The 57,671-nt window shown below is 53.6% G+C and carries 48 protein-coding genes and 1 tRNA gene (2 of these 49 running past the window's edge); 23 read left to right on the top strand and 26 right to left on the bottom strand.

The window, feature by feature from the left end; all coding sequences use genetic code 11:
- Nucleotides 1-112, top strand: the final stretch of a protein-coding gene (fghA, locus tag GKC68_RS07830; RefSeq protein ID WP_058706215.1) for an S-formylglutathione hydrolase. Its footprint begins 734 nt before the window's first position; only the last 112 of its 846 coding nucleotides appear in the window; its start codon lies off the left edge, out of view; the stop codon is at nucleotides 110-112.
- A 36-nt stretch (nucleotides 113-148) separates the two neighbouring features.
- Here the strand turns inward: fghA and GKC68_RS07825 are convergent, their stop codons facing one another.
- From GKC68_RS07825 to GKC68_RS07805, 5 genes are all read right to left on the bottom strand, one after another.
- Nucleotides 149-940, bottom strand: coding sequence for an ABC transporter ATP-binding protein (locus GKC68_RS07825; RefSeq protein WP_058706214.1), 792 nt, complete (start codon nucleotides 938-940; stop codon nucleotides 149-151).
- Nucleotides 937-2,013, bottom strand: coding sequence for an iron ABC transporter permease (locus GKC68_RS07820; RefSeq protein ID WP_028724918.1), 1,077 nt, complete (start codon nucleotides 2,011-2,013; stop codon nucleotides 937-939). The genes GKC68_RS07825 and GKC68_RS07820 overlap by 4 nt, the downstream gene beginning before the upstream one ends.
- A gap of 142 nt (nucleotides 2,014-2,155) precedes the next feature.
- On the bottom strand, nucleotides 2,156-3,622 hold the full coding sequence (locus GKC68_RS07815) for an amino acid permease (protein ID WP_028724919.1): 1,467 nt from the start codon (nucleotides 3,620-3,622) through the stop codon (nucleotides 2,156-2,158).
- Nucleotides 3,623-3,805: 183 nt separating this feature from the next.
- Nucleotides 3,806-4,672 carry a DNA-binding transcriptional regulator YeiE gene (gene yieE, locus GKC68_RS07810; RefSeq protein WP_028724920.1) on the bottom strand — a complete coding sequence of 289 codons (867 nt, stop codon included), beginning with the start codon at nucleotides 4,670-4,672 and terminating at the stop codon, nucleotides 3,806-3,808.
- Between the two features lie 14 nt (nucleotides 4,673-4,686).
- Complete coding sequence (locus tag GKC68_RS07805; protein WP_028724921.1) at nucleotides 4,687-5,052, bottom strand: YkvA family protein; 366 nt, start codon at nucleotides 5,050-5,052, stop codon at nucleotides 4,687-4,689.
- Between the two features lie 102 nt (nucleotides 5,053-5,154).
- On the opposite strand from GKC68_RS07805, the gene GKC68_RS07800 reads away from it, so the two are divergent.
- From GKC68_RS07800 to nfo, 3 genes are all read left to right on the top strand, one after another.
- Entirely contained in the window at nucleotides 5,155-6,207 is a 1,053-nt protein-coding gene (locus GKC68_RS07800) for a YeiH family putative sulfate export transporter (protein ID WP_342656732.1), read from the top strand.
- A gap of 179 nt (nucleotides 6,208-6,386) precedes the next feature.
- Nucleotides 6,387-7,292, top strand: a complete 906-nt coding sequence (locus GKC68_RS07795) for an Rpn family recombination-promoting nuclease/putative transposase (RefSeq protein ID WP_110982822.1) — start codon at nucleotides 6,387-6,389, stop codon at nucleotides 7,290-7,292.
- A gap of 247 nt (nucleotides 7,293-7,539) precedes the next feature.
- Nucleotides 7,540-8,382, top strand: a complete 843-nt coding sequence (gene nfo / locus GKC68_RS07790; RefSeq protein ID WP_047714123.1) for a deoxyribonuclease IV — start codon at nucleotides 7,540-7,542, stop codon at nucleotides 8,380-8,382.
- Between the two features lie 45 nt (nucleotides 8,383-8,427).
- On the opposite strand, the gene fruA is transcribed toward nfo, so the two are convergent.
- The 6 genes from fruA to GKC68_RS07760 form a co-directional block, all read right to left on the bottom strand.
- The gene (gene fruA, locus GKC68_RS07785; RefSeq protein ID WP_342656731.1) at nucleotides 8,428-10,122 is read right to left on the bottom strand and encodes a PTS fructose transporter subunit IIBC; all 1,695 of its coding nucleotides are present in this window, start codon (nucleotides 10,120-10,122) and stop codon (nucleotides 8,428-8,430) included.
- A gap of 16 nt (nucleotides 10,123-10,138) precedes the next feature.
- Nucleotides 10,139-11,077, bottom strand: a complete 939-nt coding sequence (gene fruK, locus GKC68_RS07780) for a 1-phosphofructokinase (RefSeq protein WP_013026437.1) — start codon at nucleotides 11,075-11,077, stop codon at nucleotides 10,139-10,141.
- Nucleotides 11,074-12,204 carry a fused PTS fructose transporter subunit IIA/HPr protein gene (fruB, locus tag GKC68_RS07775; protein WP_110145382.1) on the bottom strand — a complete coding sequence of 377 codons (1,131 nt, stop codon included), beginning with the start codon at nucleotides 12,202-12,204 and terminating at the stop codon, nucleotides 11,074-11,076. The genes fruK and fruB overlap by 4 nt, the downstream gene beginning before the upstream one ends.
- A gap of 394 nt (nucleotides 12,205-12,598) precedes the next feature.
- Nucleotides 12,599-13,885: an anaerobic C4-dicarboxylate transporter family protein gene (locus GKC68_RS07770; protein WP_047714126.1), complete on the bottom strand. Its 1,287-nt coding sequence runs from the start codon at nucleotides 13,883-13,885 to the stop codon at nucleotides 12,599-12,601.
- A 315-nt stretch (nucleotides 13,886-14,200) separates the two neighbouring features.
- Complete coding sequence (locus GKC68_RS07765) at nucleotides 14,201-15,130, bottom strand: dihydrodipicolinate synthase family protein (RefSeq protein WP_199562908.1); 930 nt, start codon at nucleotides 15,128-15,130, stop codon at nucleotides 14,201-14,203.
- A gap of 246 nt (nucleotides 15,131-15,376) precedes the next feature.
- On the bottom strand, nucleotides 15,377-16,408 hold the full coding sequence (locus GKC68_RS07760) for a LacI family DNA-binding transcriptional regulator (protein ID WP_047714128.1): 1,032 nt from the start codon (nucleotides 16,406-16,408) through the stop codon (nucleotides 15,377-15,379).
- 475 nt (nucleotides 16,409-16,883) lie between these two features.
- On the opposite strand from GKC68_RS07760, the gene GKC68_RS07755 reads away from it, so the two are divergent.
- Nucleotides 16,884-18,266: an MFS transporter gene (locus GKC68_RS07755; RefSeq protein WP_252294564.1), complete on the top strand. Its 1,383-nt coding sequence runs from the start codon at nucleotides 16,884-16,886 to the stop codon at nucleotides 18,264-18,266.
- 166 nt (nucleotides 18,267-18,432) lie between these two features.
- On the opposite strand, the gene GKC68_RS07750 is transcribed toward GKC68_RS07755, so the two are convergent.
- Nucleotides 18,433-18,687: a YkgJ family cysteine cluster protein gene (locus tag GKC68_RS07750; protein ID WP_072015844.1), complete on the bottom strand. Its 255-nt coding sequence runs from the start codon at nucleotides 18,685-18,687 to the stop codon at nucleotides 18,433-18,435.
- 282 nt (nucleotides 18,688-18,969) lie between these two features.
- Here GKC68_RS07750 and yeiP point away from each other — a divergent pair, with 282 nt between their 5' ends.
- The 9 genes from yeiP to yejF all read left to right on the top strand — a co-directional run bounded on the left by yeiP (nucleotide 18,970) and on the right by yejF (nucleotide 29,796).
- On the top strand, nucleotides 18,970-19,542 hold the full coding sequence (gene yeiP, locus GKC68_RS07745) for an elongation factor P-like protein YeiP (RefSeq protein WP_206115148.1): 573 nt from the start codon (nucleotides 18,970-18,972) through the stop codon (nucleotides 19,540-19,542).
- A gap of 77 nt (nucleotides 19,543-19,619) precedes the next feature.
- Nucleotides 19,620-20,597, top strand: coding sequence for a GTP-binding protein (locus tag GKC68_RS07740; protein WP_028724932.1), 978 nt, complete (start codon nucleotides 19,620-19,622; stop codon nucleotides 20,595-20,597).
- Nucleotides 20,598-20,638: 41 nt separating this feature from the next.
- Nucleotides 20,639-21,340 (top strand): phosphatase PAP2 family protein, encoded by a 702-nt coding sequence (locus GKC68_RS07735; protein WP_047714130.1) that lies wholly within the window; start codon nucleotides 20,639-20,641, stop codon nucleotides 21,338-21,340.
- 516 nt (nucleotides 21,341-21,856) lie between these two features.
- A complete protein-coding gene (mepS, locus tag GKC68_RS07730) occupies nucleotides 21,857-22,426 on the top strand; it encodes a bifunctional murein DD-endopeptidase/murein LD-carboxypeptidase (RefSeq protein WP_028724934.1) in 570 nt (189 codons plus the stop codon).
- A 206-nt stretch (nucleotides 22,427-22,632) separates the two neighbouring features.
- Nucleotides 22,633-24,195, top strand: coding sequence for a cyclic di-GMP phosphodiesterase (locus GKC68_RS07725; protein WP_058706206.1), 1,563 nt, complete (start codon nucleotides 22,633-22,635; stop codon nucleotides 24,193-24,195).
- A gap of 65 nt (nucleotides 24,196-24,260) precedes the next feature.
- Nucleotides 24,261-26,069, top strand: coding sequence for an extracellular solute-binding protein (locus tag GKC68_RS07720; protein WP_342656730.1), 1,809 nt, complete (start codon nucleotides 24,261-24,263; stop codon nucleotides 26,067-26,069).
- A gap of 11 nt (nucleotides 26,070-26,080) precedes the next feature.
- Nucleotides 26,081-27,169 carry a microcin C ABC transporter permease YejB gene (locus GKC68_RS07715; protein WP_342656729.1) on the top strand — a complete coding sequence of 363 codons (1,089 nt, stop codon included), beginning with the start codon at nucleotides 26,081-26,083 and terminating at the stop codon, nucleotides 27,167-27,169.
- Nucleotides 27,169-28,191 carry a microcin C ABC transporter permease gene (locus tag GKC68_RS07710; protein ID WP_047714133.1) on the top strand — a complete coding sequence of 341 codons (1,023 nt, stop codon included), beginning with the start codon at nucleotides 27,169-27,171 and terminating at the stop codon, nucleotides 28,189-28,191. The genes GKC68_RS07715 and GKC68_RS07710 overlap by 1 nt, the downstream gene beginning before the upstream one ends.
- A complete protein-coding gene (gene yejF / locus GKC68_RS07705) occupies nucleotides 28,192-29,796 on the top strand; it encodes a microcin C ABC transporter ATP-binding protein YejF (RefSeq protein ID WP_272843018.1) in 1,605 nt (534 codons plus the stop codon).
- Here the strand turns inward: yejF and GKC68_RS07700 are convergent.
- From GKC68_RS07700 to rsuA, 3 genes are all read right to left on the bottom strand, one after another.
- Nucleotides 29,783-30,103 carry a YejG family protein gene (locus GKC68_RS07700; protein WP_028724940.1) on the bottom strand — a complete coding sequence of 107 codons (321 nt, stop codon included), beginning with the start codon at nucleotides 30,101-30,103 and terminating at the stop codon, nucleotides 29,783-29,785. The genes yejF and GKC68_RS07700 overlap by 14 nt on opposite strands.
- A gap of 266 nt (nucleotides 30,104-30,369) precedes the next feature.
- On the bottom strand, nucleotides 30,370-31,566 hold the full coding sequence (locus GKC68_RS07695) for a Bcr/CflA family multidrug efflux MFS transporter (protein WP_028724941.1): 1,197 nt from the start codon (nucleotides 31,564-31,566) through the stop codon (nucleotides 30,370-30,372).
- A gap of 11 nt (nucleotides 31,567-31,577) precedes the next feature.
- Nucleotides 31,578-32,297 carry a 16S rRNA pseudouridine(516) synthase RsuA gene (rsuA, locus tag GKC68_RS07690; RefSeq protein WP_013026455.1) on the bottom strand — a complete coding sequence of 240 codons (720 nt, stop codon included), beginning with the start codon at nucleotides 32,295-32,297 and terminating at the stop codon, nucleotides 31,578-31,580.
- Between the two features lie 155 nt (nucleotides 32,298-32,452).
- Between rsuA and GKC68_RS07685 the strand changes: the two genes are divergently transcribed.
- Nucleotides 32,453-34,207 carry a DEAD/DEAH box helicase family protein gene (locus GKC68_RS07685; protein WP_110956656.1) on the top strand — a complete coding sequence of 585 codons (1,755 nt, stop codon included), beginning with the start codon at nucleotides 32,453-32,455 and terminating at the stop codon, nucleotides 34,205-34,207.
- A 131-nt stretch (nucleotides 34,208-34,338) separates the two neighbouring features.
- Complete coding sequence (rplY, locus tag GKC68_RS07680; RefSeq protein WP_028724943.1) at nucleotides 34,339-34,623, top strand: 50S ribosomal protein L25; 285 nt, start codon at nucleotides 34,339-34,341, stop codon at nucleotides 34,621-34,623.
- 92 nt (nucleotides 34,624-34,715) lie between these two features.
- Here the strand turns inward: rplY and yejK are convergent, their stop codons facing one another.
- On the bottom strand, nucleotides 34,716-35,720 hold the full coding sequence (gene yejK / locus GKC68_RS07675) for a nucleoid-associated protein YejK (protein WP_014605406.1): 1,005 nt from the start codon (nucleotides 35,718-35,720) through the stop codon (nucleotides 34,716-34,718).
- Nucleotides 35,721-35,878: 158 nt separating this feature from the next.
- On the opposite strand from yejK, the gene GKC68_RS07670 reads away from it, so the two are divergent.
- The 3 genes from GKC68_RS07670 (at nucleotide 35,879) to GKC68_RS07660 (ending at nucleotide 38,030) form a co-directional block, all read left to right on the top strand.
- The gene (locus GKC68_RS07670; protein WP_013026459.1) at nucleotides 35,879-36,103 is read left to right on the top strand and encodes a YejL family protein; all 225 of its coding nucleotides are present in this window, start codon (nucleotides 35,879-35,881) and stop codon (nucleotides 36,101-36,103) included.
- Between the two features lie 22 nt (nucleotides 36,104-36,125).
- The gene (yejM, locus tag GKC68_RS07665; protein ID WP_064365944.1) at nucleotides 36,126-37,880 is read left to right on the top strand and encodes an LPS biosynthesis-modulating metalloenzyme YejM; all 1,755 of its coding nucleotides are present in this window, start codon (nucleotides 36,126-36,128) and stop codon (nucleotides 37,878-37,880) included.
- A gap of 73 nt (nucleotides 37,881-37,953) precedes the next feature.
- Nucleotides 37,954-38,030, top strand: a tRNA-Pro gene (locus GKC68_RS07660).
- A gap of 125 nt (nucleotides 38,031-38,155) precedes the next feature.
- On the opposite strand, the gene GKC68_RS07655 is transcribed toward GKC68_RS07660, so the two are convergent.
- The gene (locus tag GKC68_RS07655) at nucleotides 38,156-39,670 is read right to left on the bottom strand and encodes an alpha-N-arabinofuranosidase (protein ID WP_110145378.1); all 1,515 of its coding nucleotides are present in this window, start codon (nucleotides 39,668-39,670) and stop codon (nucleotides 38,156-38,158) included.
- Nucleotides 39,671-39,711: 41 nt separating this feature from the next.
- Complete coding sequence (locus tag GKC68_RS07650) at nucleotides 39,712-41,115, bottom strand: MFS transporter (protein WP_089528011.1); 1,404 nt, start codon at nucleotides 41,113-41,115, stop codon at nucleotides 39,712-39,714.
- Between the two features lie 712 nt (nucleotides 41,116-41,827).
- Here GKC68_RS07650 and GKC68_RS07645 point away from each other — a divergent pair.
- Both GKC68_RS07645 and GKC68_RS07640 read left to right on the top strand, forming a co-directional pair.
- Nucleotides 41,828-43,081, top strand: a complete 1,254-nt coding sequence (locus GKC68_RS07645) for a mechanosensitive ion channel domain-containing protein (protein WP_028724947.1) — start codon at nucleotides 41,828-41,830, stop codon at nucleotides 43,079-43,081.
- Nucleotides 43,082-43,363: 282 nt separating this feature from the next.
- Nucleotides 43,364-43,567 (top strand): hypothetical protein, encoded by a 204-nt coding sequence (locus tag GKC68_RS07640; RefSeq protein ID WP_013026476.1) that lies wholly within the window; start codon nucleotides 43,364-43,366, stop codon nucleotides 43,565-43,567.
- 185 nt (nucleotides 43,568-43,752) lie between these two features.
- Here the strand turns inward: GKC68_RS07640 and GKC68_RS07635 are convergent, their stop codons facing one another.
- From GKC68_RS07635 to apbE, 3 genes are all read right to left on the bottom strand, one after another.
- Complete coding sequence (locus tag GKC68_RS07635; protein WP_263793873.1) at nucleotides 43,753-45,405, bottom strand: multidrug ABC transporter permease/ATP-binding protein; 1,653 nt, start codon at nucleotides 45,403-45,405, stop codon at nucleotides 43,753-43,755.
- An 84-nt stretch (nucleotides 45,406-45,489) separates the two neighbouring features.
- Nucleotides 45,490-46,131: a DNA oxidative demethylase AlkB gene (alkB, locus tag GKC68_RS07630; RefSeq protein ID WP_013026478.1), complete on the bottom strand. Its 642-nt coding sequence runs from the start codon at nucleotides 46,129-46,131 to the stop codon at nucleotides 45,490-45,492.
- 10 nt (nucleotides 46,132-46,141) lie between these two features.
- A complete protein-coding gene (gene apbE / locus GKC68_RS07625) occupies nucleotides 46,142-47,182 on the bottom strand; it encodes an FAD:protein FMN transferase ApbE (protein WP_028724949.1) in 1,041 nt (346 codons plus the stop codon).
- Between the two features lie 145 nt (nucleotides 47,183-47,327).
- Here apbE and GKC68_RS07620 point away from each other — a divergent pair, with 145 nt between their 5' ends.
- Together GKC68_RS07620 and GKC68_RS07615 are read left to right on the top strand one after the other, a co-directional pair.
- On the top strand, nucleotides 47,328-47,441 hold the full coding sequence (locus tag GKC68_RS07620) for a hypothetical protein (RefSeq protein ID WP_028724950.1): 114 nt from the start codon (nucleotides 47,328-47,330) through the stop codon (nucleotides 47,439-47,441).
- A 145-nt stretch (nucleotides 47,442-47,586) separates the two neighbouring features.
- Nucleotides 47,587-47,736: a hypothetical protein gene (locus GKC68_RS07615; protein WP_173647285.1), complete on the top strand. Its 150-nt coding sequence runs from the start codon at nucleotides 47,587-47,589 to the stop codon at nucleotides 47,734-47,736.
- A gap of 35 nt (nucleotides 47,737-47,771) precedes the next feature.
- Here GKC68_RS07615 and ompC read toward each other — a convergent pair whose 3' ends face one another.
- The 5 genes from ompC to GKC68_RS07590 all read right to left on the bottom strand — a co-directional run.
- Entirely contained in the window at nucleotides 47,772-48,899 is a 1,128-nt protein-coding gene (gene ompC / locus GKC68_RS07610; RefSeq protein WP_028724951.1) for a porin OmpC, read from the bottom strand.
- A 585-nt stretch (nucleotides 48,900-49,484) separates the two neighbouring features.
- A complete protein-coding gene (locus tag GKC68_RS07605; protein WP_342656728.1) occupies nucleotides 49,485-50,651 on the bottom strand; it encodes an HlyD family efflux transporter periplasmic adaptor subunit in 1,167 nt (388 codons plus the stop codon).
- Entirely contained in the window at nucleotides 50,648-52,795 is a 2,148-nt protein-coding gene (locus tag GKC68_RS07600; RefSeq protein WP_047715427.1) for a type I secretion system permease/ATPase, read from the bottom strand. Before GKC68_RS07600 ends, GKC68_RS07605 begins: the two co-directional genes overlap by 4 nt.
- A gap of 26 nt (nucleotides 52,796-52,821) precedes the next feature.
- A complete protein-coding gene (locus GKC68_RS07595; RefSeq protein ID WP_028724954.1) occupies nucleotides 52,822-54,177 on the bottom strand; it encodes a TolC family outer membrane protein in 1,356 nt (451 codons plus the stop codon).
- A gap of 659 nt (nucleotides 54,178-54,836) precedes the next feature.
- Nucleotides 54,837-57,671, bottom strand: partial view of an Ig-like domain-containing protein gene (locus GKC68_RS07590; RefSeq protein ID WP_342656727.1) — the final stretch only. 10,323 nt of this gene lie beyond the right edge of the window; 2,835 of the gene's 13,158 nt are visible here — the last part of the coding sequence; the start codon falls outside the window, past its right edge; the stop codon is at nucleotides 54,837-54,839.

The raw sequence follows: 57,671 nt of genomic DNA, 5'->3' as shown, positions 1-57,671 counted from the left end.
CTTCCCGCTGACCCTGCGCATCCAGCCTGGCTACGATCACAGCTACTTCTTTATTGCCAGCTTTGTCGAAGAGCATCTGCGCTTCCATGCGCAGCACCTGCTGGTAGGGTGATTTAACACAGGGGATTGCCAGTGCAATCCCCTGATTTCAAGACAGTCCTTCCTGTACCAGCCCGTCAATCATGACCTGCGGTGTGCCGCGTGAACAGTGCTCAATACGGCCCTGTACGCCGTATACCTGCGCCAGGGTTGCTGGGGTGATGACGCTATCCGGCGCGCCCTCGGCAATTAACCTGCCTGCCTTAAGCATCACGGCATGCTGAGCGTGGCGTAAGGCAATATTGATATCGTGCACCACCACCACCGTGACCATATTACGCAGCGCGGTTTCACGCCGTACCAAATCCATCACGTGGAACTGGTAGTTTAAATCCAGCGCGCTGAGCGGTTCGTCCAGCAGCAGCAGCGCAGGCCGACGAATCAGCGACTGCGCCAGACCCACTAACTGTTTCTGTCCACCGGAGAGCTGGTCGAGGTAACGCATGGCCAGATGTGCAATGCCCAGTTGCTCCAGCAGCGCCATCACGTCCGCCTCGCTGGCGGCACGTTGTAAACCACTGGAGGCGCGCTGTGCCACGATAATCGACTCCAGAACGTGCAGATGAACGCCAGCCGGCAGCGACTGGGGCAGATAGACGACCTGTCTGGCACGCTGCGCGAAAGGCTGAGTCATCAGGTCTTCCCCGTTGAGCCACAGCTCGCCCTGCCCTTTATTCAGTCCGGCCAGCGCACGCAGCAGCGTAGATTTGCCACAGCCGTTCGGTCCTAGCAGAACCGTAATCTCCCCACGCGGCAGGCGCGCCACATTCAGGTTTTCAATGACCTGGCGTTTGGGATAACCGGTCGTGAAGCCGCGCAGGCTTAATCCTTGCTCCCTCATACTGTCCCCCGGTGACGCAGAATAATACTCAGGAAGAACGGTACGCCAATCAGCGAAGTCACAATGCCCACCGGCACGATGGCGCCGGGAATAAGGTTTTTCGATGCCACAGAAGCCAGCGACAACACCAGGGCACCGGTCAGCGCGCTGGCCGGCAAATAGAAGCGATGATCTTCCCCAAACATCATGCGGGCAATATGCGGCGCCACCAGCCCAATAAAGCCAATCGGCCCGACGAAGGCGACGGCCAGCGCGGACAGTACGCTGATACGGAGCAGCGTGGCCAGGCGTAAACGACGAACATCAATACCAAAACTGATCGCCCTGTCTTCACCCAGGCGCAACGCGGTAAGTTTCCAGCTGCTGAGCATAGAGAAGGGAACCAGCAGCGCAAAGGCCGCACTCAGTACGCCCAGCTTTTCCCAGGAGGCGCGCGCCAGGCTGCCCATGGTCCAAAACACCAGCCCCTGTAACGTATCTTCGCTGGCGATAAACTGCATCATTGAAACCAGGGCGTTAAAAGTAAACACCAGGGCGATACCAAACAGCACCACACCGGACGATGACACCTGAGTCCATCGCGTAATGCCATCCAGCATCAACGCGGCAAACAGGGCAAACAGAAAGGCGTTGGCCGAGATAAACCACTGCCCGGAGATGCCCGGAATCCCCACGCCCAGAATAATCGCCAGTGCTGCACCGAACGCCGCCGCAGAAGACACGCCCAGCGTGAACGGGCTGGCGAGCGGATTATTCAGGATCGTTTGCATTTCGGCGCCGGCAAGGCCCAGCGCCAGGCCAACAACAATCGCCATCAAGGCATAAGGCAGGCGAATATCCCAGACGATTACGCGGGTACCTGCATCGACGCTCTCAGGAGAGAGCAGCGTGTGCCACAACACGGACAAAGAGAGCCCGGCCGGACCGAGCGTAAAATCAAGAACGAGTGAGGCGAGTATCGCTATCAGCAGCGCACCCAGCCAGAAGATTCGGCGGCGCACAACCTGATGATAGTTTTTTAATGTGTGCTGATGATCTGCTTCAGCACCGATCAACGAGGATTCCGTTGTCATGATTCAACCCAGTAATGGCTCCAGAATTAAAAACGCAGCCACAATAGTGCAGGTGATAATAATTATCAATTCATGGAATGTTAACAGTGATGACGTAAGCTTAAAAAAAAGCCCGGCGTTCACCGGGCGCGTTCAGGCATTGCTAGTCTTTATAGACGGGAAATTCCATCTCAGTATATTTGACGATCCGGCCGCCCCGAACCAGCCTGTAACCCAGCCAGATCAGCAGGAACAGCGGCAGGCCGATATAGGTAGCCGCCACGCCGTACCAGTCGATTTTATCCTGCAGGAACGCCTGATAATTCTGGCCCAGAGTGATAATCAGACAAAGGACAAAAGCGAAAATCGGTCCAACGGGAAAAAAGCCGGAACGATATGGCAGCGCAGTAAGATCGTGGCCCTGCGCAACGTAACCCCGACGGAAACGGTAGTGGCTGATTGCAATACCGAGCCAGGCGATAAAGCCGGTCATGCCTGAAGTATTCAACAGCCAGAGATAGACTTCCTGATTGCCAAATTTTGAGGTTAAAAAGCACAGACCTGCCACCAGGGTTGTTGCCCACAGGGCATTACGGGGCACGCCACCTTTTGACAGGCGGGCAAAGATACGCGGAGCTTTGCCTTCGCGGGCAAGGTTATAAAGCATGCGCGTTGAGGCGTACATGCCGGAGTTACCCGCGGACAATACCGCCGTTAAAATGACCGCGTTCATCACCGCCGCCGCTGACAACAGACCGGCATTTTTGAACACCAGCGTAAACGGACTGACGCTGATATCTTTAATATCGTTGTGTAACAGCTGCGGATCGGTATAAGGCAAAATCAGGCTGATGATCAGGATAGCCAGCACATAGAAGAGCAGGATACGCCAGAACACCTGACGTACCGCGCGAGGAATATTTTTCGCCGGATCTTCTGATTCGCCCGCCGCTATACCGATGAGTTCAGTGCCCTGGAAGGAGAAGCCGACAATCATCGCCACGCCGATCATCGCGGCGAAGCCGCCCGCAAATGGCGCGTCACCGACCTGCCAGTTATGCCAGCCCGCATTTTCAGCGCCGCGCATAATCCCGACAATCATCAGTACGCCAACCACGATAAAGACCACCACGGTGACAACCTTGATCAGCGAAAACCAGTACTCCGTTTCGCCGAAGCCTTTCACCGAGATGTAGTTGATCAGGAACATCAGGCTCAGGAACAGAGCGCTCCAGATCCATCCTGGCGTGTCCGGGAACCAGTAATTCATCACCAGTTGGGAAGCCACCAGGTCAACGGCTATCGTCACCGCCCAGTTGTACCAGTAGTTCCAGCCAAGGGCAAAACCAAAGCCTTCTTCGACGTATTTCGCACCGTAGGTAGCAAAAGAACCGGATACCGGCATAAATGCCGCCAGTTCACCCAGGCTGGTCATGAGGAAATAAACCATCAAACCAATCAGGGCATAGGAGAGTAACGCGCCGCCCGGACCGGCCTGAGAGATGGTGGCACCTGATGCCACAAAGAGGCCTGTACCGATGGAACCGCCTATGGCGATCATGGTGAGGTGACGCGCTTTTAGATCGCGTCGTAACGCAGGTTGTTGTGTTGTTTTTGTGTCATTATGCATGTGTAAACATTACGCTGGGTAAAAATAAGGCGCGATTGTAGCAGCAAAGGCCGCACTGTATAGCGAATGCTGCGTTGATATAAGTTACCTTCATGATAGGCGGCAGATTATTAGCGGCAGCGGCTGTTTCCCTGAATTTCAAGGGGTTGAACCGCTTATTTCCTCATCAGCCTCCCCCTGCGGTTATTCCCGGCAGTAGGACAAAAACCGTGACAGCGCCTTTGAGATATGTTTTTGCCGGTGATGAATACGGTAAAGCGTCCGCGTCAAATTGGGCAAAGGTGTATTCAGCTCAATGAGCGTTCCGGCACTGAGCTGGTCGGCAATAACCCGGCGGGATAAGCAGCTAATGCCCATGCCGTGACGTACGGCATGTTTGATCGCTTCGGAGTTGCCCAGTTCCATGCCCAGCTGGAAGGTTGGCAGATGAGACAGCAGCAGGTAATCAACGATTTCGCGCGTCCCTGAACCCCGTTCGCGAAGAATCCAGGTGGCGTCCGCCAGCGATGCCAGCGTCACCGGCTGCTGTAAAATGGCAGCATCCGGCGCGGCAAACACCACCAGCTCATCGTCAAGCCAGGGCTCGCTTACCAGTTCCGTCATATGACAGGGACCTTCGATTAACCCGACATCAACCCTGAATTCTGACACGGCCATGATCACGTCCTGGCTGTTTCCCACGCTCAGCTCTAAAGGTAAGGTCGGGAAATCACGGCGGTAGCCGGCAATCATCCCCGGCAACAGGTAATTCCCGATTGTGCTACTGGCATAAATTCGGATAGCCCCGTTATCTTCTTTAAACAGCTGTTCGATTTCCGTCGCCTGCTCAAGCAGGCCCACGGCCCGGGGGTAAAGTAACCGGCCGTGTTCATTCACTACCAGTCGCTTACCTACACGGTCGAAAAGCTGAACGCCAAGCTGGTTTTCCAGATCGGCGAGTGCCGCACTGACGGCTGACTGGGACAAGGCCAGCACCTGAGAAGCCTGCGTGGTGGAGCCGCTTTTCAGCACTTCGGTAAAAACGTCGATTTGTCGCAGTGTAATGTGCATGGAGACTCCAGAATCTAACGCTGTAAGAGGTAAACCATCAGGGCTATCCACAGCAGAAAAACCACACCCAGCACACCGAACAGGGTTTTACCGCGTGCACGCTGCTGCCGGGCACGCTCTGCGCTGCTGGCGCGCACTTCCGTGGGTAACATTTTCAGCAGCAACATGACGCCGGTGGGAATGATCACGGCATCATCGAGTAGCCCGACGACCGGGATGACATCAGGAATCACATCAATGGGGCTGATGCCGTACGCTATGAGTCCCAGGGCCGCGCCTTTACACCATAGCGGCGTTCGGGGATCGCGGCAGGCACAGGCGAGCGTTAAAACATCTCTTTTAATGAGCGTAATGAAGCGCCCCAGTCGTGCGAACAGCATATATCCTGCCTTATCACTTATAGCGGTAGATTATAAATATATAATCAATTTCACTTTTAACAAACCTGGCGCGATGATGTGTGCTCAACCAGGAGCGTAATCATGGCCGACATCAGCATTTCAAAATCTCACACTGTGCAGCAATGGCTGCCAGGCCTGTTGCTATGCGGTACCATCGCCAGCGGCACGGCGCTGCTGGCGCAGGTACCTGCCGTCTCGCATCTGGGGCTGGGTTCGTTAACTCTGGCCATTATGCTGGGCATCATTATCGGGAATAGTGTCTATTCACCCATGGCCGGTCAGTGCGACGCTGGCGTACTGCTGGCCAAACAAAAGCTGCTCCGGCTGGGCGTGATACTGTTCGGATTTCGCATCACCTTACAACAAATCACGGATGTCGGCCTGAGCGGCGTCATTATTGATGTACTGACCCTGAGCAGCACGTTTTTTATAACCTGCCTGCTGGGCAGGCGCCTGCTCAGGCTCGATCGTGACACCGTGTGGTTAATCGGTGCAGGGAGCAGCATCTGCGGTGCCGCTGCCGTACTGGCCACAGAGCCCGTCGTGAAAGCGGCCCCCTCGAAGGTGGCGGTGGCCGTGGCAACGGTCGTGCTGTTTGGCACCCTGGCGATTTTTGTTTATCCCTTGCTGTGGCCATGGGTTCATCATCTTTTCCCTGCCGTCAGTCTGACACAGTTTGGTGTTTTCACCGGTTCGACGATCCACGAAGTGGCCCAGGTGGTCGCCGCCGGGCACAGCATTGCGCCCGAAACCGAGAGCAGCGCAGTCATTGCGAAAATGCTGCGGGTGATGATGCTGGCGCCGTTTTTACTGTTACTGAGTGGTGTACTGCGACGTGAACAGACAGCACAGCATACCGCACAGCCAGTCACCTTTCCGTGGTTTGCTTTAATGTTTGTCGCTGTCGCTCTGTTCAACTCCCTGCACTGGTTGCCGGCCGGGTGGGTCAACACATTAAATACCCTCGGCGGGATCCTGCTGACCATGGCAATGGCAGCGTTGGGCTTGACCACCCGCTTTACTGCCCTGCGCGCTGCCGGATTTAAGCCTGTGCTGTTAGGCGCACTGGTATTTGTCTGGCTGATTGTGGGTGGCGGTACGATTAATCTGCTGGTCCAGCACCTCATGGCGTAGCACGCAGCCCTCTCCGTCATAACCGGCCCGTGACGGGGACGGTTATGGCGGCCACTTTCCGCCTTCACTGCCCCACTCGCGGGGGATTTGCGAGACATGCCGTACATTATTGCGCCGTTGTTAGGCGAACGCCCCGGTCTGCCCTATTTTAGGCGGGTCATTTTTTCGAGCCGGGACGGATGAAGATAAAAACCACCACACCAACGCCTCACGATGCCCTGTTCAGGCAGTTTCTGACACAGCCCGATATTGCGCGGGATTTTATGGCGATCCACCTGCCAGAACCGTTACGCGCCCTTTGCGACCTGTCCACCCTTAAACTGGAATCGGGTTCGTTTGTCGAAGACGATCTGCGTCAGTATTTTAGCGACGTGCTCTACAGCCTTAAAACCGCATCCGGGGAAGGCTACATCCACGTGCTTATCGAGCATCAGTCCGGTCCGGATCAACATATGGCCTTCAGGTTGATGCGCTATGCGGTTGCCGCCATGCACCGCCACCTGCAGGCCGGGCATAAAACACTGCCGTTGGTTATCCCGATGTTGTTCTATACCGGTAAACGCAGCCCGTATCCTTATTCCCTCTGTTGGCTCGATGAATTTGCCCGACCGGACATCGCGGGCGCACTGTACAACACGGCTTTCCCTTTGGTTGATGTGACGATTATCCCTGACGAGGAGATTGCACACCATCGCAGTATGGCCGCCTTAACCTTACTGCAAAAGCATATCCACCAGCGAAACCTGACAGCCCTGATTGACAGCCTGGTCAGCCTTCTTCTGCACAAACATCTCTCTTCATCGCTGGTGATATCGCTGGTAAACTACATGATACAGGTGGGCGAAGCTTCAGATGCGCAAACCTTTGTTCATAAGCTGGCACAGCGGGTGCCGCAACACGAAGAGGCTCTGATGACCATTGCAGAACAGCTGGAACAAAAAGGCATCGAAAAAGGCATTGAAAAAGGCAGGAAGGAAGAAGCGCTGAAGATTGCCCGGACCATGTTAAATAACGGCCTTGATCGCCCGACCGTGATTAAAATGACCGGCCTGACTGAAGACGAGTTGGCGAAACTCCGCCACTGATCCGCTGCGTTGTCTTCTTGCGACAGACAAGATCGATTCGGCACCGGCCGGTTTCGCCTCACCCCCTGCCCCTTTCCAGAGACTTTTCGCGTATTCGGGTAAAAACAACGAGCCCTTTGCGGCACGGCTGTATTCCTGATAATGCCCCCTGCTGACCTCGCTAAAAATTTCCTGCGCACCGCGCTTTGCCACAGCGCCATCGTGTATCATGCCGTTCAATCTGAGTTAAATCCTTCAGGAGAACGGCATGAAGTATATTGGCGCGCACGTCAGCGCATCGGGTGGTGTGGATCAGGCGGTCCTCCGCGCCCACGAACTGGAAGCCACGGCTTTTGCGCTGTTCACGAAAAATCAGCGTCAGTGGAAAGCCGCCCCGCTGTCAAACGACACCATCGCCGCCTTCCGCGCAGCCTGCGAGAAATACCATTTTGGCCCGGGCCAGATTCTCCCGCACGATAGCTATCTCATTAATCTGGGGCATCCGGTTATGGAAGCATTGCAAAAATCCCGCGATGCGTTCGTAGATGAAATGCAGCGCGCGGAACAGCTGGGTCTGACGCTACTGAATTTTCATCCGGGCAGTCATTTACAGCAAATTGATGAGCTGACCTGCTTAAAGCGTATCGCCGAGTCGATTAACATCGCCCTGGATCAAACCCACAGCGTGACCGCCGTTATCGAAAATACCGCCGGTCAGGGCAGCAACCTGGGTTTCCGCTTTGAACATCTGGCGACCATTATTGAACACGTCGAAGATAAGTCGCGCGTCGGCGTTTGCATCGATACCTGCCATGCCTTCGCTGGCGGATACGATCTGTGCAGTGAAGCCGCCTGCACGGAGACCTTTGCCGAATTTGAGCGCGTGGTGGGTTTTAACTATCTTCGCGGGATGCACCTGAATGATGCCAAAAGTACGCTGGGCAGCCGGGTTGACCGTCATCACAGCCTGGGTGAGGGGAATATCGGTAAAACCGTCTTTAGCTGGATCATGAAGGATCCGCGTTTCGATGGTATTCCGCTGATTCTGGAGACCATTAATCCAGATATCTGGAAAGATGAAATTGCCTGGCTTAAGTCAGAACAACGTTAAGAAATAAGAAAAAGGAGCCTTGCGGCTCCTTTTTCGTCTTACCTGTCAGGCTTTCGCCAGCTCTTCTTCCGGGCGTTTCAGTACTGCGTAGCCTAATCCGGCAATCGCGGTACCAATCAAAATCGCCATCAGATAACCCACGACCGGCGTAATCGCCCCCGGGATTAACAGGACGAACAGGCCACCGTGCGGTGCCATCAGCTTGGCACCAATCGCCATAGAAACGGCGCCGGTTACTGCGCCACCGACGATACAGCATGGCAGGACGCGCATCGGGTCACGGGCCGCAAAGGGAATCGCACCTTCTGAAATAAAGCACAGACCCAGAACCAGCGCGGCTTTACCGCCTTCCTGCTGACCTTTGTTAAATTTACGACGCGCAACCAGCGTCGCCAGCCCCATCGCCAGTGGTGGTACCATACCGGCAGCCATAATCGCGGCCATAGGTGCGTAGGTTTGTGAACTCAGCAGGCCGACGCCAAATGCGTAAGCCACTTTGTTAACAGGACCGCCCATATCGGTACACATCATGCCACCCAGGATAGCGCCCAGCAGGATGGCATTCGCGGTACCCATGTTAGCCAGCCAGCTGGTCAAACCGCTCATGATGCCCGCGACCGGTATACCTACCACGTAGATCATCAGCAAGCCGGTGATCAGGCTGGCAAACAGCGGAATAATCAGGATAGGTTTTAGCGCTTCCATACTCTGTGGCAACTTCACCTTACCGCTGATCAGTTTGGCCGCATAACCCGCAATAAAACCGGCGATGATGCCGCCAAGGAAGCCCGCGTTGATGCTGGTAGCGATCATACCGCCAATCAGGCCAGGCGTCAGACCAGGACGATCCGCGATTGAGAAGGCAATAAAGCCCGCCAGAACCGGAACCATCAGTGCAAAGGCGCTCCCGCCACCGATTTGCATCAGGGCAGCGGCCAGCGTACCGGGCTCTTTAAAGGCCGTGATACCAAACGCAAACGACAGCGCGATACTCAAGCCACCCGCCACCACCATGGGCAGCATGTAGGACACGCCGGTCAACAGGTGACGGTAAGCTCCCGCGCCGCCCTCTTTTTTCTCTTCCTGAGAACTGTTTTGCGCGCCAGAAGGTTTATAAGGCTTCGCTTCTGCCACGGCTTTATCCAGCTCCTGCGCGGTCTTTTTCAGTGCCAGACCGGTTGAGGTGCGGTACATCGGTTTACCCGCAAACTTAGCCAGATCCACTTCGATATCCGCTGCCACGATAACCAGATCGGCTGCGGCAACCTCTTCAGGGGTGATCGCATTACCGGCCCCTACAGAGCCACGGGTTTCAACTTTAACCCACCAGCCCCGTTTGGTCGCTTCCGCCTGGATTGCCTCGGCCGCCATAAAGGTATGCGCAACGCCCGTTGGGCAAGCGGTCACGGCAACCACACGTTTTGGCCCATTCGCTGGCACAGCGGCAACGGCAGCAGGTGCTGCCACGCTGGCCTGCCAGGGTTTCGCTTCGGCTTTGGCACGATTCAGGAACAGTTCAGGTTCACTGACGGCCTGCTGCACATCGCCCAGCCACACGGATTTCCCCGTCAGCGCGGCATCCTCTGGTACTGTTTTACCGGTGACGATCACCAGTTCGGCCTCGGCCGGGTTTTCGGTTAGCGTTATACCAGCCTGAGCAGCCGCAGCGGCCAGACGTTGTTTTGCCATGTAGGCAGAAGCCAGTCCTGTTGAAGGATCTTTTATCAGCAGCGTTTTCACTATCGCTCTCCTGCTGTCAGTTAACGGGTTGTAAGTCGACGCGCGCCATCATTGCGGCCAACTGGGTACGATCGGTCACGCCGACGTTGCTCTGGCTGACAGCCATCGCGGCTACCGCAGTAGCCAGACGTAACGTATGTTCACTGGATTCACGCATTAACAGGCCATAAATCAGGCCACCTACCATGGAGTCACCTGCGCCAACGGTGCTGACAACTTCGCACACCGGCGGTTTAGCTATCCATTCACCTGAGGCATTGACCCAAAGTGCGCCTTCAGCACCCAGAGAAATCACCACATGTGCAATGCCCTGCTCACGCAACTCGTGCGCGGCGTCAATCACGTCCTGGAGTGCAGGTAGCTTGCGCCCTGCCCAAATTTCAAGCTCGCGACGATTAGGTTTAACCAGCCAGGGGGCGGCTTTCAGGCCCGCCACCAGCGCTTCGCGGCTACTGTCAAAGATGATGCAGGGACAGTGCGTACGCAGTTCAGTCATCCAGCGGGTAAAGGCATCAGGATCGACCCCCTCCGGCAGGCTGCCACTCACGCACACCATGTCGAACTGGCCCAGCCAGGTTAATGAGTCGCTGGTAAAGCGATCCCAGTCCTGAGCCGTCACCTGAAAACCGGAAAAGTTAAGATCGGTCACATCACCGGTTTGCTCAGTGAGCTTGACATTAATGCGCGTGCGGCCATTCACGACCTGAAAACGGTTGGCGATCCCCAGTTCACTAAAAAGCTGCTGAAAACCATCCTGATTGTCTTTACCCAGAAAGCCACCAACGGTTACGTCGATACCCAGATCTTTCAGCACTTTCGCCACATTGATGCCTTTCCCGGCAGCATGTAAGCCAGTGGTTTTCACCAGGTTCACTTCACCACGTTCAATTTCAGGCGTATAACCGACCAGATCATACGCAGGGTTCAACGTGATGGTTGCAACACGTCTGGTCATGCCGCCCCCTCACCTAAGCCACTGTTGATGGCTTCTTCAATAGCCGTCAGCGCCTGTTGGGCATCTTCCCCACTGGCAGTAAAACGCAGGCGATGACCTTTTTTCACCCCCAGCGCGACGACTTTCATCAGGCTGCGTCCGTTTGCAGGTTTACCGCTGCCATCAAGGTTGGTAATCGTAATGTCGCTGTTGAACTGTTTAATCACGCTCACCAGGGCGGTCCCCGGACGCGCATGTAAGCCATGCTCGTTGCGAATAGTAAATTCAGCCGTCAGTTGGTCTGCCTGCTCGTCAACTTCGCTGGTCAGCAGGGCATAAACGCCTGCTGCATCGGCTTTCAGCAAACGATCGGCTTTGTTGCTGTGCAGCAGTGCGCTCAGGTAACCCAGTACCTCCAGCGGGCGGTCATCGACGGCGGCCACGCTCACCAGCATTGCCACGGATTCACCTTCATGTTCGAAGGCTGTCGCCGCGCGGCTGACGGCCACACCACTTTGCAGATTGCCTTTGCCGCTGTCGCTTAACCAGATGCCCTGCCCCAGAGACAGCGGTTTACTGGAAACCACCTCAGCAACATAGCTGGCATCAACCACACCCGCAGCCTGTAAGCGGCCGGCATTGACGGCCTGCAGCGTTATCAGGTCACGTGCGCTGACATCCAGGGAAATTAATGAGGTATCGAAGCTGAATTCAGCTGACTGCTTCTCACCCATCAGCAGCGCACGCAGATCCTCAGCAGAGGCCGTTTTGAGCTGTTCGGCGATGCTGTCGTCACTCAGTACGTGCGTCAGCTGGCGCAGCAACGCTAGATGTTCATCAGATTTCGCGGCAATACCAATCGCGACATAGGCCGTTTGATCGTCGCCCCAGGCAATTCCCTGAGGAAACTGAAAGACCTGAACGCCGGTTTTCAGCACCAGATCGCGCGTGTCGGTGGTGCCATGAGGAATGGCGATGCCATTACCCAGAAAGGTTGAGGTTTGCTGCTCACGCGCCAGCATGCCGTTGACATAACCTTCCGCCACGTTACCCGCAGCGGTAAGTGCTGCAGCAACCTGACGAATCGCATCTTCTTTATTTTGGGCGCTGGCTCCGGTATGGATGGCCTGCAATTCGAGCTGGAACATAATTCTCCTCGCTTGCTGATTGAATCGTTTCAGCTCAATGGTGTTGAATCTTGCTGCTTGACCCGATGAAGGTTGTCACAGCAACGCTGAAACGTTTCAGGGATTGTCATTCAGCTTGGCTTTGCAGGCAAGAAAATGCGTAAACGGCATAACAGATCTTTGACATTACGCACAATTCAGGGAGGTTACGGAATTTTCTTAAAAATAGTGCTGAAGTCTGGACGACACGAGGCCGACTTTTTGAGCGTGATTTCAGCAGCGTCAGCAGACGCTGCAAACAGGGTAACGTTAACCTCCGAGAGGCACGTTGCCAGACAGTGATAATCCACCCGCACGGGCTTCACAGCATGGCGGCAAAGGGGCTTAGCCTCTTCACCTCATGATGTCCTTAAGGTTAGAACAGCCTTGTTAAACCTGCTGCAAAGAGCATCGACAGACCGGTAGCCAGCAGGCCAGGCAGGATAAACGGGTGATCGATTATCCGTCGGCCAAGGCGGGTGGATCCCGTATCATCCAGCGCAACGGCGGCCAGCAATGTGGGATAGTTCGGTAAGATAAACAGGGACGCCGTAGCGGGAAAACAGATAACAAGCGTGGCGGGCGCAATGCCCATACTTAAGGCCATCGGAAATAAAATTTTGGTCGATGCCGCCTGAGAATAGAGAAAACATGATGCCAGTACGATAATCAACGCCAGTAACCATGTGGAATCCAGAAAATAGCTCGCCACCCTGTCCTGCAACCACAGACGATTGCTCTCCATAAATGTGGAGCCCAACCAGGCCACACCCAGTATGCATATACAAGACGTCATTCCGGTTTTAAACACAGACGATCCCGGAATCGTATGCACATTCACCCGACAGAACATGACGATAGCCATTGCCACCGTTAACATTACGGTAATGCGCGCCTGTCCGCTATTGAGAACGGGACGAGTAATGATCTCCATTTTAGGGCTGCTAATAATGGCATAAATCAGCACTGTCACCAGGCCGACAATAAAAATCAGTACTGAACGTCTGCCGTGGAGAGCGGAATGTGAAGGCTGTACGGTGTTTACCCTATCCTCCTGATGCTCAAGCTGGTCTGTGTGACGCAAGCGATCCCACCACAGGTAAAACAAGGCGGAACAGAAAAGCGCCATGAAGGTGGCGGGAATGGTCACGGCAATCAGTTCAATGTAGCCCCAACCATGCGGTCCCTGTTCCAGAATCCCAGAGAGAAAAATCACGGCTGCAGAAATGGGCGAGGCCACAATGCCCAGTAAGGATGCGGCAACGGAAAGCGCTAATGCGCGGGTAGGACGAAGGTGATTATCTCTGGCCACAGCCACAATCACGGGCATACAGGCAAAAGAGACCTGCCCTGTACTGGCCATCATGGTCAGTAACCAGGTTGAGAGCGGTGCCGTAATCACCAGCAACCGCGGATAGCGACGTAAGGCACGCTCTGTCAGTTGCACCAGATAATCAATGCCGCCTGCCTGTTGCATGGCCGATATGGCGACGATCACCACCATAATAAATACCATTACCAGCATGGGCAGATCGCCAGGCGTGGCACCCAGCGCGCACAACATGATTACACCCGCCCCACCTGCAAACCCCACACCGATACCGCCAATACGCATTCCCAAAAACAGAAAAAAAAGCACGGTCATAAACTGTAGTAGTAGCATGATCCCATTCCTTCTGACTGCGGTTTACACCGTTCCAGCCCACACTCAAGGCTGGTACAGACTTCCTTTCACTCCGCAAGGTTGCAACGGGTTATTTGTCGGGATGTCCTACAGAGAAGTGGCACACGGCGAAATAACCGTTTTCTGCGTATCAGGTGCACTGAGGGTGTAAATTCTTTTCGCGCTGATGCCTTTTTTCTCTGGCTGGCTGCCGGTCAGTAAACCGGGTTATCCCAGAGATACGTTGAATAGCCTTAGGCCGCGACGACAGGCAGTTCCCACATGAAGGCGCCCTGCCTGCCAGACTCGCCCGTTTTATTTCACCCGGCCCAGCTCAGCAGAACGCATTGCGGCATGAATCTCTTCGGCCGCGCCGTCACCCAGTGGTAACAGCGGTGAACGGACAGTGGCATGTTCCAGAATGCCACGCGCAACCAGCGCATGTTTGAGTGCGACAGTGCCTTCCATATGTGAGCCACGATGGTAAACCGCTTTCGTCACAGGCATCAGTCGATCATGTAAAGCACGGGCTTTCTTATAGTCCTGCGCTTTACCTGCGTTAATCATTTCAATCAGCGGCTCAGGGGCAATATTGCCGTAGCCCACCAGGAAGCCATCAACATCAAAAATGGTATGCAGCAGATATTCATCGTGGCAGGTCAGAATCTGTAGATCGGGACGTTCACGGCGGATGACGGGAATTTCAGTATCCCACCGCCGCATATTACGTACGCCATTTTTCATCGCAAACACGCCGGGTTGCGCGGAAATATCCAGCAGTGTTTTCAGGTTATAGGTCGCTTTGGTCACATCCGGGTACTGGAATAAAATAAGCGGTAAACCACTCTCTTCATACACGACGCGGTACCGATCCTGGGGTGCGCCGTCCTGGTATCCAAAACGCAACCAGCCGTGTGAGGGATAGAGCAAACCGGCAGCCGCACCGGCCTCGACAGCGCGTTTTGCCTCACGCGCAGCGACGTCGGTGCCTTCCCCGGTAATACCGGCAATGACGGGGATTTTGCCTTCGACCGATTTTACAAATGCCCGAATCACGTCGGCCTGTTCATCCTGCGTCAGAAAGGTGCCCTCGCCTGCATGCCCCAAGACCACCAGCCCCTTCACGCCGTCGATACTTCCCAGCCAACTGCCCAGACGTTGAATCGCGTCAAAATCCACTTGCCCTTCACGCGTGAATGGGGTGACAGGTGCAGGGGTTAAACCTCTGAGGTCGATATCAATCATAATTAACTCCTTGATATAAATAACTTTAGCCACAGATTCAGTAGAGATGAATATCAAATGAAAACGTTAATGCAATCGTTTTCACTTTAGATAAATTGGCAATCTAATTTCATCGCGTCAACCAGCGGCGATTGATAAATGAGGCAGTTATCACAAAACGCTTTGGGAGACGAAGAGAGTTTGCGATCGGGATCCCAGCGGGTTAATGACCACATTACGTTCGCAATGCGGTCATTAAGAGAACGATTACTGAGGAGGAGAAGACGTGGATTTTCGCGGAATTAACGTAGGAATAATGGTCGATAAATGGGGTTCATGCCTGCCATGGATAAGCATATCTACAGCATTACCGGCAATATGTTCCAGCGGTGTTCGCACTGAGGTCAATGCGACAGGCAAGCGGCTGACCAGGGGAATATCGTTGTAACCGACCAGTGACAGATCTTTACCGATGGTCATGCCTGCACGATGCGCCGCAGCCATGACCCCAATCGCAATCTCATCATTGACGGCAAAAATTGCGGTTGGACGCGAGGGATGGTTCAACATTGACGACCCCACATCTTCGCCTGACTTGATATTAAAGTCAGACGAACGGCACCATTCTGGCCGAACAGGCAAACCGGCTTCACTCATTGCCCGTTCAAAACCTTTACGACGATTCAACGCATTGGACGCAAAATCCGGTCCACCAATCATTCCGATTTTTTTATGGCCTAAATCGATCAGATGACGCGCTGCAAGGTAGCCGCCCATCTCGTCATCGCCTACGGAAGAGGGGCTTACGCCATCCGTACGCAATACCAGCACGTGCGGTATTTCGCGCTCCCGCAGGGTCTGGGGAAGCGGATCGCCCAGACGACAGGTTGAAAGAATCAGGCCGTCAACGCGTCTGTCCAGTAGGGATTCTGCAGACGCTCTTTCCTGTTGCGGATCGTCACCACAGGTTGCCACGATGGCAAAATAGCCGCGTCGTGAAGCCGCTGTCGCGATAGCCTCAAACAGCATCGCCGTCACCGCATCCGTCATACGCGGAACCAGAACGCCAAGCGTACCGGTATCGCCCCTGCGCAGGCTGGAGGCGACATAATCCCGCCGATAGCCAAGTTCACGGGCAACCTGACGAACCTTTTCAGCGGACGCGCTTTTTGACTGCGGAAGCCTCTCATCCAGAATTCGCGATACGGTGGAGATGCTTACGCCCGCGGCATTAGCAACATCACGCATCGTTATCAGCCTTTTATCCGACTGTTCCTTTTCCTGGCTTTCCTGATCCATATATCACTCCGAGGATTAATGTGGGTGGCAAAGATCCCTCTGCAGACGGCAATACTATACAACAGACGCTATAACAACGGCATACGCCCTTAACATGCACTGCGCGGAGGCCGCATTTCTCTTTGTCGTCACGCCTGAAGAATGCGATTTTCAACGCTCAGGTTCGCGTTGTTCTCCCCAGCCTGAGCATTCCCGTAAAGTCTATTGAAGAGAGTATGACCTGTTTCACGCTTTTTCGATTGCCTGAGAGCGGAATGTGAACACGTTAACAATTAATCAAACCGCTTAATTGACGCAGCGGGATATTAAACCAACGATAACCCAGATGAAAACGATTGCATTAACGTTTTCACTCTATCCGTTTTGCACAGGTTTTATGCAACTACCGTCAGTGAGTGGGCTGCAAATGCATGGCTCAGGAACGCGCGTCGTCTTGCATGTTTGCCCCATATCCATCACGCAACAGGGTGTAACTATGTCAACTCAGGTTATCGCTTGCCACGCTCATCCCGCCGACGCCTCCGTATTACTGGCACGGCTTGAGCGATTGCCCATCACACGCCGGTTAATGGCGATTCGTGTTGTGGTAGGGCTGTCCACTTTTTTTGATGCCTATACCATTATTGCCATCGCGTTTGCCCTGCCACAACTGACGCAGGAATGGGGGCTTACGCCGACGTTCGTCGGTCTGATCATTGCAGCCAGCTATATTGGGCAACTGGTGGGAGCGCTCTTTTTTGGTACGCTGGCAGAAAAAATTGGCAGGATTGGTGTTTTACGTATCACCATCGTGATGTTTGTCATCATGGATGCCGCCTGCCTGTTCGCCTGGAACGGTTGGTCAATTCTGCTCATTCGTTTTTTGCAGGGACTGGGCATTGGTGCTGAGGTTCCCGTTGCCAGCGCCTATATCAACGAGTTTGTCGGTGCAAAGAAGCGGGGTCGGTTTTTTCTGCTTTATGAAGTGATCTTTCCAGTCGGCATGATGTGTGCTGGCCTTATCGGATTCTTTCTGGTGCCCATTTATGGCTGGAAAATCATGTTTCTCATTGGCCTGATCCCTTCAGCTCTGGCGGCGCCTTTGCGTTGGTTTATGCCAGAGTCTCCGCGCTGGTTAGTCTCTAAAGGCCGCCATCAACAGGCTGAAAAAGTCGTTCAGTCGTTCGAAGCAGAAGCCCTTCGTCGCGGTATGTTATTACCCGAGCCCGTAATAAAACCCGTACCGGTGATGCCCGCCTCATCCAGCGGCGTAAAGGCGCTGTTTTCAGGTATCTACAAATCCCGCACGTTTATGCTGTGGGGATTGTGGCTCACGGTTTATACCGTTAACAACGGCATGATTACCTGGTTTCCCACTATGTACAGAACCTTGTTTCATCTGCCACTAGAAACCAGCCTGGCCTATGGATGGATTACCTCTACCTGTGGTGTTATTGCCTCTGTCATTTGTGCCTTTAAGATCGATCAAGTAGGCCGCAAGCGCTGGTACACCTGGGCATTTATGCTGGCCATTATTCCGCTCATCGTGCTGTGTGTACTGGGTGCCAATACGCCATGGCAGATACTTCTGTTTGGCAGCCTGGCCTATGCCATTTTGCAAACTATCGCCTTTTCACTTTATCTCTATTCTGCCGAACTGTATCCGACCAGACTTCGGGCGACAGGTACTGCCTTTTCCAGCGCCTGGCTGCGCGCCGGGTCCTCTGTTGGGCCGCTGATGGTGGGTTTCATTGTATCGGGATTTGGGATCCGGTTTGTTTTCATTGCGTTCGCCGTGATTGCCCTGATCGGCGGAGTGATTACCCTGCTCTTCGCCATTGAAACCAAAGGGAAATCGCTTGAAGAGTTATCGCCTTGAACGGGCCAGATCATGTCGGGTCAGATCCATGGCTATCGCGTGCTTTCCTGTAAAACCCGGCACCAGGGAAAGTGCGTGTAGAGCAGCGTTAACAGGCGGACGTTGGCATTAGTCGAGGGCAAAAACCAATGCAGGGTGACACCCCGAGGATCGGCAGACCGCTGGATCAGGGCGCGGTGCTCTGCTCAAGGTGAATCAGATAATCCATCGCATCATGGCGGTTGTTGCCGCACATGTCAGCCGAGGGCTGAAGCCCGGCGCATACTTTTGGTCGCAGGGGAGAACCAAAAATTTTGCACAGATTATTCTCCGCAAGTTGGACGCACCGGGTATTCGCGGGCTTGCCCTGCGGCATACCGGGAATGGGCGAGGAGATGCTGGGGGCGATACAACAGGCGCCACAGCCTGTACGACATTCCATGGTTTACGTCCAGGATAGGGTAAATCGCGCACGATAGCAGAAGGGGCGCTCGCCTGACATCACCTTTACAGAAAAAAGCGCTTAGCCATTGAGAAAATAAGACAGGGTCAGGGGCAAAATGGCCCGTGTCATGCCAGAACCCACGAAATATCGCTGCCCTGTTTGTCCCATCCGATGCGCCCTGCTGCTGCCCCCGACCACAAAATTTATTGCACTGTCTTGCCTGTTTACGACCGCGCGAGTAACGTTGCGCGCACGATTACTCTGCAAGTGAGAACAGCAATGCCAAAGGCGAATGAAATCAAAAAAGGAATGGCCGTAACCCACAATGGAAAACTGCTGCTGGTAAAGGATATTGATGTCCAGAGCCCCAGCGCGCGCGGTGCGGCAACGCTTTATAAAATGCGTTTTACCGATGTTCGCACCGGTATGAAGGTGGAAGAACGCTTTAAGGGCGACGAGATCATTGAGGCCATCTCCCTGAGCCGTCGCGGCGTTACCTTCTCCTATATTGATGGTGATGAATACGTCTTTATGGACGACGAAGATTACACGCCCTATTCCTTTAAAAAAGCGCAAATAGAAGAAGAGCTGCTGTTCATCCCGGAAGGTGGCATTCCCGGCATTCAGGTACTCACGATGGATGGCCAGGTGCTGGCGCTTGAGCTGCCACAAACCGTGGACATGGATATTGTGGATACGTCACCCGGCATCAAAGGCGCATCGGCCAGTGCCCGCACTAAGCCGGCGGGAATGTCTACCGGTTTGATCATTCAGGTTCCCGAGTACCTCAGCAACGGCGATCGCATTCGCATCCATGTTGCCGAGCGTCGCTATATGGGACGTGCCGACTAATAACGCGCGCTGTACGCCGGGTTGACAGGTAGTGTTATATTATAACATCGCCCTCTTTTTCTACTGGAGTCACTGGCATGACACGCGTTAACCTTCTCACTGGATTTTTAGGCAGCGGAAAAACCACCACGCTGCTTCATCTGCTGGCGCACAAGCCCCAGAATGAAAACTGGGCTGTGCTGGTCAATGAATTCGGTGAGATTGGTATTGATGGCGCGTTACTGGCCAATCGTGGCGCGACGTTAAAGGAGATCCCCGGCGGCTGCATGTGTTGCGTTAATGGGCTGCCCATGCAGGTCGGGCTAAACAGGCTGCTTCAACAAAACAAGCCTGACCGCCTGCTGATTGAGCCCACGGGCCTGGGCCATCCACGCCAGCTGCTAGAGATGCTGACGTCGTCTGTTTATCAACCCTGGATCGAACTGCAGGCCACGTTAACCCTGCTGGACGCCCGCCAGCTCGCCGACGGGCGTGTCACGGAAAATGAAAACTTTCGCGATCAGCTGGCCGCAGCCGACATTATTGTCGGCAATAAACGCGACTGCTGGCGCGAGGCCGACAGGCTGCGCCTCCAGGCGTGGCTTGCCGACCATCAGGACGATCGTGAATTTGTCACTGCCGAGTTCGGTCAGATTCCCCTGGCGTTACTTGACAGTCCGCGCGGGAAACCGCGCGCCCTTCCGCATCCGGTCCACCATCATCACGCTGCGGCCCCGGGCAGCGGTATCGCAGCCTTGCGACTTGATGGACGCGCGTCATGGCGTCGGGCGGTGAATGAGGGTCAGGGTTATGTCGCCTGCGGCTGGATTTTTGACCACGAAACGGTGTTTGATCGCCTTCCTTTGCTGGAATGGGCGCGGCTTGCCCCCATCGATCGGGTTAAAGGCGTGCTGCGCATCCCCGAAGGATGCGTCAGCATTAACCGTCAGGGAGAAGACGTGCATGTTGAAATTCTCGCCGCAACCCCACCTGACAGTCGCATTGAGATGATTCATTCGTCATCTGCCGACTGGAATAGTTTACAATCTGCTTTGTTGAGGTTTCGTTTAAGCTGACAGGATTAAGGTCGGCGGTTATTTTTTACTAGGGCAGAATTATGCACGCAACACGCCTTGTCACCATCCTGTTGCTTAACGCACTGGGACTGGTGCTGTTTTTTTCATGGTATTTACCGCCCCATCACGGGTTTTGGTTTGATATCGATAAAGGGATTTTCTTCGCGTTTAATAATGAAATGGTTGATCACCCAAGGTTTGCCCTGCTGGTCGCCATCACTAACTTTCGCGGTTTTGATGCCGTGTCGCTGCTGGCGATGGGGCTACTCTATCTGTGGCTGTGGCGGCGGGAAACGCCTGCAGGTCGCCGTCGAATGTTTGCCATTGGCATTACGATGTTGCTGACAGCGGTCATTTTGAACCAGGCGGGCCATTTGATCCCGGTAAAACATGGCAGCCCGACGCTGTTCTTTGAGAACGTTCATCGCGTCAGTGAGTTAACGGGTATCCCAGCTAAAGATGCGTCAAGCGACAGTTTTCCCGGCGATCATGGCATGATGCTCATTATTTTTGCGGCATTCATGTGGCGTTATTTCGGCTTCCGTGCGTTTTTAGTCGGGGTGGTGATTGTGGGGCTGTTCTCGCTGCCGCGCGTCATGGCGGGCGCGCACTGGTTTAGCGATATTGCAGTCGGATCGCTTTCCGTGGCGTTAGTAGGATTAAGCTGGTGGCTATTAACGCCGGCAAGTGATTATCTGGTTAATTGGTTTTATCACAAATTACCGGGTAAAAATAAACCCTAAGAGTAATTAATTAGCAAGGGCGGAATAATGATTAAATTATAACCCGCCCTCACTTATAAAAAACTCATAGAAATAATTAGCAAGCTAACCAAAAAAAACATCCGAACCCGATGAAAATGCAGGACTTCTCTTCAGCCTTCGACGACAGTCGCTCCGCTGACCTTCTTCCAGCCCGCACTAAGCCTGGAATTAGCGCCAGATCACCCCTCTCCTCCTGTTATCACCTTGAATAACTGTTGATAAAGTGAACAAGTTATTTAAGTTTGATAAGTATCAAAAAAACCTATCAGAATTTGATTAAAAGCGCTCGCCACGGCCTCTGGAATCGGTTAATCTCGGTCCCAGTGAGAAAAGAAGACGCGGTATTAAGCATTCTTTAATAGATAAACTGTGGTGATTTACACATTTTTATAATTAAAGGATTGTCTTGTTCTGACTGGCTTATTAATCTCATTCCGTTTTGTCATCTGGCTGGCGACAATCTTGTCGTAAGGACTTCGAAGGAAAACCCGAATAATGGTCAAGTCTCAACCAATACTGAGATATATCTGGCGGATTGCGCCCGCTCTGGCGCTGGCAACTCTCCTCTCAGCTTGTAGCAGTACCCATAACACCGCTAAAAACGAGAATCATGAAGTTAACAACCAGAATGGTTTTTTACTTCAAGCGTCTCAGGATGAGTTCGAAGAGATGGTGCGCAACGTTGATGTTAAAACGCGCATCATGGATCAATACGCGAGCTGGAAAGGTGTTCGTTACCGTCTTGGCGGTGACACCAAGCGTGGTATTGATTGCTCCGCTTTCGTTCAGCGTACGTTCCGTGAACAGTTTGGTCTGGATCTTCCTCGCTCAACGTCCGAACAGCAGGGAACGGGAAAAGAGATTTCTCGCAGCAGACTGCGGCCGGGTGACTTAGTTCTGTTCCGTGCTGGCTCAACGGGCCGTCATGTCGGTATCTATCTTGGCAATGACAACTTTGTTCATGCTTCGACCAGCAGCGGTGTCATGATCTCCAGCCTTAATGAAGACTATTGGAAAAAACGTTATCGCGAAGCGCGGCGCGTCTTAAGCCGTAACCCGAGCTAATGTCGCACCTGAACGTCCTCTCAGCCAGAGAAAAACAGAACGCTGCCCAGGCAGCGTTTTTTTTTTAATCCCTCAAATCCCCTAAAAATACTTGTTTATCAAAATAATAACGAGACATTATTAACAGACTCGTTATATTCTCAGACGCAAATATTAGGGCGATTGCGCACCAGTAAGTTTTATATTTTGATCAGGGGAAGCACTTCATGCCACTGTCGCGGGCGCTGATACGCCAGGCAACTTATCCTCGTCAAATCGCGTGGAATAGCGCGATTATTGGCAGTCTGTTTTTTTTGTTGTTAACCTCTGTTTTGCTCATCGAAACCCAACATCGTCGGGAAAGCCAACATAAACAGTTGCTCATCGACAGTAGTAACGACTTTCAACGTAGCGTCCAGACGCTTATTTCGGACACGCTTTCCCCCCTGCTTCCGCTCGTTCAGTCAGAATGCTATCTCGGTAATCATGAGTTAACCGCGCGAGCCGCGTTTGCCGGCGACATCCGCGCCATTGTCTTAGTGAAAGACGGCAACGCGTTTTGCTCTTCCGCAACAGGAAGCTTTTTTCAGCCGCTCAGCGCGCTCTCAGCCCGAACGGATAGCACACGTGACAGGGACATTCGGTTGTTGCCGGGTACGCCGATGCAGCCGACAAAGCCGGTGCTGGCCATCTGGATTAAGCAGCCCGGCACCCTTCAGTCAGGCATTTTTACGACGCTGAATCTGAGTCTGGCAACCTATCAGCTAAAAGCCTCTTCTTACCCCGAAATCACCGGGATTGCGTTACTCGCCCATAAAAGCGCCATGACCAGCTGGCAGCCAACTCTGGTACGAAATCGTCAACTCCCGCCGCCGTTAATGCAAACGCCCCTGGAAGGCCTTCCTTTCCAGTTTGCTCTCTACGGTTCAACGCTGTCAGCAGGTGACTATCAGACCATTATGCTGAGCAGCCTGCTGATTTCATTAATCGCCAGCTGTGCTTTTTGGTTTTTGCTGACCCGCTTTCAGCGGCCTGGCAAAGAGATCACGCTCGGCATTCGACGAGGGGAATTTCATGTCGAGTATCAGCCTTTAATTTCGGCTCAGGATGGCAAATCTTATGGTACGGAGGCACTGCTACGCTGGACACATCCTTCGGGTGAAATGGTCCCACCCGATGTTTTTATCAGCTATGCTGAAGCACAACGTCAAATCGTCCCCCTGACCCGACACCTGTTTGAACTGGTCGCCCGCGATGCACATCAACTCCGCGATAGCCTGCCCAAAGGAACCTGCATCAGCGTAAATATTTCCCCTCTGCATCTCAGCGCCTGCAGTTTTCGTGACGATGTCCTGTACTGGCAGGACAATATGCCTCACGATCATTTTCAGTATGTTTTTGAAATTACCGAGCGCGCAGTCGTCGAGAATGCGAATGCGGCCGAACTGTTTCACTGGCTACAACAGCGAGGCATTAAAATCGCGGTTGATGATTTTGGCACAGGGCACAGTGCATTAATCTATCTTGAGAAGTACCATTTTGATTACCTGAAAATCGATCGTGGATTTGTGCAAAGTATCGGAACGGAAACGATCACTTCGCCGGTGCTGGATACGGTGTTACAACTGGCTAAACGGCTCAACCTGATGAGCGTGGCCGAAGGCGTTGAAACCGACGAACAGGCCAGTTGGTTGATTGACCGCGGCGTCACCTATTTACAGGGCTATTTCTATAGCCGTCCGTTACGCCCGGAGCAGATCAAAGCCTATTTCGAGCGTCAAAACAGGTAACCCATGCTTTAATTGCCGTAGATGATTGCTGCGGTGCAAGACACTCACAGGAGAGAACATCCCTTATGCCGCTCCGCTTCGCCCTTCTGCTGCTGTGTAGCTTGCTTACCCTTTCGCTGCACGCTTCCCCGGTTCAGACCAGCTACGCGTTTGCTCAGGTTGGAGCGCCAAAGTATGCACAAGGCTTCAGTCACTACGATTATGTGAATCCTGTCGCGCCCAAGGGCGGCAAGATCGTCCTGTCCGTCATTGGCACTTACGACAATTTCAACCGTTATGCCTCACGTGGCAATCCCGGTGCCGGTACCGGGCCCCTGTATGACAGCTTATTCACGACCTCGGACGATGAAACCAGCAGTTATTATCCACTCATTGCGGAATCTGCTCGTCATTCCGCGGATTTCAGCTGGATGGACATTACTCTTAATCCCCGCGCGCGGTTCCAGGATGGTTCACCCATTACGGCGGAGGATGTGGCCTTTACCTTCCAAAAGTTTATTACTGAAGGGGTGCCGCAGTTTCGAATATTTTATCGCGGCGTCACGGTCACCGCCCTCAACCGCCAGACCGTACGTATCAGGTTACCGGCCCCGGATAAAGACCTGATGTTGGGATTGCTGACGCTACCAGTGATTTCCCAAACCTTTTGGCAGACGAGAAAATTTAACGAGCCGCTCAGCCAGCCACCGTTGTCGAGTGGGCCTTACCGCATCAGTAAGTGGAAGCTGGGCCAGTTTATTGAGTTCAGTCGCGTGAAAGATTACTGGGCGGCGGATTTGCCGGTTAACCGTGGCCGGTTCAATTTCGATGTCATGCGTTATGACTACTACCTGGACGACAACGTGGCATTTGAGGCGTTCAAAGCCGGAGCCTTTGATCTGCGGGAAGAGACGTCGGCAAAGAAATGGGCCACGCAGTATCTGGGGCGTCATTTCGATGACAGACAGATCGTCAAAGAAACCACACCGAATACAGCCTCAATTGATACGCGCTGGCTGGCGTTGAATAATGAAAAAGCCCTTTTTACCGATCGTCGGGTCCGGCAAGCGATGGCGCTGGCTTTCGATTTTGAATGGATGAATAAAACGCTGTTCTATCAGTCTTTTAAGCGAACAGGCAGCTATTTTCAGAATACCCGCTATGCTGCACGGGGCAAGCCCGATGCCGCGCAGCTACGCATTCTGACGCCGTTCACCGCACAGTTACCGCCTGAAGTCTTCAGTGAAGCCTATGTGCCGCCACACACTGACGGCAGCGGCTACGATCGCACCAACCTGCTCAAGGCAATGTCCCTGCTGAATCAGGCGGGCTGGCACGTCAGGAATCAGCGCCTGATGAATGATAAAACCGGGCAGCCCTTCAGCGCAGAGCTGCTGCTGCCCGCAGGCGCAAACAGTGAATGGGCGCTGCCTTATCAACATAATCTGGCGCGGCTGGGTATCACGTTAACCCTACGCCAGATTGACAGCTCGCAGTACCTGCGCCGCCTGCGCAGCGGTGACTATGATATGGTCAGTAATCTTTATCATGCGATGCCAACCCCCTCACGCAGTCTGCAGGCCAACTGGCAATCGGATTATATTCAGTCCTCCTGGAACACGGCCAGAGTCAAGGACCCCGTTGTCGATAGCGTTGTAAAACAGATCATCGCCCATCAGGACGATGCGGACGCCTTGCTGCCGTTGGGGCGGGCGCTGGACCGTATTTTACTGTGGAATGCGTATATGATCCCGATGTGGTACAACGCCGAGCAGCGACTTGCCTTTTGGGACAAATTTTCCCATCCTGCGGTTAAACCTGCCTACAGCACAGGTCTGGATAACTGGTGGTATGACGTGAATAAAGCCGGGCGACTGCCGGCCGACAAACGCTGAGGAGAACCAGGTTGGCAAGTTACTTTTTACGCAGGCTGTTACTGATTATTCCTACCTTGTGGGCCATCATTACGCTCAACTTTTTTATTGTCCAAATTGCGCCCGGCGGTCCGGTCGATCAGGCGCTGGCGAATATCCAGTTTGGCCAGACCAGCGGGCTGCCTGGCGCAGGCAGCGGTGACAGCACCCAGGCCAGCCTGCATCGCGTTACGCCAGGGGATAATCAATACCGCGGCGCACGCGGCCTGGACCCGGAGGTCATCGCAGAAATTGAGCGACGTTACGGCTTCGATAAACCTATTGGAGAGCGCTATCTCACCATGCTGTGTAACTATCTGCGCTTTGACTTTGGCGACAGCCTGTTTCGCAGTGCTTCCGTATTGCAGTTAATCAAACAGAGCCTGCCCGTCTCTGTCAGCCTTGGCCTGTGGAGTACCTTAATTATCTACCTGGTCTCCATCCCGCTGGGCATTAGAAAGGCGGTGCGTAACGGCAGTACCTTTGATGTCTGGAGCAGCACCTTCATCATTATTGGCTACTCCATTCCGGCGTTTCTGTTTGGCATTATGTTGATTGTTTTGTTTGCTGGCGGCAGCTATTTTGACTGGTTTCCCCTGCGCGGTCTGACATCTCCCCAGTTTGATTCGCTGCCCTGGTACGCCAGGGTAACCGATTATCTCTGGCATATTGCGCTACCGGTACTGGCGACGGTGATTGGCGGTTTTGCCACCTTAACAATGCTGACCAAAAATGCATTTCTGGATGAAATTCGTAAACAGTATGTGGTCACCGCCCGGGCTAAAGGCCTCTCAGAGCGGCGCATTCTCTACCATCATGTGTTTCGCAACGCGATGCTGCTGGTGATCGCCAGCTTTCCCGCCACCTTTATCAGCATGTTTTTTACCAGTTCGGTATTGATTGAGGTGATGTTCTCTCTTAATGGCCTGGGCCTGCTGGGCTTTGATGCGACGATCCAGCGCGATTATCCCGTGATGTTTGGCACCCTGTATATTTTCACCCTGATAGGCTTGCTGATGAATATCCTGAGCGATTTGACCTATACCCTGGTGGATCCCCGTATTGATTTTGAGGGCCGGTGATGCGTCTTTCTCCCCTGAATCAGCAGCGCTGGCAGCGCTTTCGTCATCACCGCCGTGGCTACTGGTCGCTGTGGATTTTTCTGTCTGTCTTTATGCTTTCCCTGTGCGCGGAATTCATTGCCAATGATAAACCGCTGCTGGTGCATTATCAGCAGCGCTGGTACGCCCCACTGTTTTTTAACTACAGCGAAAGCGATTATGGTGGCCCGTTTGCCACGGCAGCAGATTATCAGGATCCCTGGTTGCAACAGCGCATTGAAAATCACGGATGGGCGCTTTGGGCCCCCATCCGTTTCGGTGCCAACAGCATTAATTTCGCTTCTCAGGTGCCCTTTCCTTCACCGCCCTCCCGGCAGAACTGGCTGGGCACGGATGCCAACGGCGGCGATGTTATGGCGCGGCTGTTATATGGTCTGCGCATTTCACTGCTGTTTGGGGTGCTGCTGACGCTGTTTTCCAGCGTGATGGGGATCGTCATCGGTGCTATACAGGGCTACTTTGGCGGCAAGGTGGACCTGATAGGTCAACGCCTGATTGAGGTCTGGTCCGGGATGCCCTCGCTGTTTTTACTGATCTTGCTTTCGAGCGTGATTCAGCCCAGCTTCTGGTGGTTACTGTTGGTTACCGTGCTGTTTGGCTGGATGAGTCTGGTCAGCGTCGTACGTGCCGAGTTTCTGCGTACCCGCAACTTTGACTATATTCGGGCCGCGCAGGCGCTGGGCGTTAGTGACGGACGTATTATGCTGCGTCATATCCTGCCCAACGCCATGGTGGCAACCCTGACCTTTCTGCCTTTTATTCTGTGTGGCTCTATCACTACCTTAACCTCGCTGGATTTTCTCGGGTTTGGTCTGCCCATCGGCTCTCCCTCTCTTGGAGAACTGCTGCTGCAGGGGAAAAATAATCTGCAGGCTCCCTGGCTGGGTTTATCGGGCTTTTTTACGCTGGCGATTCTGCTGTCGCTGCTCATTTTCATTGGCGAAGCCGTGCGCGACGCCTTTGATCCCAGTAAAGGAGTCTGAATGAGCACCCCGCTGCTTGCTGTTAACCATCTCTCCGTCGCCTTTCGTCAGGGCAAACAGCTGCATCAGGTGGTGGATGATGTCTCGCTGCGTATAGAGGCAGGAGAAACCCTGGCCCTGGTGGGCGAATCCGGTTCCGGAAAAAGCGTTACCGCCCTGTCGATCATGCGGCTGCTCGACGCGTCCGCCGTCGCCTATCCTCAGGGCGAAATTCTGCTGGCGGGCGAAGACCTGCTCCAGGCATCGGCGCAACGACTCCGCGGACTGCGGGGTAATCAGATGGCGATGATTTTTCAGGAACCCATGGTGTCACTCAATCCTCTGCACAGTATCGAAAAGCAGCTATATGAAGTGCTTTCTCTACATCGCGGCATGCGACGCGAACCCGCACAAGCGGAAATCCTGCGCTGTCTCGATCGCGTTGGTATTCGCCAGCCGGCTTCCCGCCTGAACGCTTTTCCACATCAGCTCTCCGGGGGCGAGCGCCAGCGTGTGATGATAGCGATGGCCCTGCTAACCCAGCCAAGGCTGCTGATTGCCGATGAACCGACCACCGCGCTTGATGTCACCGTTCAGGCGCAGATCCTTAGCCTGCTGCGCGAACTGCAACAGGAACTGAATATGGGCATGCTGTTTATTACCCACAACCTGAAGATTGTTCGCCAACTGGCAGACAGCGTCAGCGTGATGCGCTCTGGTCGGGTGGTTGAGCATAACACCGGCCAGCGCCTGCTAACACAACCTCAGCATGCCTACACGAAGCAGCTGCTGGCGGCCGATCCGGAAGGTCGTGCCGTGCCGCTCCCTGCGGATACACCGGTTATTCTTAAGGTAAACAATTTGCGCGTCAGTTTTCCCCTGCGTCAGGGCCTGTTTAAACGTAAAACGGGCGAAAAGGTTGCAGTAGAGAATCTTAGCTTTAGCCTGAAACGAGGTGAAAGTCTGGGGTTGGTCGGCGAGTCGGGCTCAGGTAAAAGCACCACCGGTATGGCGCTGTTGCGTCTTATTGCCGCTCAGGGGGAGGTCTGGTTTGACGATCAGCCGCTGCATCAGCTGTCGCGAAAAGCGCTGTTGCCGCTGCGTCGCCGCATTCAGGTTGTTTTTCAGGATCCTAATTCTGCCCTGAACCCCCGAATGACGGTTCAGCAGATCGTTGCCGAAGGTCTGGCCGTGCATTATCCGCACCTCAGTGCCGCACAACAGGACGAACGGGTTAAAGCGGTCATGAGCGAAGTCGGGCTGGACGCGGAAAGCCGCCATCGTTATCCAACGACGTTTTCCGGCGGCCAGCGTCAGCGAATCGCTATTGCGCGCGCCCTGATTCTTGAACCGGAACTGCTGATACTGGATGAGCCAACCTCCTCACTCGACCGCTCCGTACAAAAACAGATTCTGACGCTGCTACGGGGATTACAGCAGCAACGTCAGCTGAGCTATCTGTTTATCAGTCACGATTTGGAAGTGGTGCGATCGCTCTGCCATCAGCTCATTGTCCTGCGTCAGGGCGAGGTCGTTGAACAGGGCGACTGTGAGACACTGTTTGCCACACCTGGGCAGGCTTATACCCGCGAGCTGCTCGGCTCCGTTTCGCTCAGTGGCCGATAAAGGTTTCCGCGATCGCTACGCCCTGATTTTTCAGGCAACAGTTCGTGGCGCTCTCATCACAACGGCGGATAAAAAGGCAGGGCTGCCCTTCGCACTCGGCGATTTTGCTGTCAACCTGAATGGCGGCCAGCATGTCTTTCAGTTCCCGCAGAATCTCCCATGCCGAAACACCATCATGGCTTATCAGCCGGAGCGCAATAACGTCATGCTCTTCTGAGCCCGCATCGTCGGTTTCAATCACGGCATGACGATCGCTAATCCAGCGAAACCGCTGTGGCAGGCGATGCACAACTGAAAGTTGCAACATAGTGATCCCTATCTCCAGAGAATGAAGCGCAATTCACAACCAAGGGTGTCAGCCTGCAGAGTGGGTAAAGTCTGCTTGACGCGCCGATCCTGTAATCGCCCGATAGAGCAAATTTGCGAGTTAAATCTCACTTTGGGCTATATTTACCGCGTTTAATGATAACTAACAATCATTTTAGTCCCAATACGATTACTTTATTTGCTATTTTTTTTCACAAATAAGAAACATTTTTGACTAAGCGGAAAAAGAGGATGGCAGGCGCCCGCTTAGCGGGCGACGATACGCGGACGTGAGGCGTAGAGAAATAACGAAACGGAGATTGTCGCGCACAGTGCAATGGTTCCCACCATGGGCCAGGCACTGTTGAAGCTGAACAGGGAGAGCAGCGCCCCCGCCAGCGCCCCCACGCCAAAACGCAAGGTGCCCGCCAGAGAAGAGGCCGTACCGGCCATATGCGGAAACTCATCAAGGATAACCGCCATAGCATTTGACGACACCATCGATACGCAGCCGATGAACATTGCAATGCCTGATACCAGCGGCAGGAACCCCAGATCGAAAGCGCTGACGATCAACAGCCAGATGCCCATAGCAAACTGCACCAACAACCCAAAGCGAAACAGGACCACGGGGCCAAAACGGCGCACTGCCCGACTGTTAATCAGCGTCATAATGAACAAAAACACAATATTCAGACCGAAATAGTAGCCAAAACTCTGCGGTGAAATGTGATTCAGTTCGATGTAAACAAAGGGGCCAGCGTTGAGAAAGGTAAACAGCCCCGCAAACGAGAACCCGCTCGATAGCATATAGCTAAACGCGCGCTTATGGCGAAACAGGATAACGAAGTTACCCAGCGTAGTGCGCAGGTGAAAGCGCTGTCGCTGCTCAGGTTTAAGGGTTTCGCGAATCTGGGTTGCTACCAGCACAGTGGTGATAACCGCCGCTATCGACAGCGTCCAGAAGATGGCGTGCCAGCTCCAGATTAACAGCAGCCAGCCACCGATAATGGGCGCCAGCAGCGGTGCAATGGTGGTAATCAACATGACAAACGACATCATGCGCGAGAAGTCCTCTTTCGAGTAACTGTCACGCATCAACGCATTGATCACGACGCTGGCCGCCGCTGCCGCCAGACCGTGTAAAAAACGCATCGCAATCAGTTGTTCAATCGACTGCGAAAGTGCGCAGGCTGCCGCTGCACAGGCAAATATCAGGGTGCCGAGCGTAATCACCGGCTTGCGGCCATAGCTGTCGGCGAGCGGACCGTAGATCAACTGACCGATGGCAAAACCCAGGATATAAAGATTGAGCGTCATCTGAACGCTACCGGCGGACACGGCAAACTGGCGCGCAATTTGTGGCATTGCTGGCAGATACATATCTATCGACAACGGCATCAACATCGCTAACAGGCCGAGAATGACGACCAGCCCCATTGGCGAATTCTTTTCCTTACGCACCAGATTCCTCGCTATTTTTGTTTAAGTTCATCCGGTAAGCCAATGCTGGCTATTTCTTCTTCCGTTAACGGGCGGTATTCACCCGGTTCCAGCGCCTCGTCCAACACAATCTCACCAATGCGCTCGCGGTGCAGGCCAACGACCCGGTTACCCACGGCTGCAAACATGCGTTTCACCTGGTGATAGCGGCCTTCGCTCAAGGTCAGCAGCACTTCCGTGGGAGTGATGACCTCAAGCTGAGCGGGTTTCGTCAGACTTTTTTCATTATGCAGCTGCACGCCGGCGCTGAACTGCGCGGCCGTGTCATCGCTCACCGGCGCTTCCAGCGTTACCCGATAAGTTTTCTCACAATGGTGGCGCGGTGAGGTAATGCGATGTGACCACTGACCGTCGTCCGTCAGCAGGACCAGACCGGTGGTATCAATATCCAGCCGACCGGCAGCATGCAGCTTAAACGCCATCGGTTCTTCAATGAAATAGACGATGGTGGGATGATCGGGATCGTCCGTTGAGCAGACATAGCCCTGGGGTTTGTTCAGCATAAAGTAGCGCGGCCCGGTCTGCATCTGCAATACATTGCCGTCATACTCAACCTCATGATCGGGCTGGAGTTTGAAAGCGGTGTCGCGCACCACATCACCGTTAACGGTAACACGTTGACCACGGATTTCACGTGCGGCGATAGCACGGCTGATTTCCAGTTGCTGAGAGATGAATTTGTCGAGTCGCATGAATTCGTTTTGCCTGTTACTGCGGAGGGAAACTAAAACGGCATTTTTAACCGTTGAAAAAGTAGGGGAAGTATAGCCTGATCTGCGCCTCGCTGACAGCGCGTTTATTGTGGATTCGTGGCATAATTGCGGCAGGTTTTACAAAAGTGAACAGCATGTCTTTTACCTTACGCCCTTATCAACAGGAAGCGGTCGATGCCACCCTCGCCCACTTCCGTCGTCATCCTGAACCTGCCGTGATCGTTCTGCCCACCGGGGCCGGGAAAAGCCTGGTGATCGCCGAGCTTGCGCGCCTGGCACGAGGTCGGGTGCTGGTGCTGGCGCACGTCAAAGAGCTGGTGGCGCAAAATCACGGCAAGTATCAGGCTTACGGACTTGAGGCTGACATCTTTGCAGCAGGATTGCAGCGCAAAGAAAGCCAGCGGAAAGTCGTGTTCGGTAGCGTCCAGTCTGTTGCACGTAATCTCAACCTGTTTGACCGCGCCTTTTCGCTGGTGATTGTAGATGAGTGCCACCGCATTGGTGATGACAAAGCGAGCCAGTATCAGCAAATTTTTAATCACCTGCGCCAGCATAATCCTCAGTTGCGGCTGCTCGGCCTGACCGCAACACCGTTTCGCCTGGGCAAAGGCTGGATCTACCGTTTTCACTATCACGGTATGGTTCGGGGCGACGAGCAGGCCCTGTTTCGCGACTGCATCTATGAACTGCCCCTGCGCTATATGATCAAGCATCAGTTTCTGGTGCCGCCGGAACGGCTGGATATGCCAGTGGTTCAGTATGATTTCAGCCGCCTCACCGCTCAGGCAAATGGCCTGTTCAGCGAAGCCGACCTGAACCGGGAACTCAAACAGCAGCAGCGGGTGACGCCCCATATTATCCAGCAGATTGTGGAATTTGCCGAGGATCGCCACGGCGTGATGATTTTTGCCGCCACCGTCGAACACGCGCGCGAAATTTTGGGCCTGCTGCCTGAAAACAGCGCGCTGGTGTCGGCAGAAACTCACGCGAAAGATCGGGATGCGCTAATCGCGGCGTTTAAAGCCCAGCAGCTTAAGTATCTGGTTAACGTTGCGGTGCTGACCACCGGCTTCGATGCGCCGCATGTGGATCTGATCGCGATCCTGCGGCCCACCGAGTCAGTCAGCCTGTATCAACAGATTGTCGGGCGCGGTCTGCGCCTGTCGCCCGGCAAAAAAGACTGCCTGATTCTGGACTATGCCGGTAATCCTCACGATCTGTTTACGCCTGAAGTGGGCGCACCGAAAGGAAAAAGTGACAATCAGCCCGTGCAGGTATTTTGCCCGGCCTGCGGCTTTGCCAATACCTTCTGGGGCAAGGCCACAAGCGATGGCATGGTGATTGAGCACTTTGGCCGGCGTTGTCAGGGCGTACTGGAAGACGACGACGGCGAGCGCGAGCAGTGTGACTACCGCTTTCGGTTTAAAAACTGCCCAGCGTGCAACGCGGAAAACGACATTGCCGCGCGCCGCTGCCGCGAATGCGACAAGATTCTGGTCGATCCTGACGATATGCTTAAAGCCGCGCTGAAGCTGAAAGATGCGCGCGTTCTGCGCTGCGGCGGCATGACGCTGGAACAGGGCCGCGACGATAAAGGCGAATGGTTGAAAGCCACCTATTTCGATGAAGACGGCACCAGCGTTAGTGAGCGGTTTCGTCTGCAAACGCCCGCCCAGCGCAAGGCGTTTGAGCACCTGTTTATGCGCCCGCATCAGCGCGCGCCCGGCGTGCCGCTGGGCTGGCAAACCGCCGCCGATGTGCTGGCCCTGCAGCCGCTTCTGCGCCATCCCGATTTTGTGGTGGCCCGTGCCAAAGGCCAGTTCTGGCAGATTCGCGAAAAGCTGTTTGACTACCAGGGGCGCTTTCGCCGCGCTAACGAACTGCGCTAAGCCTTATTAGCGTTTGCCCATGTAGGGGATTACCGCTATAATGCCGCCCGCTTTTGCATGTGCATAAGCGGTGTTGAATAACCCTTCTGTTACTGGGTCGCCTGTAGCAGAAATCATAAAGAGACGTATTAATGTTCACTATCAATGCAGTAGAACGTAAAGAGCAGGGTAAGGGTGCGAGCCGCCGCCTGCGCGCAGCAAACCGCTTCCCGGCCATCATCTATGGTGGTTCAGAAGCGGCTGTTGCTATCGACCTTGACCACGACCAGGTGATGAACCTGCAAGCGAAGCCAGGCTTCTACGAAGAAGTGCTGACTCTGGTTGTTGATGGTAAAGAAACCAAAGTTAAAGTGCAGGCTGTTCAGCGTCACCCGTTCAAGCCAAAACTGCACCACATCGACTTCGTTCGCGCTTAATCGCCGAATGCGTTGAAAGTAGAAGGGCCGGTTGCGAAACCGGCCCTTTTATTTTGCCTGTTATCCGCCAGAACGCCGGATCGGGCAGATGCTTATTTACTGCTGGTGCGGCGTTGCAGCTGCTCACGCAGGTTAGGCGGGGTGCCTTTGATGGTCAGCGTATCGGTGACCGGATCCCAGAAAATGCGCTCACCAAGCAACAGGGCATCGAAGTTCAGGGTCAGCCCCCCACCGCTACCGGCAAACTTGGTTAACTGACGCAACGTACTGCGATCTGCCGGAAAATGCTCTTCCAGGTCATAGCCCTGCTCCTGAGTAAAAGCTTCAAACGTCTTTTCACCCAGTGGCGGCAGCTCACCTGATAAGGCTTTCAGCGCGATCTCTTCCCCAGCCTGAAGCTGTTCATTACAGTAGCTGTATACCTGCTGACGATAGTTTTGTCGTTCATTCTTATCCAGATTCGACTCGTCACAATAGTCGTCTACCGCCTGTAACAGCCCCCGGTTCTGCGCCTTGGTATCCAGTCCGACTTCCGCCCCCAGAAAATCCATGAAGAAATCAGAAACTTTTCGCCCTACCCGTCCACGCAGGAAGGTAAGGTAACGCGTCGATTCAGGGCTGGTTTCCCACTCGGTAAGATCGATTCGTGCCACGATATCGGCGTGATTGATATCCAGATAGTGGGTACTGCTGATATCCATCTGTTCGTTGACGCGCATACTCGACTGGCTGTTTAACACCGCGACCAGCAAGTATTCTACCGCCAGATAGCGGTACTGGATAAACAGCACCACGCCGCCTTCGGCGAACGGATATTTTGCCAGTTCATCGCGCAGGCGTCCGGTAGCAGCCCGGCTAAAAGCGAGAAAATCATCGTTACCCTTGCGGCAGTTGCGCAGTGCATCTGCCAGTTCGCTTTCAGCATTAAACAGCCCGTAAGCTTTACTTTTCGCACTGTATACACGGTGCAGCTCTTCCACCATCGCCTCGACGGTATTGGTAGCCGGCAGTAACGAATCACGAAGCACCAGCTCTAACTGATTTTCATCACGTTTGATTAACTGGTGCAAGGCAATCTGGTCGATATCCAGACTCATGGTAAACTCTCCTAATAGCACAGGCGCGTATTCAAACACCGCCAGCAGCAGCTTTCAACTCCATGCACAACCCGAACACCGCGCTTTCGATAAATTTGCGGAAAAAAGTGCGCTGTTCCGGTACTATATCGCCTTTTGAGACGAGATAAGTTTTCGCTATGCCACAATCATCCCGTTACAGCGACCAACGCGTTGAACAACTCCTCGCGGAAATGGCGCAGGTTTTGCAAAAAGACCAGGCACCAACCGACCTTTCCCTGATGGTACTGGGGAACATGGTAACCAATCTGATCAACAGCGATGTTGCTCCCGCGCAACGCCGCTCTCTGGCCCGTTCTTTTGCTGATGCCCTGCAGGCGTCGGTAGACGACAGCGCCCATTAATTCGCTAATCTGACGTCAAACTATGGTAACCAACCGACAGCGCTACCGCGAGAAAGTCTCCCAGATGATTAGCTGGGGACACTGGTTTGCCCTGTTCAATATCTTTTTCGCGCTCATTCTGGGTAGCCGCTATCTGTTGGTTGCCGACTGGCCTGCCTCACTGGCTGGGCGCATTTATGCGTACAGCAGCTGGATTGGTCACTTCAGCTTTATTGTATTTGCCGTTTATCTGCTGATTATCTTCCCGCTGACGTTTGTCGTGATGTCGCAACGTCTGATGCGGGTGATTTCGACGGTGGTCGCGACCGCCGGTTTGACACTGCTGATGGTCGACAGCGCTGTCTTTAACCGTTTCCATTTACACCTTAATCCGGTGGTGTGGGAGCTGGTGATTAACCCCGATCAAAGTGAGATGGCGCGCGACTGGCAGCTGATGTTTATCGGCGTGCCGCTCATTTTTCTGGTGGAGATTCTGTTTGCCACCTGGAGCTGGCAGAAGCTGCGTAGCCTGAACCGCCGTTCGTTTGGTAAGCCGCTGGCGGCCCTTTTTATCAGCGCCTTTTTTGCCAGTCATTTGATGTATATCTGGGCGGACGCTAATTTTTATCGCCCGATCACGATGCAACGTGCGAATCTGCCCCTGTCTTATCCAATGACCGCCCGTCGCTTTCTTGAGCGTCACGGCTTGCTGGATGCGCAGGAATATCAGCGCCGTCTGGTGCAGCAAGGCGATCCTGAGGCTGCGGCAGTACAGTATCCGCTCAGCGATATCACCTTTGCGGACAAAGGCTCACGCGATAACCTGTTGGTCATTACGGTGGATGGTCTGAACAGTGCCAGTGCCGATAGCGCCCTGCCGGCGTTGAACCAGTTTGCCAACCAGAACGTGCGCTTTACCCAGCATTTCAGCGCCGGGGACAACGCAGAAAAAGGCCTGTTTGGCCTGTTCTACGGCATCTCCCCGAGTTATATGAACGGTGTTCTGGCACAGCGGACGCCGTCTGCTCTGCTTACTGCACTCAGCACGCAGGGCTATCAGTTTGGCCTGTTCTCGTCAGAGGGTTTTAGTCAGCCGCTGTATCGTCAGGCGCTGCTGTCCGACTACTCTCTGCCCCCCAGCGAGGAGCAGCCCAATACCAGCACCGTTTCACAATGGCAAAGCTGGCTGAATGCTCAAAAAGGCGATGGTGCGCCCTGGTTCTCCTGGGTGGCGCTGAACGGCCCAACGGTGCGTGGTGATAACGACAAAGCACGTCAGCGGAGCTATATGCGGCAGGCACCTGCCCTCAATGAACAGATTCAGGCCATCCTTACCACACTGCAGCAACGTGACTTACTGAAAAACACCGTGGTGGTGATTACCGCTCAGCATGGTGTGGCGCTGGACGGCAATCCGGACAATGAAGGCAATCGCCAGACCTTGCAGGTGCCACTGGTTATTCACTGGCCGGACACGCCCGCGCAGACGGTGACTCGGCTTTCCGATCATCAGGACGTGATGGTGACCCTGATGCAGCGCCTGCTGCATGTGCGCACCAATCCGGTCAACTATGCTCAAGGCGAAGATCTGTTTGCTGCTCAGCGTCGTCACGACTGGGTTACCAGTAGCGAAGATAATAAGCTGGTCATTACCACGCCTAAAATCACGCTGGTGCTGAACAATAACGGCAGCTACCGTGCTTATGACGCCAGTGGAAATGTGCTAAAAGATCACAAACCGGAACTCGCGCTCTTGTTGCAGGTGCTCACAGAAGAGAAACGTTTTATCGCTAACTGATTAATAATGAGGCAGTTAGTTGCCTGATCGCTTGCATTCGTGCAGAGAATCAGTAGACTAGCTTTCCAAAGTTCGGCACGTAGCGCAGCCTGGTAGCGCACTGTCATGGGGTGTCAGGGGTCGGAGGTTCAAATCCTCTCGTGCCGACCAAATTATCCCTTAAAGAAACCAACCTTTACGGTTGGTTTTTTTATGTCTGCCGTCCCCCTCGCCTTACCAACAGCCCTGTTACTGCGCTAATGCCAGCCACAATGCCGGTATCAAAGCAATCCTGGTCAGCATTGCAGATCGATCAGCACCATATTCCAGCTCAGCGGCGGAAGCGTTACCTGCATCTGGCGACGCTGCTCATTTGTCAGCGTGCGGGGCTGCGGCACCACATTATCCGGCTGAGAGAAGGTATTTCTGGCATCCAGCGCATGGCCAGCTAACACGATATGTTGGGAGAGTACTCCCTCACCAAACGCATCCAGCATAAACCGGATGTCTGTTGCGTCATGGTCGTGTGTATTGAGCGCAAAGAAGGCAATTTGCTGCCTCTCTTCATTGTACACCGCTGCGCTTTGTATCTGCCGGGTTTCGCCATGCACCGTGCTAACGGTGGGAACGTTGGCAAAATAGCGCAGCGCGTGCCCGCGTCCATACTGGCTCACCATCTGAAAAGGCCAGTAGATCGTCTGTCGGATGACCTCGCCGCCGGGACGGGTAAAGATGGGAGCAATCACATTGACCAACTGGGCCAGCGACGCCATTTTCACCCGGTCACAATGATTGAGTAATGAACACATCAGCCCGCCAAACGTCAGCGCGTCCAGGAAGGTATAAGACTGCTCCAGCAGGGGCGGCGCTTCCTGATAGCGGTTGTTGGGATCGATAAAGTGATCCTGCCAGGGTTCGCCTTCAATTGACCAGATGTTCCATTCATCAAACGACAGCATCATCTTCTTATCGCTGCGCAGTTTGGCTTTTACATAGTCCGCCGTGGCCGTGATGGTATGAATAAAATCATCCATCCTCTGGAACGACGCTAAGAAATCCTGCGGGTTACCGGTGCTGTTTTCGAAATAATGGTGGCATGAGAGGTAATCGATATGATGGTAGAGCCCTTCCAGAACGATACGATCCCATTCCGGGTAACTGGCCTGTAACGAGTTAGAGCTGCCACAGGCGACCAGCCTGATATCCCGGTCGACCCAGCGCATGATTTTTGCCGTTTCCCGCGCTTTTTTGACGTAATCTTCCGCACTCAGCTGCCCGGTTTGCCACTCGCCGTCCATCTCATTACCCAGGCACCAGAGTTTAAAATTATACGGCGTTTCCCGGCCATGCTGAATGCGCAGATCGCTGAGCGCAGTGCCGGACGCCAGATTACAGTATTCAATAAAGTAACCGGCCTCCTGCGGCGTACCTGTGCCGAGGTTGACGGCGATCATTGGCGTCACCGCATATTTCTCACACCAGGTGGCGAACTCATCGATGCCAAACTGATTGCTTTCTTTCGTCAGCCACGCGTAATCCAGCCTGACCGGGCGCTCGGCTTGCGGGCCAATGCCGTCACGCCAGTTATAGCCCGAGACAAAGTTACCACCGGGATAACGTACGGTGCTGATCCCCAGATCCTGCACCAGTTCCCCTACGTCCTGCCGAAAGCCGTGTTGATCCGCCGTAGCATGCCCAGGTTCATAAATGCCGCTGTAGACGGCGCGGCCAAGGTGTTCGACAAAAGAGCCGTACAGGGCATCGTCCACCCGATCGATGTAGTTTTGCTTTTGAAAAAAATACGTAATCATTTTCTCCCCTTCTGTCTTCATAACGAATTACGGATAAAGGCTTACTCGGGATGCGTTGAGAACAGATCGTCTTCAATGGTTTTCATTTTGGCGGTGGTCAATATGTAGCGCGTACGGACCAGCCACACAGACAGTAAATAACCGATAACCGGAATCCAGACCATTAGCGCATAGATACCATTGATTGCGCTGCTGCTTTGTACCGCCACGTTGGCCTGATAGCCGGTGACCGACAGAACAGCCCCCACAATCGCGCCGCTGACGGCCAGCGCAATTTTGAGTGAAAACAGGTTGCCAGAGGCACAGATCCCAGACAGGCGCTTGCCTGTTTTCCAGTCGCCATAGTCGTCAACGTCACCGATAAACGACCACAGGATAGGCGCACCAATCTGATGAATGACTGACAGGAGAAAAAACCAGCCAAACACCATTACCACGTTCTGGGCGGGCAAAAAGAAGAACACCACTGACATCGCCAGCGCGACCGCTTTGCATGCCTGATAAACCTGAACCTTACACCACCGGTTCGTGAAAAACGGGGTAATGTAAGAGCCAAGAATACCGGCAACAATGCCGGTGCTCAGGAACAGCGTGGCGTAGTAATCGTTTAATCCCATCACGTACTTCGCAAAGTAGATACAGGCGGCGCCGCGCACAAAAGAAGGGATACAGTCCAGAAACATGGCAAAGACACAGACCACCCACTGATCGTTTTTTGTGATTTGCCGGATAATAGTGAAAATGGATTCTCCGGCATTGCTCTTGGGCGTAATGCGCTCCCGGGTGGTTGCCACACAAAAAACAAACAAAAACAGGGAAATGATGGCAAAAATGGTGATGACCCAGAAGAAACCGATTTGCCGGTTTCCGTTACCAAAAAAGGCCACCATTGGCAGTAATGTCAGCGTGCAGAACAGGCTGGCGAGCCCGGCGCCCATAAAACGGAATTGCTGACAGGAAACCCGTTCTTGCGCGTTGGTAGTGATTACGCCGCCCAGCGAGCAGTAAGGAATGTTAACCCCGGAATAAAGCAGCGACAAAATCAGATAGGTAATAAAGGCATATATGACCTTTGCATGGCCCTGTAAATCCGGTGTGTAAAACATCACCATACAGCTAATGGCAAAGGGTACGGCAAAGCCAATAATCCAGGGACGAAAACGCCCCCATCGCGTCGCGGTTTTATCAATATAAGCGCCATAAAAGGGGTCGAAAACCGCATCGGCAAATCGTACAACAAGAAAGATGGTCGCCACCACGCCCGGCGCAAGGCCAAATATATCCGTATAGAAAAACGACAAGAACATGGTTATCGGATTAAACAACATATTGCAGGCCGCATCGCCGGCGCCAAAACCGGCTTTTTCAATAACGCCCACTCTGCCCGAGCGCGCCGACTGAACACGACCACCGGGGTGACTGTTAGAGATAATGTGAGTTTTCATTTTCCACCTTCCTGAAAAGAGGTGGAGATAAGCATATGTTTTAGAGCCATTTTTAACCTACGACAGCTCTCTCATAAGCCAAATAACGACCAGATACTCCATATATTTAGCATATACAGACATAAATACTGTTTGCAAAGTCTACATTTACCCAACAGCCTGATATATATAAAAGATCAATTTCACCTTACAGAAACATATAACAGAAAGGTGATATCACTCTTATCAATAATATCTTGAGATATCAACTTAGTTTAATCTGCACTCAATGCACTTCATCTCATAAACAGTCATAAAGGCTACAGCATCACTTCTTAAATAAATATTCACCAGTGATAACGGTTTCACGTTAATGCAATTAAAAACATTCACTGCCTCCCTGCAAGGACCGTTTTTCTTTGCCGCACCTTAGCGCAGTGATGCCTGCTGATCTTGTCGCACCTGTGAATAAGGTGAACAGGAAACACCAACACGCCTCGCGGGTGTCAATGCTGCTGTGCGTTAATCAATTTCGTATCAAAAGCGCTGATTCAGTGCGCTTGATGCCCGGTGGTAGCGCAGCCGCCAGACTGCCAGCACTGCAGCCAGGCGCTGACAAAATGAATAAATTCAATTAACTTACTCGTCGCAAAAAGTCCAAACGCACGCTACGCTTATCGCCATTATCAGGTTTGTGATTGAATACAGACAAATTTCCAGGCATACGATTAACATGAATTATTTGAACGACATACAACACTTTATCGAGAACAAACCTGCTCTTTCCATTGCTATTAACATCGTTGTGTTGATTGTCGCGGGCCTGGTTGCGCATCTGATTTGTAAGTTTTTGGTTGTCAAAGTCGTACGTAAGGTGTTCTTCAGCAGCCATAAAAATCAGGTGCCGCTGGATAAAGACGTCAGGCTGTCTGAAAAGCTTTCTAATTTTATTCCGGTGATCACCGTCTACTTCCTGCTGCAGTTTATGCCGGACTTGCCGGAGCATCTGCTGATTGCCATTAAGACCATCTGCGGCATTTTGTTCATGATCTACCTGTCGCTGTTCTTTAATGAAGTACTGGAGATTATCAATATCTCCTACGTAAAAAAGTCGAAACGTAAAAACCATTCCATCAAAGGTTATATTCAGGTCGGCAAAATTCTGGTGCATATCATTTCGGCGATTATGATCCTGGCTATCATGTCGAATAAATCGCCAGTCATTATTATCTCCAGTCTGGGTGCAGTGGCAGCAGTACTGATGTTGATATTTCAGCACACCTTACTGTCGCTGGTAGCGAATATACAGCTCTCTTCGAATGATGTGTTGCAGCTAGGCGACTGGATAGAGCTTCCGGTGAATAATATCAGTGGAGAGGTAGTGGATATCGCCCTTCACACTATTACCATTCGCAACTGGGACAATACGCTGTCCCGCGTTCCCACCAAAACCTTTCTGACCGAAACCTATACCAACTGGCAGGCCATGTTCTCATCCGGTGCGCGCCGGATCATGCGCAGTTTTTACATTGATCAAACGTCTATAAGCTTTGTAAATCACGCCATGCTGGAGCCCATGACGCAGATTCGCGGCATTAATGAACAATTGTCCAAACTTATGGATGGCCGCGAACTGAGTGCCGTTGGCGATCGCTGGTTCGTCGAAAATGGTATGACGAACTTGATGATCTTTCGTCACTATCTCACCGCCTGGCTGGCTCAGCGAGATGATATCCATAAAGAGATGTATATCGTGGTGAGGTCAATGAAGCCGTCTTCTGAGGGGCTCCCCATTGAGATCTATTGCTTTACGTCGTCAGTGCTTTGGGTCGATTATGAACATACCCAATCGGCCATCTTCGAGTACGTTTATGCCATCGCTAACGTCTTTTCGCTGCGCATTTACCAGCGTCCTGCAGGCAGCGACCTGAGTTTTCTGGCTCAGGAACGCCTTCGCACTGAGAGTGAGCATGAAGCCCAAACCTAAAAATCACTGACTGGCCTGCTGCCTGACAGACATCAACAGGACTAAACGATTTCTGTCTGCCGGGCTGTGCTGAACAGCCCGCTGCTGATGGTTGCAATATCAGACTTTCCCGATAAATTGCTAAAAAATCATCATTATTGATATTAATTAATGAGTTAGTGATAAAGCTTTACTGTCTACAGCTTCACAAAAATAACAAATATGACAGCAGTTCATCAAACTGAAACAATTTTGTCATAAAAAACGCTTATTCTGTTCCCTCCTGAAATCGAGGGTACAGATATGATCATCCAAGCTAAGAACCTGAAGGATGCAGAAAATTTACTGCACTCAGGCATTAACAAGGTGGAGCTGGCATACGACATCGGTTGTGACGATTTCTTTCGTCTGGCAAGTCAGTGGTGCGATCGCGGTGCGCGCATCAGCAAAGGCCAACAACATTTTGTCGTTTCACTGAAAAACTTCTCCATCCCGCCAAACGATTGATTATAACAAGCTACTAACCTCACACCGCGTTACAATAAAGCAACGTGTGATTTCAAGCGCCAACCAGACCTTTTCTAAGCCGCTCACCCTGAGCGGCTTTATCGTTTATGCATCTGCCCTCTGCGCCTTCTTTTGCGTGTGATACTCAGGCATTCGGCAGCCTTGTCAATCGCGTTCATCAGACATCACAATCCGGTATCAGTCAGCCTGACGGCATCCAGGCTGGCGTGGTCGCGAGCATGGCCGGTTAATTCGTACAGATTCCCCTCACGCATTTCCAGCAGACGATCGGCATGAATGAAGTAGTGGTCGTCGTGGCTGATGGCGAATACCGTTTTACCGGCGGCCTGTAACGCCGGCAGTAGTTCACGATAGAAAACCCGGCGGAAATGGGGATCCTGATCGGCTGCCCACTCATCCAACAGCAGGACATCGCGCTGTTCAGCCACGGCCAGCAGCAGCGCCAGCCTTTTACTTTGCCCTTTTGACAACTGCAGATTCAGGATCTTATTTCCTTCAACCTTTAGTTTGTCCTGCATTTTAAGCTTTTCCAGCCACTGCTGAATCCGGGCAGGTGACGCCGGATCGCCTTTGCTGTCAATCAGGCGATCAAACAGATGGACATCGGTAAAGACGGCGGAAAAGTGTTTGCGCCAGCGATCGAGGTCGCCAATATCAACCGGTTTGCCATCGATTAACAGACTGCCGGACTGAGGGCGATACAGTCCGGTGAGTAGCATGGCCAGCGTCGATTTGCCGCTCCCATTACCGCCGATTAAAAACACCAGCTCGCCGCGCTGGAGCCGCAAGTTAACCGGTCCGACCTGAAAACCGTTATCCCCGTAGTGAAAGGTCACATCTCGCAATTCAAGCGTCTGCCAGTCGGTTTCGCCTTTAAAGGCGGGAAAGTCAGGTTCATAGGGCGCGAGATCAAAGGTATTGAGCTTGCGAAAGGCGACCTGAGCGCTCAGTAGCGTAGGCAGAGCGCCGACCGCGGACAGCAGCGGCGTGCGCAAAAAAAGCAACGTCAGGGAAAAGGTGGCCGCGACGGCCGTATTGGCCCATCCCAGACTGTTAGCCATGTAAAACACCATTCCGATAGCGCCCAGCATCATGATGTTTGACCAGTTAACGGCACTGAGATGAAAGGTATCGGCACGCACAATATGGTGCCGGTATATGCTGGCGTCCTGCTGATAAACCGTTTCATAGATAAGTCTGGCACGCTCACGGTTAAGCTGTAGCTCTTTACGCCCCGCGATCACCGTCTGGTAATCGCGGTAGAGATTGTCTTCGACTTCGCGTAACTTCGCCATGTGCTGATAAACCCGCGATACCAGCATCCAGCCGCCGATGATAGTCACGACCAGCCAGCCGCTGGTGACCAGCAGCATTCTGGGTGACAGCCAGGCAAGATACAGCGCTGAACCGAGCGTGATAATGATGCCCTGAATTAACTCCGGCAATCGGACAAAAGCGAGGGTGATTGCCCGAACATCGCTGGTTAATCCCGCCAGCAGTTGTGCGCTACCAATCTGTTCAATGCGCTCCACGCGCGTGTCCAGGATACGCTTGATAAATTCGCCACGCATGCGCCAGACAAACTGATGGCCCAGCCAGGTCAGCGCCAGCTGTGAGGCCAGCGTTACGCCCATCAGCACCACGACCTGGAACAGAAACGCGGGCAGAACGGTCAGGGAAGTATTCACGGCGACGATCATTTCGCTATTGATAAAAGCAATCATGCCAATACCCAATGCGGCACTCAGCAGGGTGAGCAAAATTACGCCAATAAACGGCCAGCGATACTGGCAGAAAACCACATTTAACAACGCCATAAAACCTTACCAGACATGAAAATCAGCCTGCAGTGTAATGTGATGGCAAATGATAGCAATAGTTATTCGCACTTTGAGCGGAGGTTAAAAAGCCCGCCTGAATGTCAGGTTATAGCGAAAGGCGCCGGTGAGCGGATGGATGCCCGCCTTGAGCGGCAGGATCCCGTGGTAGCGCAGTCGCGAAGGCCCGCCCCACACCACCACATCGCCATGTTCCAGCAAAACCCGCTGTGCATGGTCGCCCCGCTCAAAGCCACCAAACTGAAAAACCGCCGCCAGGCCCAGGGACACTGAAACGATGGGCTGGCGTAAGTCTTTTTCATCCTTGTCCTGATGCAGCGTCAGCTTAGCGCCGGGTTCGTAGCGGTTAACCAGGCAGGCATCCGGATTGAAGCCCGGGAAGCCGGCCTCTTCAGCCGACTGCTGCGCCAGCCGGCGAAACGCATCCGGCATTGCCGGCCACGGACGTTGACTGCTGCTGTCCTGTTCACTGTATCGGTAACCGCGCGCGTCTGTCGACCAGCCGAAATCCCCACAGTTGGTCATCGCAACGGACATGCGATGTCCGCCCGGCGTGATGCGGTGCTCAAACGGATTGCATTCTGCGATTGCCATCATGGCCTGATACAGATCTTCCGCTTCATCACGTGCGCGACGGCGTAGAATCACCGCACCATCAGCCAGAGGTTCTTGCCAGGGTGAGGCATCACTAAACAGATCCAGCATAGCGGTTCTCTCAGTCAGATGGAATAATAAAAGCAGAGAACTGGGGCGACATCCAGCTGACGAAGCGATCGCCTTCCCGGGTGATCAAATACACCGCCAGTTTCTCTTTAATCGCCAGGGCTTTGGCTTTTTCAGTCCCTAACACCATGAGGCCGGTGTCCCAGCCATCCGCTTCCAGCGCCGTAGTGGCAATCACGGTCGCTGACACCAGCTTATGGTCAATCGGGCGGCCGGTCGCGGGATCGATAATGTGTGAAAGACGTTTACCGTCTAACTCATAATAGTTTCGATAGCTGCCTGATGTACTGATGCCGTGTCCCTGCAGGTCTACTCGTGCCTGCACAGCATTTTCGCGATCGGTCGGTTTCTGAATCGCCACCCGCCATGGCTGGTTCTGCGCATTCATTCCGCGGGATAAAACAGCCCCCCCAACTGAGACCAGGTAATTGTTAATCCCCTCCTGTTCCATCAGCCGCGCAAGGTGATCGGTCGCAAACCCTTCTCCCACCGTTGAGAGATCAACATACAAGCCAGGCAAATCCTTCTGTAACCACTGGCCTTCGCCTCCCTGTATGACACGTAAATGCTGTAAGCCGGTCAGGGCTTTGGCCGCGGCAATCTGGCTGTCATCCGGAATATGGCTGGGCTGCTTATCGGGGCCAAACCCCCATAAATTCACCAGCGGCCCTACCGTAATATCCATGGCGCCCGAGGTTTTTTTGCCGATACGCAGCGCAATCGTCACGATATCAGCCATGTTTTCACTCACCGGCTGAGGCGTTGTTGCACGGCTCTGATTAAAACGTGACAGCACTGACGTTGGTTTCCACGTCGAGAGTTCCGCATCATCGGCGTCCAGTCGTTGCTGAATGCGCTGTTGTAGTGCCGCTCTGCGTCCAGCCTCGACGCCTGCCAGGCTGACTCGCCACACCGTTCCCATCGTTTTGCCTTCCAGCACCATGGCGTCATGGGCTTTGGATGACGTGTCGTCACATCCCATTAACAATGACATTAAAGCTACAAACAGGAGATTTATCTTAAAACGCATCATTATTTATCCGTAACAGGTCATCTATGCATATTTCAAAGCACAAACGCTAAGTAAAGTAACTTAAACATGGTTGATAAAACTTATGAGGTCGATCACACTGCTACGTTCCGCTCGCTCCTGAGAGCGTCAGAATAAGGAGTCACAGATGATTTATGTAATCCTTGCCGCTGCGCTGGGCCTGTTCGTACTAGGAAGCTATAAAACCTGGCAGCAACGCCGTAACCGCAACATGCCAACCGCTTATCTGCGCCGTCGTTGATCGCCCCTGCACCATTTAAGGTCATCAGCCCCCTAATTCGCGCGCCATTGTAGCAAAATCACCTGTTTTTCCGTGGCTATGAGAGCGGTTGGGCTGGCACGATTCCTGCACCAGAAACCTTAACTGTGTTGCTGAGAGGTGTGGGATGGATAAGTCGGAAACCGTAATGACTGCGATGCAAAACTGGCTGAGTTTTGCGGCGTTTACACTTTCAGGTGTGGCATTCGAGGGGGCCAGATATGGCAACGTGATCGTGCCACAGGACGATCACGAGCCGGAACACCCGGCAGATTAATAAATCAGGGAGCGCATGGGCGCTCCCTGAGACATTTAGAACTGGTACACCAGGCCTACGCCCACCACGTCATCGGTATTAATGCCGGCGGCCTTGGTAAAGTCGTTGTCATCGAGTAAGTTGATTTTATAATCAACATAGGTCGACATGTTTTTGTTGAAGTAGTAAGTCGCACCCACGTCGACATATTTCTTCAGATTCTGTTTGCCCCAGTTCTGCACATCGGTGCCGCGTGAGTTAACGTACGCCAGAGAAGGACGCAGACCAAAGTCAAACTGGTACTGTGCCACTAATTCCCAGTTATCAGCCTTGTCAGCATAGCCGTAAGCCGTGTTTGGCTGATTACCGCTTGTGCTGTCGCCAAAGCTGATCGCGTTATAGGCGCGCGTGTACATCGCAGCCAGGTAAATGTTGTTAGCATCGTATTTCAGACCACCGGTATAAGCTTCCGCTTTATCTCCGCGACCCAGAATGCCCGGCGCATTGCCATTTTGGTTGTTAGTACGATCCGACTGGAAGGTTGCCGCACCGATACCGAAACCGGAGCCCAGATCGTAGGTCGTACTCAGACCCCAGCCGTCGCCGTTTTCACCCAGCACATCACGCCCGCCGCTTGCTTCCGTTGGGTTATCGTTTTTGCCCTGATACTGAACTGCAAAGTTCCAGCCGTCTACCAGACCGAAGAACCCATTGTTGCGGTAGGTCGCCATACCGTTGCCACGCTGGAACATAAAGTTGTCTGCGCCATAGGTATCGCCACCAAACTCAGGAAGAACGTCAGTCCATGCACCGATGTCGTAAGCCACACCGTAGTTACGACCGTAGTCGAAGGAACCCGCATTGCCGAATTTCAGTCCTGCAAAACCAACACGGGTATAGCTGTTTGCCGTACCCTGTGCTTCTGAATTGTTGAGCGCCGCCTGGTATTCCCACTGGCCGTAGCCGCTCAGTTGATCTGTTACCTGGGTTTCACCCTTAAAGCCAAAACGAACATAAGACTGGTCGCCATTGGCACCGTCGTTGTCCGAGAAATAGTGCAATCCGTCAACCTTGCCGAACAGGTCTAATTTATTGCCGTCTTTATTGTATATTTCAGCCGCATTTGCCGAGCCCGCTGCTGCCAGTAATGCCGGGATCGCCAGGGAGAGAATGTGACGCTTCATTTTTATTACCCTCTGTTATGTGCCTTTTATATTTGCCACTGCAAACCGATAGTCATATTGGTCGGCAAACCATTGTTGTTTCATAATGGGTAATAATCCATCGTAAAAATGCTACTAAATTTCCGAAAGTGTTTCATAATCTGTAAAATTTATTGCCATATGTAAATAAATGGGAACTTATTAGCCGCACGGAGTGATAAAAAATAAAGCACAAAATGACAACCGGGTTGAAAATAATAGCTATCAGAATGATTTTATTGGGAATAATCCTAAGCACTCAATGGTAAAACTTATTATTCGCCAGCCAATATACTTACCCCCGCTATCATCATTTATTTCTTATCTTCATTCACCCCGAATGATTTTTTTTACCCTTATATATCGCCGGGCTTATTGCCCGGCTTTTTTTTGCCTGAAAGTTTTCTTGATCGTCTTAAAGAGTTGAATAACCGGGATAGCTGCGTCATTCTTCACCGTATTTATGGGTTTATTTCGCGCAATATACCGCCTCAGCAGGTAAACTTCAGCGGCTAATTTATCACGCAACGTAACTAAAATACGCGACGTCAGAAAACGTGGGCTATATTAGCGTTCGCGCATTGATTCTTTGACTTTATTCAACGGCTTAAGCAAATAGTCCATGACAGATTTCTGCCCCGTTTTTATCTCCACGTTCGCCACCATGCCCGGTACGATAGGAAAGCGTCGTCCACCTCTGTTGGTGAGTTCTGCTTTTTGCGTACGCACATAAACCCGGTAGTAATACTGGTCGCGTTTAACTTCATCCTGCAAGGTATCAGGCGAAACGGTTTCCACCACGCCGGTTAAATCCCCGTAAATGGATGAGTCATAGGCTGTGACTTTCACCACGGCCGCCAGCCCGGGCCGGATATAGGCGATATCACGGGGATTGATACGGGTTTCAATCAGTAACTGATCTTCCAGGGGGACGATTTCCATCATTTTTCCGCCGGGTTCGAGTACACCACCTACCGTGGTGACCTGAATATCTTTAACGATGCCGCGCACGGGTGAATAGAGCGTGGCGCGCGTCAGCTGATCCTCTTTGCCTGCGGCTACCTGTAGCTGAGCGTCGAGTTCGGCATTGTTTTTTACCTGTTCCTCATGAGCGCGGACCAGATAATCGTTACGCGCCTCATCGATTTTTCCACGCAGATCGCTGACCTGGCGGCGCAGGCGAATCACTTCAACCTGCCCCGCCGCGCCTTTTGCCACCAGCGGTTCAGTTAACCGCAGCTCATCCTGTACCAGCCGCAAAGACTGTTGCAGGTTGTTGATGGTCTCGGTGAGGTTACGCCGACGCGATTCATACAGCTGTCTCTCACGCGCCACCAGCTGCGGCTCTTTTTGCGTCTCAGCACTGAATTTAAGTGGAATTCCCGACAGTTCAGCGTTGAGCCGCTCCGATGAAGCACGCAGCGTGCGAACTCTGGCCTGTACTTCACCAAAGTTAGACTGAAACCGGGTTGGGTCCAGCGTGGCCAGTATCTGGCCCTTTTCTACAATATCGCCCTCGTGCACGTTGAGCTGCTTAACGATGCCACCGTCCAGGCTGTCAATGACCTGGGCGCGCGTAGATGGCGTAACCTTACCGGTCCCTACGGTTACCTCATCAAGAATGGCAAAGTGCGCCCAGATCAGGAAAAAGGCCAGCGCCGCCGTACACAGCCAGATGATCGCGGAGGTGCGCCGCTCGTGTCTGGCAAGGTCTTTATCGATGATCGCACTCATACCGCACCTCCCTGTGTCGCTTCCGGGACGTTCTGAGTTGCGCGCCGCAATATCTGCTCTTTCGCACCGTCGGCAATAATGCGCCCGTTATCCATCACGACAATGCGATCGACCATCTTCAGCAGCGCGGGGCGATGCGTCACCAGAATCAACGTGCGTCCACTGATCCAGCCCTGCATTTGACGGATGACATGCTCTTCAAGCTGCTCATCCATGGCGGCCGTTGGCTCATCCAGCAGCACCACCTGCGGCTGGCGCAGGATCATTCGACTGAGCATGATCATTTGCCGCTGTCCACCTGACAGCCCTCGCCCCCCTTCATTGATCACGCGATCCAGACTGGCCGCATCCTGCTGAATCAGCGACAGCGCGCCACTAATCCGTAACGCCTGCAGCATTTCCTGTTCGCTGGCGTGGGGATTGCCGAGCAGCAGATTCTGCCTGAGCGTGCCAAAAAACAGCCGCGAATCATGGGACAGCCAGCCAAGCTGGCGGCGCAAATCGGTCGGATCGATATGTGCCATATCCACGCCGTCCACCAGCACTTTTCCCTGGCTGGCCTGCGCCTGGCCCGCCAGTATTTTTAACAGGGTAGATTTGCCCGCGCCCACCTTTCCCAGAATGGCTATTTTCTCCCCTGGCTTAACGTTCAACTGCTGCACATTGAGCACGTTTTTCTCGTTCTCTTCGTCGTAGGTATAGTGCACGTTGCGCAGTTCAAAGTGGCCGGTCAGGGTTGGACAGTGCGCCATGGTGGCCGACTCGGGTTTATCGAGCGGTTTTTTTAGCAGCTCATCCAGCCCTTTCATCGCGGTTTTGGCGTGCTGCCAACGAGAAAACACCATGGTCAGCTGCATGAGTGGCGCAATGGTGCGCGAAGAGAGCAGGCTACAGGCCACCAGCGTACCGGTGGTGATTTGTGAATCCAGTACCAGATAAACCCCGAACACCAGCATGCCCGCGTAGGTCAGTTGCTGCACGGTGGAAGCCCAGCCGGTCAGCCTGGCGCCCCACAGACGTTGCTGATTGCCAATCGAGGCGCTAACCTCGTGGGTTTGCTCCCACTGGCGTTGAAAGTAAGGCTCGGCCTGCAGCGCTTTGATATCCTCAATGCCTTCTATCGTTTCGACCAGCACGGCATTCCGCAGCGCGCCTTCGCGCAGTCCGGCTTTTGCCAGACGCGCCATAGGGAACTGCACTAACATCCCTGGAATAATAATGAGCGGAATAGCAGCCAGCGGAATCAGTACCAGCCAGCCGCCGATAAACGACATGATAAACAGGAACAGAATGACAAAGGGTAAGTCTGCGGCAGCGCCGACGGTGGTTGAGGTCAGTAACTCACGAACCTGATCGATTTCACGCAGCTGGGAGATGAAAGAGCCGGTGGATTTAGGCCGTGACTCATTGCGAATATTCATCGCCCGGGCAAACAGCATGGCGGACACGTTCAGATCGATGCGTTTCCCCATCAGGTCAGAAACCTGCGTTCGCATCAGGCGAATCAAATATTCAATGGCGGCGGCAATGAGCACGCCGACAAACAGCACCCACAACGTCGCCTCGGACTGCGCCGGAATAACCCTGTCGTATACCTGCATTGAGAAAAGAATACCGGCGAGTGCCAGGACGTTACTGATTATCGATGCCAGAGATATTTCGCCAATTCGCCGGCCCATGCCGCGAAAGTTTTTCCAGAACCAGTGGGGTTCATAGGGCTGTACGAATTCATCAATGCGGGCATCTCTTCCGCGCGCGGCCACGCCAATCACGCCAATGTCCCCCTGGGCTCTGGAGAGCAGGCTTGCCAGCTCGCCTTCCCGAATGACATCCCCGCCTTCACTAAGCCAGTAGCGCGCCCCACCCTTGCCATCGATTTCTTCCAGCACGGCGACGCTGTTATTTTCCATCACCAGCACCACGGGCGTGATGTCCTGCCGCCAGCGCAGTTGGTTCTGCGGCACCATGGTTAAATGCAGACCCAGCAGCCCGCACAGGCGATCCCGCTGCTGCGACACCGGCAGGTGTTCAAACCAGCGCATTTGCTGGCGAAGCGTTTTGCCTTCTGCAGGCTTACCGAAGCGTGCCGCCACGCGCAACATCGCAGCAATCCAGTTATCGGTTGTCGGGTTTTGTGCACTCATTGTTCGCGCCTTTTAGAACGGGTTGGCTATTGCAAAGAAGGAAGAAGATCACCACTGCTTTTTTGACGATCGATACCCATGATGTCGAGCAGGTTATCGACGGCAGCGGCGTAACGGACGGTGGCGTCCCACCCGTCATAAAGCGCAGTGATTCGCGCGCTGTCGGCCTGAAACACATCCTGCTCAACGCTAAGCAGATCGTTCAGGCTGCGTTTACTGAGTCGGTACTCATCGGCATACACGTTGCGCGTATGTTCCGCGCTGGCTAACTGCGCCTCTCCCGCCAGCTGACGCTGCTGAGCACCGAGCATATCGGCGTAAGATGTGGAGGCGTTTTGATTAATCGTGAGTTTGGCTTGCTGTACCGCAGCCTGGGCGGCCAGCCGATCGCCCTCCGCTGACTGGGTTTTGGCATTGACGAGACCACCCTGATAGAGCGGCGCTTCTACCTGGAGCTGGACTTCGTCGTCCCAGTATGAGCGGGTATCGTTTTCGTAACGTGTCCGGCCAGCCTGAACCCTGATGCTGGGCCAGTGACCCGATTGCGCCTGACGGACCCGTTCGCGGGCGGCTTCCTGTTTGTATTGCGCACTGCGCACCGATGCGCTGTTTTCATAGGCGATTTTATCCAGGGTGATTTGCTGTTGTAACAGCGCCTGGGGCAGCTCGGGCAGCGTGGCAGGCACCACGCCAGTCAGGACGGTAAGCTGCGCGTTGGCAGAGCGCAGTTGGGCCAGATACTGTTCACGCGTGGCATGCATGGCGGCGATACGGGTTTCGGCCTGCAGCACATCCGACTGAGAGTTGAGTCCGGCATCTGCACGCATTTTGGCAATGTCGCGTACGTGCTCCAGCGAGGCGATATTCGTCTGTGCCGTGGCGGCAAGTGCCTGATAACGTTTGACTTCCAGATAAGACTGTAAGGCCTCTTTAGCCACCTGCGTCATGGCGTCAAATAACCCGAAACGGTAGGCATCTGACAGGGCATGCTGCTCGTCAATGGCACCGTTAGTGCGGCCAAAGTCATATAACAGCTGGCTGAGGGTGATTCCACCGGACCCATTGTTATTCAGACTGCCAGATGAGTCGGTTTGATGTGAGCGCCCCGCGGCCCCCTGAAGCGATATCTGGGGATACCAGGCACTTTGCGCGGCACTCAGATCGCCTTCACCAATATGAATCTGCGCCGCCGCCTCGGAAATTTTTGGGTTGCGTGCGAAGGCTCGAAGGATGGCTTCCCGCAGGGTCAAAATGGCGACCTGCTCTTCGCTGGGTGCGGCGCGCCAGTTGAACTCCGCTTTGGGTAAGGGGGCGGCAAATGCCGCGGGCAGGGCCAGGCCATTCAGAGCGTAAAAAAACAGGGCTAAACGCGCTTTGTTCATTATTCATACCAACAGGTTTTCTTGTGATCATTCGATGACGTCCTGGTGATTTCAGTATGTAAAAAAAGCAAGGCCGCGATAAGCATCACGCATTTTTTTGTTAATTTAATTAATGCTTTCAGTAAAGACCGCTAAGCGCGAGTTACTATTAATAGTACATACAGAGAAAGGGATCATGTTAAAAATCACCAATTATCAAATATATTTACTGAGAGGCGATTTTTTAGACAGATACTATTCCCCGCTACTGCTTAAGATAAAATAAACGACATCAATTTTAAAAAAGTCACATTGCTTATCATTGAGTGGCGAGCGGCTGTCAGTCGGGACACAGCACTCTCAGAGTCTGGAAGGTCTCGTGATGGTGATTAATGGGGCGGTTGTCAGGCAAGGCGGTATCCGAAGGCGACGATTACGCTTCCTGTCGAACCGGCGTTAATCTGCCCGTTACTCTGGGTCGGAACAGCGTTACACGAAGTCAAGATAAAACGGCCTGTTTCATCTATCCGCCAGTGGCCGGATGCCCTCACGGCGTGCTTACCCCTGCTGACACGTTGCCAGGAAGCGTGGCGGAATGTTGAAAGCCACGTTGCAGAAAAAAGCAGCGGAAGCTTGCGCAACCGCTGCTGTGGGTAAGTGTTTACCGTAAATATCGTATTTTACACGATGTGTACCTGCAGATTGTGTTGAATCAGAACATCGCCCAACGTGTTGTCATTGGCGAGTGCCGAGTTATGGTAGACCTCGTAGGACTGACCATTTACCATGCGTTCGCCACTGATTTCCCACGTGTCACCCTGGCCATTGACCAGCGTGACGAGGCTACCGTCAGCCCCTTTAATCACCAGATCATCGCTTTGCTGGTCAGTGATATTCAGCGCCTCGTTGAGATCCAGCTTCACCGCGTTCGTGCCGCTCTGGCCGAGATCGAGCACTTCAATGTTTTCCACTTTCAGCCCAAGATCGGTCAGATCCAACGTCAGATGATCGCCGTTCAGCACCAGCGTATCGGTTCCTGCACCGCCATCGATATGACTGAAGTTCAGATCGCTGACCACAACCGTATCGGCACCACTACTCCCATTTACCGATGCGCCTTCCACGGTGCTGCCATCCGCAAGCGTAATCACCACCCCGCCAATGCTGTAACTTTCGTCAACAGGCGTTTCTGTTACGGCGGCCGTTTCAGCAACTGCCGCCGCCGCGACGCCGGTATTGTCCTCCGGCACATTGACCGGCGCGGCCACATCGGCTTCGGTGGTCAGCGTTGAAGCCACATGCACCGTCGGCGTTGCCTCTTCGCTGGACTGCGTGTTGTGCTGCATATCATGGCCCGCCGCGGTTGCACTGTCGTCCACCAGCGAGAACAGCGCAACGGACTCGGTCGTTGACGCCGTGGTGATCGGCAACAACGCGCCTAATACTAGCGTATTGGTCGTGGTGTAGCTGTTGCCAGCCACATCCGTAATCGTGACCTTCGCCAGCGTATTGAGCGACAACAGCAGTCCCCCAACCGACAACAGCGCGGGGCTGAAGTTAGCCGCGTAGCGTCCGAGCGCATCCGTAGTGGTGTTAATCGTCGGCCCGTTGCTGCCGTTAGCCAGCAGCAGCGTAACGCTGACTTTTGACCCCTGCGCCGCATTCAGAGAGCCCCCCTGCACTGTCAGCCCGTTGATCAGCGATGACACCACACTCAACACAGGATCGACGCCCAGAAGCGGCTGATTGTGCGACAGCGCCGTGAAGCTGCTGGTAGCTGTGGTGCTGTTACCGCCCACGTCGGTGATAGTAACGGCTACAGAATGGCTGCCATCCGCAATGCTTTTCAGTGTGGCTGACGGCACACTGATACTCCAGGCACCGTTACTGCCAATCGTCGTGGTGAAAATGTTGCCCGCCACGTTGACGGAAACCTGCCCCCCAATCGCGTTACTGCTCGTCCCGCTAATGGTTTCTGCAACATTCGCCTCGGCAATATTCAGATAACCATCCCCACCAAAGTAGCTGTTGATGCCCGCCGTTGGCGTGGTCCGGCTGGCAACGCCCAGCGAAGCAGAGGCATTACCGCTGTTACCCAGGCCATTCGTCACGCTTGCCGTAACGGTATAGAGACCATCCGCGATCGCCGCAAGGTTAGACGCCGAAACCGGAAGGCTCCAGTTGCCGTTGCTGCTGACCGTGGTAGTAAAGGTCTGGCCGCCAATCGTCACCTGCACCAGCGACCCTTCCGCATTAGTCGCCGTACCGCTAATCGTCTGGGTGGTTTTCACATCGGTAACGCTTAATGCGTTATCACCAAACAATGAAGTAATGGTGACGGCAGGTGGGGTATTACTGATGACGGTCAGGCTGCCGCTGCCTGTCACGGTGTTGCCATTCACATCTGTGGCGCTCACCGCAACCGCTTTAAGGCCATCGCTGATGCCGGTTAAATCCCCTTTCGGCACGCTGATTGTCCAGTTGCCACCGCTGATTACCTTCGTTGAATAGGTAATGCCGTTGAGCGTAGCACTGACCGTCGCCCCGGCAGCCAGATTCGATGTTCCACTGATGGTCTGGTTAGAGGTCAGGTCCGCAGCGCTGAGGATGCCGTCACCAAACACGGTATTGACCGTCAGGGTGGGTTGAGTCAGCGCCAGCTGCACACCGCCGCTGGTGGAGGTGGTGTTACCCACGGCGTCGGTAACCGAGGCACTCACGGTAAAGTTACCGCCGAGCAGCGTAGCCAGAATGGCGGGGGAAACCGTGGCCGAGAAGGTGCCGTCGTTGTTAACGGTCGCCGTTGCCGTGGTATTACCAATCGCCAGCCTGACGGTACTGCCTGCGGCTACGCCGGTGGTGGTACCGCTGATGGTCTGGGTGACCAGCGACTCGGCAATATTCAAAATGCCGTCACCAAACAGTGGGTTGAGCGTGACTTTAGGTAAGGTATTAATTCCTACCGTTGCCGACGCCGTGCCACTGGTCGTATTCCCTGCCGCATCCGTGACGCTGACGCCGACCGTCAGCGTACCGTCCGTCAGGCCCTGGAGCAGCCTTGGCGTCAGTGACACAGCAAAGTTCCCGCTGGCGTCCGTTGCCGTCACAATTTGCTGGCCGCCAATCGTCACGACGACACGAGAACCGGCCTCTGCCCCGTTCACCACGCCACCAATCGTCTGCCCCAGTAACGCATCCGCGGCACTCAACAGGCCATCGCCAAACAGTGGACTGATCGTGAGGGTAGGCGCGATCGTATCGACACGAATACCGGCGCTGGTGGAGGCGGTGTTACCGGCCTGATCGGTGACCGTGGCACCAATCGTGAGATTTCCCTGCGTCAGAGTCCCTAAAATAGCCGGCGCAACCGTGGCGGTGAACGTGCCGTTGCTGCCGACCGTTGCCGTGACCTGGCTGTTCCCCATGTTCAGCGTGACCACCGAACCGGCAGCAACGTTATTTACCACGCCGCTGATGGTCTGGCTGGTGGCAATATCAACCAGGTTAAGCACGCC

Source organism: Pantoea sp. RSPAM1 (genome assembly GCF_038816185.1).
GTDB lineage: Bacteria > Pseudomonadota > Gammaproteobacteria > Enterobacterales > Enterobacteriaceae > Pantoea > Pantoea ananatis.
The sequence above is the reverse complement of the archived record's forward strand: the minus strand, read 5'-3'. Positions and strand labels throughout refer to the sequence as shown.

Coding starts and splice junctions, on each gene's coding strand:
- GKC68_RS07615 (WP_173647285.1), top strand. CDS start 47,587: ATGGATAAGTCGGAAACCGTAATGACTGCGATGCAAAACTGGCTGAGT.
- GKC68_RS07640 (WP_013026476.1), top strand. CDS start 43,364: ATGATCATCCAAGCTAAGAACCTGAAGGATGCAGAAAATTTACTGCAC.
- GKC68_RS07735 (WP_047714130.1), top strand. CDS start 20,639: ATGCACGCAACACGCCTTGTCACCATCCTGTTGCTTAACGCACTGGGA.
- mepS (WP_028724934.1), top strand. CDS start 21,857: ATGGTCAAGTCTCAACCAATACTGAGATATATCTGGCGGATTGCGCCC.
- yieE (WP_028724920.1), bottom strand. CDS start 4,672: ATGCACATTACACTGCGACAAATCGACGTTTTTACCGAAGTGCTGAAA.
- rplY (WP_028724943.1), top strand. CDS start 34,339: ATGTTCACTATCAATGCAGTAGAACGTAAAGAGCAGGGTAAGGGTGCG.
- GKC68_RS07750 (WP_072015844.1), bottom strand. CDS start 18,687: ATGGAATGTCGTACAGGCTGTGGCGCCTGTTGTATCGCCCCCAGCATC.
- GKC68_RS07725 (WP_058706206.1), top strand. CDS start 22,633: ATGCCACTGTCGCGGGCGCTGATACGCCAGGCAACTTATCCTCGTCAA.
- apbE (WP_028724949.1), bottom strand. CDS start 47,182: ATGATGCGTTTTAAGATAAATCTCCTGTTTGTAGCTTTAATGTCATTG.
- fruB (WP_110145382.1), bottom strand. CDS start 12,204: ATGTTCCAGCTCGAATTGCAGGCCATCCATACCGGAGCCAGCGCCCAA.
- GKC68_RS07600 (WP_047715427.1), bottom strand. CDS start 52,795: ATGAGTGCACAAAACCCGACAACCGATAACTGGATTGCTGCGATGTTG.
- GKC68_RS07595 (WP_028724954.1), bottom strand. CDS start 54,177: ATGAACAAAGCGCGTTTAGCCCTGTTTTTTTACGCTCTGAATGGCCTG.
- GKC68_RS07645 (WP_028724947.1), top strand. CDS start 41,828: ATGAATTATTTGAACGACATACAACACTTTATCGAGAACAAACCTGCT.
- GKC68_RS07825 (WP_058706214.1), bottom strand. CDS start 940: ATGAGGGAGCAAGGATTAAGCCTGCGCGGCTTCACGACCGGTTATCCC.
- GKC68_RS07760 (WP_047714128.1), bottom strand. CDS start 16,408: ATGGATCAGGAAAGCCAGGAAAAGGAACAGTCGGATAAAAGGCTGATA.
- yejM (WP_064365944.1), top strand. CDS start 36,126: ATGGTAACCAACCGACAGCGCTACCGCGAGAAAGTCTCCCAGATGATT.
- GKC68_RS07805 (WP_028724921.1), bottom strand. CDS start 5,052: ATGCTGTTCGCACGACTGGGGCGCTTCATTACGCTCATTAAAAGAGAT.
- yeiP (WP_206115148.1), top strand. CDS start 18,970: ATGCCAAAGGCGAATGAAATCAAAAAAGGAATGGCCGTAACCCACAAT.
- GKC68_RS07700 (WP_028724940.1), bottom strand. CDS start 30,103: ATGTTGCAACTTTCAGTTGTGCATCGCCTGCCACAGCGGTTTCGCTGG.
- yejF (WP_272843018.1), top strand. CDS start 28,192: ATGAGCACCCCGCTGCTTGCTGTTAACCATCTCTCCGTCGCCTTTCGT.
- fruK (WP_013026437.1), bottom strand. CDS start 11,077: ATGACCAGACGTGTTGCAACCATCACGTTGAACCCTGCGTATGATCTG.
- GKC68_RS07740 (WP_028724932.1), top strand. CDS start 19,620: ATGACACGCGTTAACCTTCTCACTGGATTTTTAGGCAGCGGAAAAACC.
- GKC68_RS07795 (WP_110982822.1), top strand. CDS start 6,387: ATGAAGATAAAAACCACCACACCAACGCCTCACGATGCCCTGTTCAGG.
- GKC68_RS07655 (WP_110145378.1), bottom strand. CDS start 39,670: ATGATTACGTATTTTTTTCAAAAGCAAAACTACATCGATCGGGTGGAC.
- GKC68_RS07800 (WP_342656732.1), top strand. CDS start 5,155: ATGGCCGACATCAGCATTTCAAAATCTCACACTGTGCAGCAATGGCTG.
- GKC68_RS07710 (WP_047714133.1), top strand. CDS start 27,169: ATGCGTCTTTCTCCCCTGAATCAGCAGCGCTGGCAGCGCTTTCGTCAT.
- GKC68_RS07765 (WP_199562908.1), bottom strand. CDS start 15,130: ATGATTGATATCGACCTCAGAGGTTTAACCCCTGCACCTGTCACCCCA.
- GKC68_RS07650 (WP_089528011.1), bottom strand. CDS start 41,115: ATGAAAACTCACATTATCTCTAACAGTCACCCCGGTGGTCGTGTTCAG.
- GKC68_RS07815 (WP_028724919.1), bottom strand. CDS start 3,622: ATGCATAATGACACAAAAACAACACAACAACCTGCGTTACGACGCGAT.
- ompC (WP_028724951.1), bottom strand. CDS start 48,899: ATGAAGCGTCACATTCTCTCCCTGGCGATCCCGGCATTACTGGCAGCA.
- alkB (WP_013026478.1), bottom strand. CDS start 46,131: ATGCTGGATCTGTTTAGTGATGCCTCACCCTGGCAAGAACCTCTGGCT.
- yejK (WP_014605406.1), bottom strand. CDS start 35,720: ATGAGTCTGGATATCGACCAGATTGCCTTGCACCAGTTAATCAAACGT.
- GKC68_RS07685 (WP_110956656.1), top strand. CDS start 32,453: ATGTCTTTTACCTTACGCCCTTATCAACAGGAAGCGGTCGATGCCACC.
- GKC68_RS07720 (WP_342656730.1), top strand. CDS start 24,261: ATGCCGCTCCGCTTCGCCCTTCTGCTGCTGTGTAGCTTGCTTACCCTT.
- GKC68_RS07620 (WP_028724950.1), top strand. CDS start 47,328: ATGATTTATGTAATCCTTGCCGCTGCGCTGGGCCTGTTCGTACTAGGA.
- GKC68_RS07755 (WP_252294564.1), top strand. CDS start 16,884: ATGTCAACTCAGGTTATCGCTTGCCACGCTCATCCCGCCGACGCCTCC.
- rsuA (WP_013026455.1), bottom strand. CDS start 32,297: ATGCGACTCGACAAATTCATCTCTCAGCAACTGGAAATCAGCCGTGCT.
- GKC68_RS07770 (WP_047714126.1), bottom strand. CDS start 13,885: ATGCTACTACTACAGTTTATGACCGTGCTTTTTTTTCTGTTTTTGGGA.
- GKC68_RS07670 (WP_013026459.1), top strand. CDS start 35,879: ATGCCACAATCATCCCGTTACAGCGACCAACGCGTTGAACAACTCCTC.
- nfo (WP_047714123.1), top strand. CDS start 7,540: ATGAAGTATATTGGCGCGCACGTCAGCGCATCGGGTGGTGTGGATCAG.
- GKC68_RS07820 (WP_028724918.1), bottom strand. CDS start 2,013: ATGACAACGGAATCCTCGTTGATCGGTGCTGAAGCAGATCATCAGCAC.
- GKC68_RS07635 (WP_263793873.1), bottom strand. CDS start 45,405: ATGGCGTTGTTAAATGTGGTTTTCTGCCAGTATCGCTGGCCGTTTATT.
- GKC68_RS07605 (WP_342656728.1), bottom strand. CDS start 50,651: ATGAGTGCGATCATCGATAAAGACCTTGCCAGACACGAGCGGCGCACC.